The organism is Trichocoleus sp. FACHB-90, from assembly GCF_014695505.1.
In the GTDB taxonomy this organism is placed as follows: Bacteria; Cyanobacteriota; Cyanobacteriia; order Cyanobacteriales; family FACHB-T130; genus Funiculus; species Funiculus sociatus.
The window spans coordinates 57672-99855 of sequence record NZ_JACJOK010000048.1; the positions used below are offsets into that span (position 1 = coordinate 57672).

The 42184-nt window shown below is 44.8% G+C and carries 34 protein-coding genes and 2 pseudogenes; 17 read left to right on the forward strand and 19 right to left on the reverse strand.

Features of this window, described 5'->3' with window-relative positions:
* Nucleotides 1-51 precede the first annotated feature (51 nt).
* On the reverse strand, nucleotides 52-2151 hold the full coding sequence (gene dnaK / locus H6F74_RS13785) for a molecular chaperone DnaK (RefSeq protein ID WP_190441981.1): 2100 nt from the start codon (nucleotides 2149-2151) through the stop codon (nucleotides 52-54).
* Nucleotides 2152-2278: 127 nt separating this feature from the next.
* On the opposite strand from dnaK, the gene H6F74_RS13790 reads away from it, so the two are divergent.
* Nucleotides 2279-3658, forward strand: a complete 1380-nt coding sequence (locus H6F74_RS13790; protein WP_190441983.1) for a D-alanyl-lipoteichoic acid biosynthesis protein DltD — start codon at nucleotides 2279-2281, stop codon at nucleotides 3656-3658.
* A gap of 448 nt (nucleotides 3659-4106) precedes the next feature.
* On the opposite strand, the gene H6F74_RS13795 is transcribed toward H6F74_RS13790, so the two are convergent.
* On the reverse strand, nucleotides 4107-4499 hold the full coding sequence (locus H6F74_RS13795; protein ID WP_190441985.1) for a hypothetical protein: 393 nt from the start codon (nucleotides 4497-4499) through the stop codon (nucleotides 4107-4109).
* Nucleotides 4500-4671: 172 nt separating this feature from the next.
* On the opposite strand from H6F74_RS13795, the gene pds reads away from it, so the two are divergent.
* Together pds and crtB are read left to right on the forward strand one after the other, a co-directional pair.
* A complete protein-coding gene (gene pds, locus H6F74_RS13800; RefSeq protein ID WP_190441987.1) occupies nucleotides 4672-6132 on the forward strand; it encodes a 15-cis-phytoene desaturase in 1461 nt (486 codons plus the stop codon).
* A gap of 158 nt (nucleotides 6133-6290) precedes the next feature.
* A complete protein-coding gene (gene crtB / locus H6F74_RS13805) occupies nucleotides 6291-7214 on the forward strand; it encodes a 15-cis-phytoene synthase CrtB (protein ID WP_190441989.1) in 924 nt (307 codons plus the stop codon).
* A 69-nt stretch (nucleotides 7215-7283) separates the two neighbouring features.
* On the opposite strand, the gene H6F74_RS13810 is transcribed toward crtB, so the two are convergent.
* The 3 genes from H6F74_RS13810 to H6F74_RS13820 all read right to left on the reverse strand — a co-directional run bounded on the left by H6F74_RS13810 (nucleotide 7284) and on the right by H6F74_RS13820 (nucleotide 10487).
* The gene (locus H6F74_RS13810; RefSeq protein ID WP_190441991.1) at nucleotides 7284-8738 is read right to left on the reverse strand and encodes an adenylate/guanylate cyclase domain-containing protein; all 1455 of its coding nucleotides are present in this window, start codon (nucleotides 8736-8738) and stop codon (nucleotides 7284-7286) included.
* A gap of 112 nt (nucleotides 8739-8850) precedes the next feature.
* On the reverse strand, nucleotides 8851-9891 hold the full coding sequence (locus H6F74_RS13815) for a molybdopterin-dependent oxidoreductase (RefSeq protein WP_190441993.1): 1041 nt from the start codon (nucleotides 9889-9891) through the stop codon (nucleotides 8851-8853).
* Between the two features lie 17 nt (nucleotides 9892-9908).
* Complete coding sequence (locus H6F74_RS13820) at nucleotides 9909-10487, reverse strand: thioredoxin family protein (RefSeq protein WP_190441995.1); 579 nt, start codon at nucleotides 10485-10487, stop codon at nucleotides 9909-9911.
* 129 nt (nucleotides 10488-10616) lie between these two features.
* Between H6F74_RS13820 and H6F74_RS13825 the strand changes: the two genes are divergently transcribed.
* Both H6F74_RS13825 and H6F74_RS13830 read left to right on the forward strand, forming a co-directional pair.
* Entirely contained in the window at nucleotides 10617-11144 is a 528-nt protein-coding gene (locus tag H6F74_RS13825) for a hypothetical protein (RefSeq protein WP_190441997.1), read from the forward strand.
* 518 nt (nucleotides 11145-11662) lie between these two features.
* The gene (locus H6F74_RS13830) at nucleotides 11663-12403 is read left to right on the forward strand and encodes a class I SAM-dependent methyltransferase (RefSeq protein WP_190441999.1); all 741 of its coding nucleotides are present in this window, start codon (nucleotides 11663-11665) and stop codon (nucleotides 12401-12403) included.
* Between the two features lie 61 nt (nucleotides 12404-12464).
* On the opposite strand, the gene H6F74_RS13835 is transcribed toward H6F74_RS13830, so the two are convergent.
* The 6 genes from H6F74_RS13835 to H6F74_RS13860 form a co-directional block, all read right to left on the reverse strand.
* Entirely contained in the window at nucleotides 12465-13784 is a 1320-nt protein-coding gene (locus H6F74_RS13835; RefSeq protein ID WP_190442001.1) for an alkaline phosphatase PhoX, read from the reverse strand.
* A 183-nt stretch (nucleotides 13785-13967) separates the two neighbouring features.
* Complete coding sequence (locus H6F74_RS13840; RefSeq protein WP_190442003.1) at nucleotides 13968-14834, reverse strand: NAD(P)-binding domain-containing protein; 867 nt, start codon at nucleotides 14832-14834, stop codon at nucleotides 13968-13970.
* Between the two features lie 236 nt (nucleotides 14835-15070).
* Nucleotides 15071-15733, reverse strand: coding sequence for a class I SAM-dependent methyltransferase (locus H6F74_RS13845; RefSeq protein WP_190442005.1), 663 nt, complete (start codon nucleotides 15731-15733; stop codon nucleotides 15071-15073).
* Between the two features lie 98 nt (nucleotides 15734-15831).
* The gene (locus H6F74_RS13850) at nucleotides 15832-17478 is read right to left on the reverse strand and encodes a M48 family metalloprotease (protein WP_190442007.1); all 1647 of its coding nucleotides are present in this window, start codon (nucleotides 17476-17478) and stop codon (nucleotides 15832-15834) included.
* A gap of 151 nt (nucleotides 17479-17629) precedes the next feature.
* Nucleotides 17630-18670 (reverse strand): DUF1611 domain-containing protein, encoded by a 1041-nt coding sequence (locus H6F74_RS13855; protein ID WP_190442009.1) that lies wholly within the window; start codon nucleotides 18668-18670, stop codon nucleotides 17630-17632.
* A 14-nt stretch (nucleotides 18671-18684) separates the two neighbouring features.
* Nucleotides 18685-19743, reverse strand: a complete 1059-nt coding sequence (locus tag H6F74_RS13860; protein WP_190442012.1) for a dipeptide epimerase — start codon at nucleotides 19741-19743, stop codon at nucleotides 18685-18687.
* A 189-nt stretch (nucleotides 19744-19932) separates the two neighbouring features.
* Here H6F74_RS13860 and H6F74_RS13865 point away from each other — a divergent pair, with 189 nt between their 5' ends.
* Complete coding sequence (locus H6F74_RS13865; protein WP_190442014.1) at nucleotides 19933-20496, forward strand: NUDIX hydrolase; 564 nt, start codon at nucleotides 19933-19935, stop codon at nucleotides 20494-20496.
* Nucleotides 20497-20498: 2 nt separating this feature from the next.
* Here the strand turns inward: H6F74_RS13865 and H6F74_RS13870 are convergent, their stop codons facing one another.
* A complete protein-coding gene (locus H6F74_RS13870; protein WP_199301211.1) occupies nucleotides 20499-20804 on the reverse strand; it encodes a DUF6464 family protein in 306 nt (101 codons plus the stop codon).
* Nucleotides 20805-21114: 310 nt separating this feature from the next.
* On the opposite strand from H6F74_RS13870, the gene H6F74_RS13875 reads away from it, so the two are divergent.
* The 5 genes from H6F74_RS13875 (at nucleotide 21115) to H6F74_RS13895 (ending at nucleotide 24953) form a co-directional block, all read left to right on the forward strand.
* The gene (locus H6F74_RS13875; RefSeq protein WP_190442016.1) at nucleotides 21115-21804 is read left to right on the forward strand and encodes a hypothetical protein; all 690 of its coding nucleotides are present in this window, start codon (nucleotides 21115-21117) and stop codon (nucleotides 21802-21804) included.
* A gap of 103 nt (nucleotides 21805-21907) precedes the next feature.
* Nucleotides 21908-22906, forward strand: a complete 999-nt coding sequence (locus tag H6F74_RS13880) for a CHAD domain-containing protein (RefSeq protein ID WP_190442018.1) — start codon at nucleotides 21908-21910, stop codon at nucleotides 22904-22906.
* A 234-nt stretch (nucleotides 22907-23140) separates the two neighbouring features.
* On the forward strand, nucleotides 23141-23566 hold the full coding sequence (locus tag H6F74_RS13885) for a thioesterase family protein (RefSeq protein WP_190442020.1): 426 nt from the start codon (nucleotides 23141-23143) through the stop codon (nucleotides 23564-23566).
* A gap of 271 nt (nucleotides 23567-23837) precedes the next feature.
* Entirely contained in the window at nucleotides 23838-24185 is a 348-nt protein-coding gene (locus H6F74_RS13890) for a hypothetical protein (RefSeq protein ID WP_190442022.1), read from the forward strand.
* A gap of 279 nt (nucleotides 24186-24464) precedes the next feature.
* A complete protein-coding gene (locus H6F74_RS13895) occupies nucleotides 24465-24953 on the forward strand; it encodes a hypothetical protein (RefSeq protein WP_190442024.1) in 489 nt (162 codons plus the stop codon).
* A 319-nt stretch (nucleotides 24954-25272) separates the two neighbouring features.
* Here the strand turns inward: H6F74_RS13895 and uvsE are convergent.
* The 3 genes and pseudogenes from uvsE to H6F74_RS13910 all read right to left on the reverse strand — a co-directional run.
* Nucleotides 25273-26178 (reverse strand): annotated as a pseudogene (gene uvsE, locus H6F74_RS13900) (UV DNA damage repair endonuclease UvsE); the annotation flags it as partial.
* Nucleotides 26179-26315: 137 nt separating this feature from the next.
* Complete coding sequence (locus H6F74_RS13905) at nucleotides 26316-26897, reverse strand: hypothetical protein (protein WP_190442028.1); 582 nt, start codon at nucleotides 26895-26897, stop codon at nucleotides 26316-26318.
* A 73-nt stretch (nucleotides 26898-26970) separates the two neighbouring features.
* A complete protein-coding gene (locus tag H6F74_RS13910) occupies nucleotides 26971-28104 on the reverse strand; it encodes a hypothetical protein (protein ID WP_190442030.1) in 1134 nt (377 codons plus the stop codon).
* Between the two features lie 379 nt (nucleotides 28105-28483).
* Here H6F74_RS13910 and dacB point away from each other — a divergent pair, with 379 nt between their 5' ends.
* Complete coding sequence (gene dacB, locus H6F74_RS13915) at nucleotides 28484-30136, forward strand: D-alanyl-D-alanine carboxypeptidase/D-alanyl-D-alanine-endopeptidase (RefSeq protein WP_190442033.1); 1653 nt, start codon at nucleotides 28484-28486, stop codon at nucleotides 30134-30136.
* A 78-nt stretch (nucleotides 30137-30214) separates the two neighbouring features.
* Here dacB and H6F74_RS13920 read toward each other — a convergent pair whose 3' ends face one another.
* Together H6F74_RS13920 and smc are read right to left on the reverse strand one after the other, a co-directional pair.
* A complete protein-coding gene (locus H6F74_RS13920; protein WP_190422273.1) occupies nucleotides 30215-31210 on the reverse strand; it encodes a PRC-barrel domain-containing protein in 996 nt (331 codons plus the stop codon).
* 231 nt (nucleotides 31211-31441) lie between these two features.
* Nucleotides 31442-35101 (reverse strand): chromosome segregation protein SMC, encoded by a 3660-nt coding sequence (gene smc, locus H6F74_RS13925; RefSeq protein WP_190442034.1) that lies wholly within the window; start codon nucleotides 35099-35101, stop codon nucleotides 31442-31444.
* A gap of 255 nt (nucleotides 35102-35356) precedes the next feature.
* On the opposite strand from smc, the gene H6F74_RS13930 reads away from it, so the two are divergent.
* From H6F74_RS13930 to H6F74_RS31040, 5 genes and pseudogenes are all read left to right on the forward strand, one after another.
* Complete coding sequence (locus H6F74_RS13930) at nucleotides 35357-35710, forward strand: DUF433 domain-containing protein (RefSeq protein WP_190442036.1); 354 nt, start codon at nucleotides 35357-35359, stop codon at nucleotides 35708-35710.
* Complete coding sequence (locus tag H6F74_RS13935) at nucleotides 35685-36056, forward strand: DUF5615 family PIN-like protein (protein ID WP_190442038.1); 372 nt, start codon at nucleotides 35685-35687, stop codon at nucleotides 36054-36056. Before H6F74_RS13930 ends, H6F74_RS13935 begins: the two co-directional genes overlap by 26 nt.
* A 126-nt stretch (nucleotides 36057-36182) precedes the next feature.
* Nucleotides 36183-38315 (forward strand): NACHT domain-containing protein, encoded by a 2133-nt coding sequence (locus tag H6F74_RS13940; RefSeq protein ID WP_190442040.1) that lies wholly within the window; start codon nucleotides 36183-36185, stop codon nucleotides 38313-38315.
* Nucleotides 38316-38461: 146 nt separating this feature from the next.
* Nucleotides 38462-39130, forward strand: coding sequence for a restriction endonuclease subunit R (locus H6F74_RS13945; protein WP_190442042.1), 669 nt, complete (start codon nucleotides 38462-38464; stop codon nucleotides 39128-39130).
* A 101-nt stretch (nucleotides 39131-39231) separates the two neighbouring features.
* Nucleotides 39232-39414: pseudogene (locus tag H6F74_RS31040) on the forward strand (hypothetical protein); the annotation flags it as partial.
* Nucleotides 39415-39448: 34 nt separating this feature from the next.
* Here the strand turns inward: H6F74_RS31040 and H6F74_RS13955 are convergent.
* On the reverse strand, nucleotides 39449-40915 hold the full coding sequence (locus tag H6F74_RS13955; RefSeq protein ID WP_190442043.1) for an adenylate/guanylate cyclase domain-containing protein: 1467 nt from the start codon (nucleotides 40913-40915) through the stop codon (nucleotides 39449-39451).
* Between the two features lie 247 nt (nucleotides 40916-41162).
* Nucleotides 41163-41636, reverse strand: coding sequence for a hypothetical protein (locus tag H6F74_RS13960; protein WP_190442044.1), 474 nt, complete (start codon nucleotides 41634-41636; stop codon nucleotides 41163-41165).
* Between the last annotated feature and the right edge of the window lie 548 nt (nucleotides 41637-42184).

Consider the following 42184-nt stretch of genomic DNA (forward strand, 5'->3'; position numbering starts at 1 on the left):
TTTTAGATTGTAGATGGCAACCCAAAATCTAAAATCCCAAATCCCAAATCCTTAGAGCCAATCATCATCATCATCATCCCAATCATCATTAGGTTGGACTTTTCTGGAAGTAGGGCGATAGGAACTGCCGCTATCACGACTATACCGCTCTCTACCTGCACCTCCGGAATAGCGACGGTCATCATCGCGATCGCGATAGCGTATGTTGTCATCCCGATCGCGATAACGTATGTTGTCATCCCGATCGCGATCGCGCAATCCCTCACCAAACAGCGAATCACCCTCTCCAGAGAACGTGCGCCGAATCGATCCAAAAAAGTCATCCTCATCCTCAGTCGCTTCCAGCCGCACCTCTCGGTTAAGCTCATAAAGGGCATCCTGAAGATCGCCTTGCGCCCGATCTATCGCGCGATCGTCGTCACGCTTCATGCTCTCGCGCAGTTCCTGAACTAAAGATTCTATGCGCCGCCGCTGTCCGGCTGCAAACTGCATCCCATAAGTCAGCGCTACTTCCCTGAGTTGCCGTTCTGCCTTCAGAACTTCCGCTTCAGCACGGTTGCGCTTCTCCACCCGTTCCCGTCGTTGTCTGTCTTCTGCGGCATATTCTTCCGCATCCTGAATCATCCGGTTAACTTCACCCTCACTGAGAGTAGAAGCCCCTTGAATAGTAACGCTCTGTTCTCTCCCGGTAGTTCTATCTAAGGCAGTCACCTGTAGAATTCCGTTGGCATCAATATCAAAAGCCACCTGAACTTGGGGGACTCCTCGCGGAGAAGGAGGAATGCCAGTCAGCTTAAACCTTCCCAGAGATTTATTATCAGATGACATTTCTCGTTCGCCCTGGAGAACGTGAATTTCCACCACCGTTTGGTTATTTTCCGATGTCGAGAAGATATCCGAACGTCGCACGGGTATAGTCGTGTTACGCGGAATAAGTTTCTTCGTCACGCCGCCGATGGTTTCTAAACCAAGGGATAGGGGAGTTACATCTAGGAGCAGTACATCCTTAACTTCACCAGCTAGAATTCCCGCCTGAACTGCCGCACCCACCGCCACCACTTCATCCGGGTTAACGTTCTCGTTTGGTTCTCTGTCAATTAAGCTGCGTACCAGCTGTCTTACCAGGGGAATCCGGGTACTCCCTCCCACTAATACCACTTCGTCAATTCTGGATGGCGTGAGATTGGCATCAACTAAGGCGCGTTTTACAGGTGCCTTCAATCGACTCACTAAGTCTCCACACAAACCTTCAAATTGGGAGCGAGTCAGCCTAGTTTCTACGTGTAAGGGGCCTTCCTCCGTGGCGGTGATAAAGGGGAGGTTAATATCCGTGACGCCGACCCCAGAAAGCTCAATTTTCGCTTTTTCCGCAGCTTCTGTGAGGCGCTGTAGGGCTTGGCGATCGCGTCTTAAATCTATCCCTTCTGTTTCCAAAAATTGTTGTGCCAGCCAGTCCACAATTTTTCTGTCAAAATCGTTACCGCCCAGCTGAGTATCACCGCTAGTCGCCTTAACTTCAAACACTCCATCCCCTACTTCTAGAATGGAGACATCAAAGGTACCGCCGCCCAAGTCAAACACCAAAATAGTTTGACTATCTTTGCGATCTAACCCATAAGCCAAAGATGCAGCCGTTGGCTCATTCAGAATCCGCAATACATCCAGTCCGGCAATTCTCCCAGCATCTTTTGTTGCCTGTCGCTGAGAATCATTGAAATAAGCTGGAACTGTAATCACCGCCCCCGTTACTGGCTCTCCCAAGTAGCGACTCGCTTCCGCTGCCAACTTTTGCAGTACCATTGCCGCGATTTCCTCTGGGGCAAATTCCCGCTTGAGTCGAGGGCATTTTATTTTAACGTTGCCCTCCTCATCCTTGCGAATCGTGTATGGGACTTGCTTCGATGTCGGGGTGAGTTCGCTGTACTTGCGCCCGATGAAGCGCTTCACCGCATAAAATGTATTTTGCGGGTTGAGAACAGCTTGCCGTCGCGCCATTTGTCCGACGAGGCGTTCTCCTTCTTTACTGAAACCAACCACGGAGGGAGTAGTCCTCATGCCTTCTGCATTGGCAATGACAACGGGCTTGCCGCCTTCCATGACAGCTACTACTGAATTGGTTGTTCCCAGGTCAATGCCGACTACTTTACCCATGCCTAGTGTGTTCTCCTTGCCTTTCCTTTATATTTTGAGAACAAATACTTGGATTTATTCTATCTTGCTGTCAGGGATTGCACGGTATTTGGCAACGCCAGAAAGTTAGTTGACTCCATGAAACTCTATGATTTTTGCCAACTTAAGCTTTTTTTACCGCTTTGCTGCCATAATGACAGGCTGCCTGTTATTTATTGGTTGTTCTCGCACTCACCTAATCCAAGCTACCCCTTCAAATGCGGTTGTCCAGCCTTTGGCCGCCACGACAGCGGCGAACAGGAGCGATCGCTTGACGGAAGGAATAAATCAAGCTATGAGTGCTGCCCTCAAGGCTCAATCGGCTAAATCTGCCCAAGACTGGGATGAAGTTGCCGAAGGATGGTTAAGTGCGATCGCATCTTTGCAATCAATTTCACCAGATAGCCCCGAACGAGCCTACGCCCAAAAAAAAGTCACCGAGTATATGCGGTCTTTGGAGGTAGCCCAACAAAGAGCAGCGGCAACCAGCTATCAATCACAATACCCTACTTTTAATAACCAGTTGCTTGACAATCAGCTGGTACTTTATTTATCTTACGTAGCTGCTGTTGGCCCACCTGATATTTTAATTGTCGGCAGTTCCCGTTCTTTGCAGGGTGTTGACCCCAGACAAATGCAGCAAGCTTTGGCAGCTAGAGGGATTTCCGGAAAGAAAATCTTTAATTTTGGGGTAAATGGCGCAACTGCCCAAGTAATTGATTTTTTAGTGCGGCGACTCTTGACACAAGACCAGTTGCCTAAATTAATTGTGTGGGCAGATGGAGTCAGAGCCTTTAACAGTGGACGAATTGATCGAACTTATAACCTTATTTTGGCATCTCCTGGTTATCAGCGCTTAATAAGTGGCGATCGCCCCCAGAGTAGTTCTCCACTAGATGACCCAAATACCATACACGTTAAGAGTTTGAACAACTTGGTTGCAAAAAATCAAATAAACAATGTTGCTCCTAACACTGTTAGTTCTTTCAACCTTTTGCCATCCAACAGTGAAAAAATAATAGCTCAGAACAACGCAGAAGGCGTTACTACCGACTATTCCATAGCTGCTGTTGACGCTAATGGATTTCTCCCGGTAAATATCCGTTTCAATCCGGTAATTTACTATCGCCAAAAGCCGAGAGTTGCCGGACTTTACGATGCTGATTATGCCGCCTTTCAATTAGGAGGTAAGCAAGAAGTAGCTTTAAATAACTTGATGATATTCACCAAGCAGCGACGAATTCCTGTAGTTTTCGTCAGCCTACCTTTAAGTCAGGATTACTTAGACCGAACCCGCCAAAGATATGAGCAACAATTTCGGCGATATATGCAGCGACAAGCCACTGCTAAAGGATTTGTCTTTCTAGACTTATCTGGACAGTGGCGCAACCAAAATGGCTATTTTGCCGACCCCAGCCATCTAAATCGTTTTGGTGCTGCTGCTGTGGCAAATAGAATCGCCCGCGACCCCAGGATTTCTTGGCCTTGATAATAATTTTTAACGCAAAGGTAGCGCTGTCGCGCCGCTTCGCTAACGCAAAGGTAAGCGCAAAGGTTCGCAGATTAATGCTGCTTGTTTGTTACATAAAGCGATTTCTTTGGCGTTAAATTAAAGGCAACCCGAAATGAGAGATATATGGGAATTATTAATTTCTGGTAGTTTTCGATGAACCTAAGCGTCTAAAAAGTTATTTTAGTTGATAAAACAAGCAGACGAAATAACATCCGATGGGCAATTGCAACTGAGCGCATACTTAGCAAAAAGGCTCAGACAGGGAGCATCCCGTATTTGCACGCCCACAGACTGGAATCGCTAAGTATTTTTGCAAAACTGGGATGCACCCGCTCAGGCACGGGGAGATTAAACACCACGCATTCCGCAATATAAGGGAATTTGCTAGTTGTTCGCGTCTAAAGAGCAGGTTTTTTATTTAAACCTAAAACTCTTCATCCTCATCATAAGAATTAGTATTTGACCACTGTTGAAAAGTGACTTCATGCTCATAATAAGCTTGAGGATTTGGCGGATAACAAAGAGTAAATTTAGTGTGCTTAATCCTAACTGTATCCTCCAAGCGACCTTGAATCATAATCACTTTTTGTAATAGCCGCTTATAAACCACCATACTCGGACAAATTACCTCCAGTTCAGTCATCCCGTTGTCGTGACGAGTAATTCTCCACTCACAATGACTAAACAACGCTTTGAGCGAACCATTAAGCTTTAAATACAGGCGGTGTCGTTGATCCCGTACTGCCGCCAGCTCTCTAGAGAGTGCTGTATCTTGCTCAGAGAGCGGTTGAGGTGCATCGGGGTTGTCTTGACTCATCTGTTTCTAGGGACTGGAGATTCGAGAGGTGACTGGGGAGGAGGCAAAAATATCTTCCCAATTAGCAATTACTAATTAGCACTTATTTTCGGTGCCTGGGTTTTGTTACGAAATGCAAAGTATAATGAGAGCGAGAAAACACGCTTTATAACCTATAAGGGTAGACCATCAAATGCGCGTTGCGATCGCTGGGGCGGGGTTAGCAGGACTTTCCTGCGCTAAATATTTGACAGATGCTGGACACACTCCCATCGTCCTCGAACGGCAGGACGTACTGGGCGGTAAAGTTGCTGCTTGGAAAGATGCTGACGGCGACTGGTACGAAACTGGGCTGCACGTCTTTTTTGGGGCTTATCCCAATATGTTGCAGTTATTCAAGGAACTGGACATCGAAGATCGGTTGCAGTGGAAAGAACACACTATGATCTTCAACCAGCCCGAAAAACCAGGCACTTATAGTAGGTTTGATTTTCCGGATTTGCCTGCGCCCTTGAATGGGATAGTAGCGATTTTGCGGAACAACGATATGCTGACTTGGGGTGAGAAAATCCAGTTAGCTAAAGGTTTGGTTCCAGCGATGCTGCGGGGGCAAAAGTATGTTGACGAAACGGATAATTATACCTTTTCTGAATGGCTGAAGCGGCAAGGTGTAAGTGAGGAAGTACAACAGGATATCTTTATCGCTGCATCTAAATCGCTAAACTTTATCAATCCAGATGAGATTTCGGCTGTAGTTCTGCTAACTGCCCTAAGAGCCTTCCTTCAGGAAAAGAACGGCTCGAAAATGGCTTTTCTGGATGGCTCCCCGACAGAGCGGTTGTGTCAGCCGATGGTGGATTATATCACCGAGCGTGGTGGTGAAGTGCGCTTGAATGCACCAATTAAAGAATTTTTACTAAATTCAGATGGCACGGTACGAGGATTTCTGATTCGCGGGTTGAATGGTGCTGAGGATGAAATTCTCACGGCTGATATGTACGTCTCGGCGATGCCTGTAGACCCCCTGAAGGTGATGCTACCCCAGCCTTGGCAAAAGATGGAGTATTTCCAAAAGCTGGATGGTTTAGAGGGTGTCCCGGTCATTAACGTGCATCTGTGGTTTGATCGGAAGCTGACGCAAATCGACCAATTGCTGTTTTCGCGATCGCCTCTTTTGAACGTATATGCTGACATGAGCAACACTTGTCGCGGCTACGCTAACCCGGATAAATCCATGCTGGAATTAGTTCTAGCACCTGCAAAAGATTGGATTAGCAAATCCGACCAGGAAATTATCGATGCGACGATGGATGAGTTGAAAAAACTTTTCCCCGATCATTTCGGCTGCGATAACCCCACAAAATTGCTGAAATATCACGTTGTAAAAACGCCGCGCTCAGTCTACAAGGCAATTCCAGGCCGTCAACAGTATCGTCCGTCACAAAAGACACCGATTGCAAATTTCTATCTGACAGGGGATTATACAATGCAGCGTTTCCTGGCAAGTATGGAGGGTGCCGTACTTTCTGGTAAGCTGACAGCGCAGGCAATTGTAAGCGATCAGTCCTTAGTCGCCGAGCGTCAGTTGCCAAGCGTCAGCAGTCAGTCATCAGTCGTCGGTCGTCAGGGAACAGCTGTTAAGTTGCCAAGTTGAAAGTTTGGGTAGGAATTTTCCTTCTAAGAACGTTCCAACCTAACAACATTCCAACTTGACAACACAGAACCCACAACTGACAACAAAGGACAGACAACTGGCAACAAACAACGGACAATAGACAACTAACAACTGAACCACTTTTCAGCCTGCAATGAATGCTGCAACTGTCTAAACTCCCCCGCATGAGAACGCTGGCCTCAACAGAGGATGCCTACGAACTCTGCCGTCAGATTACGGCTAAGTACGCGAAAACGTTTTATCCGAGTACGCTGCTGATGTCAAAACCCAAGCGGCGAGCCATTTGGGCTATCTATGCTTGGTGTCGGCTAACGGATGAACTGGTAGACGGCTCCGAAGCCGGAATTACAACCCCTGAAACTTTGGATCGGTGGGAACAACAGCTGGAATCGGTCTTTGCTGGAGAGCCAGTAGATGACCCAGATGTGGCGTTGGTGGATGCCCTGCAACGCTTCTCAATAGATATTGAGCCGTTTCGGGATATGATCGCCGGACAACGGATGGATTTATACCGCAGTCGGTACAAGACTTTTGAGGAGCTACATCTGTACTGTTACCGGGTGGCTGGTACTGTAGGTTTGATGTCAACATCTGTGATGGGTGTCGATACCAAGCAGTACGTGACACCTTGGAATGAAGATGCTTATGTTCCCACACAGCAAGCGATCGCATTGGGAATTGCCAGCCAACTTACCAACATCCTACGAGATGTTGGGGAAGATTCCCGTCGGGGCCGGATCTACCTCCCTCTAGACGAATTAGCCCTCTTTAACTACACTGAACACGATTTAATCAATGGTGTGGTTGACGAGCGCTGGCGCGAATTGATGCGATTCCAAATTCAACGAGCGCGTAAATTTTATAGGGAGGCAGAAAAAGGCATCAGCTATCTGAGTCCGGAGGTTCGCTGGCCTGTCTGGGCAGCTTTAATGTTGTACAGCCAGATTCTTGATGTGATTGAACAAAATGATTACGACGTATTTACCAAAAGAGCCTATGTCCCTACTCCCCGAAAGTTGCTGAGTTTGCCCGTCGCTTGGTTGCGGGCGCAAGCACTGTAAGAGTTTTGAGTTTTGAATTCAAAACTCCGGAGCAATGGAAGTCTAGGGCTTTGTAAAACTCAACGTTATTTAACCATCTAGTTCGTAAATGGCTACAGGTTCTTCTTTGCCCTTGACTCTGACAAACTTATCTACTAAGCGCAGGGGAAAGGTTTTTGGATGGCGTAGGGCGGTGATGACTGGGTGCGTTACTAAAATGCTGCTGTCGTAGTTTTTGGTCAGGCTCTCTACACGAGCGGCTACGTTGACTGTATCGCCTATAACTGTAGAATCGATGCGGGAGCTAAAACCGACTGTACCCATGACTACTTCGCCCCGGTGGATGCCAATGCCGATGTCGATGGTTGGCAAACCTTGATGACTTCGCTCCTCATTAAATACTTTTAGCCGTTGCCGCATAGCTAAAGCCGCTAGGAGGGCGCTGTCGGTAGCTTCATCCTCAAATAACGCCATAATTGCGTCGCCAATATACTTGTCAATGAAGCCGCCTGTGCTGTCAATTACCTGCCCCATACAGGCGAGGTAATCGTTTAAAAAATAAAATGTTTCCAACGGTGTCATTTGTTCCGACATTGCTGTATAGCCGCGAATATCGGCAAACAGGATGGTAATAATGCGTGTTGAGGCGAAACCTACATGGATATTTTCGATGCCTTCGGGTGCAATCACCAATAGAAATTTTTCTGGCACGAAGCGATAAAACGACTCGATGGTTTTCTCAAATCTGTTGAATAAAGTCTGTAGCGAGGCTGACATTTCGTTGAAGGCGATCGCTAGTGCGCCAATTTCGTCTCGACGGTGGATTTCGGCGCGATGTTCTAAATCGCCTGCGGCAATTTTGGCAGCACTTATTTGCAGTCGCCGCACCGGGTTACTCAATTGCTTTGCCAAAAGGTATGCCCCGAAAAGCCCGAAGGAAAGTCCGAAAACCCCAACTAAAAAGGCTTTTTCCACTGCGTTCGCTACCGCTTGATTTACCTGCCGCAAAGACATCCCAATCCGCAAAGTTCCGATTTTTTGCCCTGATGAGTCGCGGATAGCTGCGGCAGTTTCAATTATTTTTTCCCCTCGACGCGCCCTTGTCTTGCTGTTGAAGCTAATATCCCGTAAAAGCAATGTTTCTATAACCAGAGTTTGATCATATACTTCCAGGGCAGATTCGGTAATTTCTACAGGTATAATATCCGGAAAAAACTGTTCTTGAAAATCGCTATGACTGGCGGCAACAATTTGATTTGATAACCGCACATCTGAGATTAAAATGTAAACAAAATCTTGGTTTCTTCTAGCAAGTGAATTCACACCCAGTCGGATCTGTCCCCAATTTTGATCCTGTAATTCGTTCGTCCAGGCATTAGATAAAGCTACCGTAAGTTGCTGAACTTCGCGCCGCTTCTGGTAGCGGTAAAGACGGCTCTCGTTCTTAGCCCACAGCCACACCATAGAGGAGACAATCGCCACAATGAGAAGTGTTGTGGCGGTCATAATTTGGGTGTGAATAGAGCGGAACGCGGGAACCTTCATAATTCCTAGTTGCTAATTGCTAATTGCTAATTGCTAATTGCTAATTGCTAATTGGGAAAAGTTTTACCTAATCCCCAGTCCCCAGTCCCCAGTCCCCAGTCCCCAGTCCCCATTATTTCCTGACTTCTAGTTCCTCAACAAAAGTAAGCCAGCGCTGATGTTGAGGTGCGCGTTCTCGATTGCCATTTGATTCTTGACAAGTGCTGCTTGTCGCCAGCGTGACCGGGCCACCCATCTTGGCAGGAATAGGGTCGAGTTTGTCGCCCCAGCGCGTGACAAGTAGAATGTCACACTCACGTATATCTTTTGCCAAGATACTAATCGGATTCTTGGCATCGCGGGAGGCTGGCGCTTTCCCCCGAAATACAACCGCAGCGACTTCTGGCAGGGTCACGCCAGCAGCCACCAGAACGTCTCGCACTCGCACACCCTGAAGTTTCACTTTGCTAATCGGCCAGCCAATTGGGTAGCCAACGGCTTCTTCAATGGTGACTTGTTCTAGTTGGTCGAGGTCGTTGGCGTTAAGTTGGCTTTTTCCTACTCGCAACTGTATTGGCTCGGTGCCAACTATCATGTTGGTGACATAAAATGCCCAAAAGCGGTCGGGATACTTTTGCTGGAGTTGCGGGTACTTAGTATAGGGGAAAACTAGGGAAAGCGGGCCACCGTCGCTGCGGGAAATCGGTTTACCATTGCTTTCTAAGGCGATGATAATTGGGTATTTAGTTAAATCTTCGCGGCTAACTGTGGCTCGGTAGGCATCAAAAGATACAAAGGTAATTTCAGTAGCGGGAGTGGTACCCAATTCCAGCAGCTTTGAGATGTCAACGCCTCGATAGTCGAGAATTTCATCAGCTTTTTTGGTGTTATGAGGCGATCGCGTCTTTATACGGGTAGTTGCTAGGGCATCTAATTGTTGCATAGATAATCTTACTTCCCTAGCGGTTTGCCCCTGAATCGTTAGTTCCCACTGTTGTTGCTGCCGATTTTTTTTATGGGCAGCAATCATCGTCGTGTTTCGCGCGATCGCTTGTTTTCGCCATTCCTCCAACTGGGCATCTGTTGGACTATCCCCACATCCCGCAAGTAAGGCAAGCAAGTAAAGGCAAACGGCAAGAGGCGCAGAGGGACAGAGGGCGAATTTTTTAGTCATCCTTCATCCCTCATCCCTCATGAAAAATAGGCTGGTGCATTTCCGGGTTTCCATTTGATGTTGCAGCCGATGCTGGGCTTCTGGACATCGGAGATTGGTTTACCTGCCAGGACTGCATCAATCGCATTTCGTAAATCTTGACCAGTTACAGGCTGATCGTTACCAGGACGGCTATCATCCAATTGACCGCGATACACTAAACTTCTGTTTCCATCGAAAAGAAAAAAGTCCGGAGTACAAGCTGCTGTGTAAGCCTTGGCAGTTTCCTGAGTCTCGTCATAGCACAAAGGAAAAGTGAATCCCAACTCTTTAGCCATTGCCTGAAGTTGGTCGGGGGCATCATCCGGGTAGTTGCTGGCATCGTTGGCACTGATTGCCACAATTCCAAGATTTTTATCTTCGTAATCCTTACCAATTTGCGCTAATTGTGCCTCTACGTGCTTGACAAATGGACAATGCTTGCAGATGAACATCACCAATAATCCTTGTTTCCCTTTCATGGTGGCGAGGGAAATTGTTTCACCAAAAACATCCGGTAGTTGGAAATCGGGGGCTAACGTGCCTAGCGGCAACATGGTTGAGGCAACTCTTGCCATTATATGCACTCCGTTTTTTAACTGCGCTCCCACCTATATTGCTCTACGGGAATGCAAATTGCTATAGCGGGTAGCGATCGCACTCGTTGTATAGTACATTTGTATCATTAAGCTAATCCGAGCCTCGACATGAGAAAAGGGCAAGCAAACCTCAAAGTAGTTCCACTCTTAAGCGGCAAATCAAAACGGCATCCCGCACAGTTGGATTCTCAGCAAAAATGCGTTTCATTGCAAACTATTACCACTACTAAAGCACTGCCACAACCGACAGCTAACTCATCGAGGTTTATTCCATCTTTGCCAGTAAAAAGCTACAAAGAACTGCTACAGCAAAGGCTGAATGACAGATTGAGAAGCTTGGAGGCACAAGCACAACGTATAAATCAACTTTCAAGTGAGTTAGATGCGGCAATCCTTGAACTCCAAGACATCTCCACTCAAATTAATGCTGAATTGAGAGCCATCAACAAGAAGGCTGAAATTTGCGAATACAAAACAAGGACTGTACCTTACATGAAACAAAAGCAAGATGGGTCATTAGTCTTAACCACACGACCAATTGATTTATACAAAGCAGAACGGGAAGCAGCTTTCGTAGCACAGAAACTACGGCGACGAACCAGAAGAAAACGCAGCGATGCTCTAGGGGAATTTTAAATAGGTTTTGTTTGGTGGGCATCCCCCACCAAACGCCATCTGAAATTAAAACCTTGTATTGAATGTTACTAAAAAGCAGACCTTATAGGGGTATTATTAAAATAATAAAAATGTCTTTTAAAAAATATTAAAGCCTAATTCTTCCTCGTCAGAAGTATTTTATCATAAATTTTAAAGTAAAGTCTAGAGGTGGGAAAAACCTTGCCAGTTTTAATAGTCTATATATCAATTCTTAATAGGGTGCGATGCATCTATTCTCTTATTATGGAGATGCAACGTATAAGCCAATTTTAAACAACACACTTGCGTATTTTCTTGCTACTTCTTCTAGTCTTTTTGACTTGATATATAGCAATCCTTGCAATAATGGTAAAATTCTCCTTCGTCTCTTTCTCTGGGTTCTCTGCGTCTCAGCGGTTCGTTTTTTTTACAAATTAAATAGGGCTGCTATAGTGAAAAGTTGTTAGTTGGTGCTACTCGTGAAGGAAACTAACTCAAAAGACACTCCCCTACACGCAATGAATCCCCTCTCGAGATTTTCTGACAGGGCGGCGGATTATGCGAAACATCGACCGAGTTATCCAACCCCTGCCATTGACGCTATTTTGGAAGGATTCGGAGAACCTTCGCAACTCGTAGCAGCAGATATTGGTGCGGGTACGGGTATATCTTCACGTCTTTTAGCTGAACGTGGGGTGCGGGTAATTGCCATCGAACCAAATGCAGCAATGAGAGAAGCTGCATCACCACATCCGTTAGTGGAGTTTCGTGAAGGAACAGCGGAAGCAACTAATTTACTCGAAGCATCAGTTGACTTGGTAACTTGTTTCCAATCTTTCCATTGGTTTAATCCAGAACCAACTTTGCAAGAGTTTCGCCGCATTCTTAAATCCAATGGTAGATTAGCTGTAGCGTGGAACAATCGAGAGTGCAACGACGAATTCACAGCAAATTACAGCTGCATAATTCAGGCTGCATCGAACAATCATCCAGCAGAAAAGCGGATGGTTTGTGCAGATCCGCTTTTCTCCAATCCCCATTTCCCTAATGTCCGCTGCCTAACTTTTGAGTATCAGCAAGAGTTAGATTTAGAGGGATTAATTGGTAGAGCGCAAAGTGTATCCTACATTCCTAAAGAAGGACAAGTACAACAACAACTCATCTCTGATTTGCAAGAACTATATGCAAGCGCTTGTAATGAGCGAGGCTTTGTTTATTTAGTCTATACCACCAATGTTTATGTTGCAGATAATCGGTAATCGGGGGTGATAATTGTAGAGACGTTATGAAAACGTCTCTACAATTATCAATTACGAATTATTATCCTCTTGCCCAAGGCCCCCAAATAGCAAAGGTAGTGCCAGGAGTTTGGATATTCACAAACATGGTCTGTCCGTCGGGTGAAAAACAGGCACCAGCGAATTCCCTATCATTGATGGCATTTCGAGCAAACTGGTAGAGTTGACCTTTTGGAGTCACTCCGACTACAAATTGCTCGTCGTCGCCATCTTCACAGAGGATCAAATCGCCAAAAGGAGCCACAACAATGTTATCAGGACTGTCTAATACACTTTCATTATTCGGTTCAACAAATAATTCGAGGATGCCGCCTTCTTGGGGAGTTTTCCCAGGAACGTAGCGCCAAACTTGACCCAATCCTTTTTCTCCACCATTTGTGCAGCAAAAGTAAAATTCACCGTTGCCGTACCAGATTCCTTCCCCGCGTGTAAATTGGGCTGCTCCCTTGCTGAAGCCTTCAAGGCGGACAGTATCCGTATCAGGATCAGGATTATCGATACGAACCCATTCAACTTCCATCGGCTTACCCACCGGGAAATTAGTTTTAGTAATTGCCTGGGGCATTCCTTTGATTTTCAAAGCTTCCAAAACACCGCCTGCCACAAGGTTGCCCGGTTGATTTGGAATAAAGCGATAGAAGAGACTATCTCCTCTATCTTCAGTTTCATAAATAATTCCAGTTTTGGGATCAACTGCAACTGCTTCGTGGTTAAAACGCCCCATTGCTCTTAGAGGCACAGGAACCACTGTTCTTTTTGCATTCGCCGGAACTTCAAAGTTATAACCGTGACGTTTCTCGACGTTGCCCGTCGTATTAACTGGATCGTTTGTAGCGGGAGTCGAGGTATTTTCTTCACAGCTAATCCACGAACCCCAAGGAGTAGGGCCACCCGCACAGTTACGGTAGGTTCCCGCTAGGGAAGCATAATGACTCTTTAATTGGCGATCCGGCCCTACGATCAGTGTTGTTGTGCCACCTTTACAGAGATTATCGTACTTGAGTCCGGCAACTTGAGTGGTGGAATTCGGACTTAATTCGTGATTGCGAACTAAGATAGTTGTGTTATTCGGGCCGGGGAACGCAGCCATGCCATCGTGACCACCCGGTACTGGGTTACGATCGTTCATCATGTCTCCGGTGCGTGAGAAGGCGCGATATTCAAATCCGCGTGGTAAATCTAACAAACCGTTAGGGTCTGGAATAAGCGGGCCATAACCTCCCCCACTCACTGGTTGACCGTTGGCTACTCTGGTATAAAGAGCTTCTAGAGGGGACATTAAAACAACACCCGCAGCACTTGTGCCTGCCAAGGTGAAGAATTGCCGCCGTGATAAAGACATGGTGTTCTCCGGATTTATGCGTAGAACAGCTTAATTGGCGTGCATCAACCTTGGGCAAAGCTTTGATTAACTTCTAGTTAATTCTTTGTTCAGGAATTATTATGGCGTGTACAGTTTATTTTTTCTAAGGGAATTATTAACACTGAGGGAGGCAGAGGATTATTCGCCTCCCTCGGCGTTTAATTATTCATTTTTTGGATTAATAGCAGAAAATAAGGCTGAATAATCGTCATCAGCCAAACCCATATTTTGTGCTATTTCTAAAATCTGGCGAATGCCTTCCAAACTGCTGACATTCAAACCCTCTGACTTAGCTTCACTAAGAAATAAGTTAGTATCTTTCAGCAGATGTTTAGTCGGAAAGTTGGGATTTTCATAGTTTCTATCTAACATCCGCTGCAACTTTTTATCAAATGTTGGTGCGTAGAGGGCGCTTTGTCGCAGAATTTGCATGAATTTCTCGACTTCGACACCTTGATTCTGAACAAATCCTAAACTTAGTGCAAAGGTACTTGTTAAAGAAGCTATCAGTTGATTAAGGGCTAATTTGACAGCAGCAGCAGCACCAATTTCGCCAATATGCAGAGGTTCTGAACCAAAGTTTTTTAGTAATGGCAACCACTTTTGAAATTGTTCGCCAGAAGCACCCACCATTACCATTAATTTACCTGTCTCGGCTTCCGGAATACTTCCCAGTACGGGTGCTTCAATATACTCGCCACCAGCAGCAACAACGTCAGATGCGATCGCTTTACTGTCGCTTGGCGAAATCGTCCCCATTTGAACGACTGTCCGACCTTTTAATTCTTGTCGGGAAGCTTCGGATAATAAAGTCTCATAAATTGCTGTAGCGTTTGTCAGCATCAAAATTACACACTCAGACTCGCGAATTGCTTCTTGCGGAGAGTCGGCAATTTTAGCACCCGCATCTCGCAAAGGTGCTAATTTCGATGGGGTGCGATTGTATGCAACCACCGAAATTTTAGCTTCTAACAGCCTTTTGACCATCGGCTGTCCCATTAACCCAGTTCCTAAAAATCCTACTTTCACAATTACCCTGACCTCTAAAAACTGGCGTTGGACTCTAAGGTTGGCAATGCCGACCCGACTAAATCTTAGGAATAAAAAAGCAACAGGGTAGGCATCATGCCTACCCTGTCAATACCACTTGTATTAAAGTATAATTTCCAAAAATTGTCAACGTTATTTTGAACAAAGTTAATATTTTTTAGGAAGCTGTTTTAGAGGTAAAACAGCTTCCTATTGATGTTAGCAAAAGTCATAAATTAGGCATTCCAAAATCGTTCTGCTGTCCAATGGCGATCGCTTGATTGGTAAACTGTAACATTGGACACTCCAGCCTGTTGCACCAACTCGTTCACCTCATCTAGAGTAAAGGCGGCGTGGAGAGAATCGCGGAATAACTTTTTCTGATGTTCGTTGTACTCTTCCCCGATACTTTGAACCAGAGAATTGATAATTTCCTCACTAGGAGGATGAATTAAGTCTCGGAGGAGAATCGCACCATTAGGCTTTAGCACTCGCTGCAATTCTTGCAAAAAAGGCAGTGGATTTGGCAAGTGATGGATAAGGCTATTGGAAATAACCATATCAAATTTACCATCTTGATATGGTAAGTGCTTGGCATCAACTAATTCTAAGCTTATTTGTTGTTGTAAGCCTGCCTTCTCTACATTCTTTCTGCCGATTTGTAGCATAGATTCTGCCATGTCAATGCCGATAATTTGCCATTGACTTCGCTGCTGTGCAATTAAAATAGGAATTCGCGCTGTACCAGTTCCAGCATCGAGAATGGTTGCAGTTGGGGAGTCTATTAACTCAATCGCACGTTGAGCAAAAGCCGCGTTTATCTGAGTGAAATCCATTGCGTCATATTCAGTTGCTTCTTCCCAACTGTCCATGACTTCGGGTTCTAATATTCTTTGCATGGCTGATTACTAATTACTAAGTAGATGGAAATCATTATTTGTAGTTACCCATCAAACCCATATCAATGTTGGGTGAGGTTTCTCAATCCAACCTACATCTAATTGCGATCGCGTTGTCGCTTGCGTTCTTTTTCCTTCTTCTTAGCCTCATCTAGGAGTTGTTTTACTTTAGCCTTAATTTCATTGTGTCGCGCTACTCCTTCATAAGCATAGCGGTTGTAACCGTTGCCTTCAATCAAACTTTCTAAATAACGAATCCGCTCATCGGTGACAGGATGAGTTGAGAGCCAAGTAAAAATTGGGCGATCGCTATCTTCCTCTTTCAGTGTTACCGTTAGATTACGCAACCCATCAGCAGCATATCCGGTAGCAGCAATCAGGCGAGTTCCGAGAATATCCGCCTGACGTTCCATGTCGCGGCTGTAGTCGGAAACGATGAGATTGGTGACAGTACCTCCCGCATAGGGAATAAATCCTGTCACGCTAGAAGTAAGATTTCCTTGCGTTACCAGTTGAAATCCATGAGATAATACAGCATGAGATAATTCATGTGCCAATAAACCAGCTAATTCTGCTTCTGAATTAGTGCGAGTAATTGCACCTGCATTTACAAAAACTTTGCCGCCTGGGAGAGCAAAAGCATTTAGTTTGTCATCTAAGACAACATGAAATTCATACTCAAAATCACTACGTCCCGCCACAGTTGCTAGTTTATTTCCTATGTCGCGAACGTATTTCAACACCTCTTCATCTTCAACCAGAGGCAACTGGCGTTTTGCCTGTTTTGTTACCGATTCACCAATAGCAGATTCGCCACGCAACATTAATACAGAAGTTTCAACAGCAGTTAAAGGCCCATATAAACTGCCAGTAACTGCATAACTTAAAGCGCCTGTGATCACATTAGCGATCGCATTCCCTCTCAACTCGGCGCGAAGATGCCTTCTGTAACGTTTCAAATTCTCATCCGCTAAAGTTGTAAATTCAGCCGCCTCCGGATGATTCGGGTTTAATAAAGCAAATTGACGCGCCGCCAGCGAAGCTTCTAACCACGCCTCTTGCTTTCTGTAAGCTTCAATTTTCGCTTTGAGTAAGGTTGGTTCGGCGGGATATAAAGTTGTTGCTTTCTCCAAAACTTGTAAAGATTCTTTTGTCTTGTTATATTCTTGCAATGCTTTGGCGTACTGCACATGACCGGGAATAAATTCCGGATACTGTTCTACCAAAAATTGCAGCGGTACGAAAATTTTACTTTCCAGCTTTTGTTGTAAACCAGCTTGCGCCTCGCGCCAGTAAACTTTACCCGCAGGGGGTAATAGTTGTGCATCGGTAATTGGCTCTTTGCGTTCAGTCTTTTGGGTCGCATTAGCAAATGGCGCTTTAACTTCCCGATACAGCTTTTCTGCTTCAGCAAATTGTCCCCCCAGATAAAGACTATCAGCTTCAATCAGTTTTTGCTGCTTGGCAATTTCTTCTGGAGTCGGTTCCGGTTCTTCCTCTGCTTTTTCCTCAGCGTCGGACTCTGGTTTGGTGTCCGGCTTTTGGGTCGCTTCCGAACCGGGTTGCGGTTCCACCTCTTCCGCAGATGGTTTAACTTCGGGGGTGGTGGTTTCTTCTGGTTTAGTTTCAGTCTTGTTGTGAACTGGAGTGACTATTACCGTGGGAGGCGATGTCGAAGCTAGCACCGTTGCGGGAGAAGATGACAACAAGACAAGAGCAAACAGGGAATTCCAGACAGGTTTCATAGTGGTGGATAGTATATCTATTTTTCTATTAGTGTATTCATATTTTGCCAAATGCTTGAAGCAATGCGCTAATCCCAACAGGTAATTTTAGAAATTGGAAGACGAAATATTTATCTCAATAATTAACCCCCTAATTGTCATCTGTCTTCGACTAATTATTCAGAACAGCATCTAACAGCAACTCGGCACCAAAACGGACTGGATCTGTGCAAGGTAAATTAGTTTCTGTCTGTATCTGCGCGATAACTTGCTGTGCAGTTGCAGTGTCCAGATGAGCAGTGTTAAGAGCGATCGCAACCACCTTCACCGCCGCAAAAGCACCACCCGCCGCCGCGACTGTCTCGTAAAGCTTTATCACCTCTGGTAACGGCGGTATCGCCACATGAGGATGATTGCGAATAGTTGCTTGTTGCGCTCGATGCACTAAAATTAACCCCGTTGGTTGCGTTCCGCGCAACAGTGGCAGCGTTGCTGTTGAACTGGGATGCAACAGGGAACCTTGTCCCTCAACAAACAAAATCTCATACTCTTGCCCAAAACGCATCACCAACTGCTCAACTGCACCAGCGGCAAAGTCCACGCGCACGGCATCTAACGGCACACCATCACCCGCTATCATTAAACCAGCTTGACCAGTAGCAAGAAACTTAGAACGTAAACCCCGCTTTGTTGCTGCTTTATTTAGTTCCAAACTGGTTGACATTTTGCCAACACTCATATCTGTGCCAACAGTGAGGACACGCTTACAAGAAAGCGATCGCGCTAAACCACTTGCTATTTTTAACTCTGTTGGCTCCTGGCGCACATCCCAAATCCACTGTTCCTCTTTCAACAAGGCTTTAAGTTCCGGTGATGCCATCGGGGTATGCAGCCCATTCACTACCGACAAACCCCCAGCCACCGCCTGTTTCACCTCTTGCCGCCATTCCTCCGGTAACGCACCCCCAGACGGCGCAATGCCAATTACAAGTACATCGGGTGCGTAGGTTAACGCCTCTGTAACTGAAGCCACAATCGGAGCATCGCACTCAATACCAGTCAATTGTCGTAAAGATTCGCCCGCACACTGGCGATCGATTACCACCACTGTTGGCGCTTCACTGTAACGTAATAGCGCCAATCCAGTTTTCCCATGAATGCCGCGAATCCCTTCATGCAGCAGAATTGCAACTCGATGTTTAGGATTTAGCATTTAATTTTTAATTTCTAATTTTTACTTATTCCCAACCCTGGCAAATCATTCGGTAACAGTCGCCCATCTTGCAAGGATGCACCTGTAAAAGGATCGTCTATTAAATTTAAGTGAGAATCTAAATCCAGATAATCAGCTAGTGGCGAAAGCTGCGCTGCTGCTGTATTAGAAATAACACTGTCAGAATAACAACCAAACATTACCTGCAACCCACAAGCTTTCGCTGTATGCACCATGCGAATCGCCTCAGTTAAACCTCCACATTTCATTAATTTGATATTAACGCCATGAACTTTATCTGCAAGTAGAGGTATATCCCTGCTGGTAAAACAACTTTCATCGACAAAAATTGGGAGAAGCGATCGCGCTTTTAGTTCCCGTAGCGGCGATTCCCCCATTACCCCTAAATTTTCTCCTCGCGGTAACGGCTGTTCCACATATTTAACGCCCAGACGCGACAGCCAAGCGCACATTGTGACAGCATCTTCCAAATTCCAACCACCGTTGGCATCCACACTCAAAATTGCCTCTGGCGCGTCTTCCCGAATTGCCATCAACATCGCCTGATCTGCTTCAATGCCCAGCGAACTACCCAATTTTACCTTTAAAACTTTTGCCCCAGTCAGTTGTCGCCAGTCGCGCGATCGCTCTACGGCTGCTGTCGGAGAATTAATCCCAATTGTGACAGAGGTCGGGACAATCCGCGAGCAATCCAAACCCCACAACCGCCACAGAGGTAATCCCAACCGCTTTCCCATCCAATCGTGCAACGCCACATCAATTGCTGCTTGCGCTGAGGAAGGAAGAAGTGCCTCTTGCAACACACTTTCAATCTGCTGTCTCTCCCAGGTATGGAATTTCTCCAAACTTGGCGCGATTTGCTGCAATTGCTCCAAAATACTCTCTGTCGTTTGCCGCTGTTCGCCGATGGAAAAGGGCGTTCCTTCCCCCCATCCCTCAATCCCATCTTCAATTACACGTACCCACACATTAGTCGTCTGCGCTGTCGTACCGCGACTGATGGTTAGAGGAAATCGCTTGTTTACTGTGAAGGTTTCAATACTAATTCGCATATTATTTGTTGTATCCTTCTTTTCTCGTCCTCTGTCAGCCAACCGAGTTGGAGAAGAGTTCCAAATTGATTGTTAACGCGATAGTACAGTAATTCAAGGGTTAGGTGGGATACATCTGTAGGGACATGGCATTGTCCCTATAACCTTGATGGTAAATTAAGGTGTATCCCGTTTTTTATTCATTCTTATATGAAACCTCTAAAAAAGTGGAAAATTCTCAACTCAAAAATGATTATAAACAACCAATGGTGTAAAATTCGGCAAGATGAAATAGAATTACCCACCGAACAAATAATAGACGACTATTTTGTAAATATTAGACCAGATATTGCTGTAATTTTACCAATAACCCCACAAAAAGAGATTGTTTTTGTGCGGCAATATCGCCATGCAGTCGAAGAAATATTATTAGAACTTCCGGCTGGGGCTTTTTCAAAATCAGAAGATAGTGTTGTTGCCGCCGCCAGAGAATTAGAAGAAGAAACAGGCTATGTGGCTGACGAAATAATTAAACTAGCGATGTTATACGATAACCCGCCCAAAGACACTAATAAAATACATTTGTTTTTAGCTGAAAATGTTCAGCAAAGAAGTAAACAAAATTTGGATATCACAGAAGACATTGAAGTTGTGTTAATTCCTATAACAGAAGTTATGGAAGTAATAACAAAAGGAGAAATTTGTGTTGCCGGAACAATCGCGGCTATTTTCTTGGGTTTAAATTATCTTTCGGGGCGTACTGTTACCGAGTAAAATTAATTATATTCCCTTGATTGATAGTGGTAACAATCTTGGCAAGGGCCGCTAGGATTAATAGCACAACGGATGTAAGGAGAGTGGGCATTAAATTGACAAGTTATATCGCCAATTAAATAGCCAACTCCTTCAATATAATGCTGATCTATAGAAGTTGACATTCTTTGCAACTCTCTAGCAGATGCCCTCCGCATAGCCGATCTCAACCGCGATCGCGTTCGTTCCTCTGCTTTACGCATCGCCCACATTGAAATCAACAGTGGCATTAACCCCATAGAAACAATAATGAGGATCGTTACCGACACGCTCCTTTACCTCTTCTTAATAATTCCCAAATTTTACCCGATTCAGATAGTCCTGCATCAGTCCTGATTTCAGGTTAGCTAATTTCCCCGAAGATAATAAAAGCTTAAACTTAAATTTAATATAGCGTTTCTCAGTTGGGTGGAATACATTGCGGTTCTAACGTTGGGGGATTTGCAATGCCATGTCCCTACAGAGGTATCGCACCCAACCCTTGAATTGCTATATATAAAAATTTATAGCCAAAACCGACCTATTCTAAGATGTAGAGTAGAAAATTACATTTGCAGTAGCCCGATTCGGAGAGTATCTGTGTTGAACCTCGACTCCTTCGTCCCTAATGAGATGACGATCGCGCCGAAACATCCTCTGGAGGCAAATATGGATCTGCCGATTCCGGATGGTAGGAGTGCATCTAAGGAGGAAATACGCTTGATTCAGCGACGCGATCGCATCCCCGGAGTCATCAAGCGGACGCTACCACTAGATGCACAAATTTATTGGGAATACTGGTGGTGCATTCCGGATCGCGTCCTCCTAGAGGAAGATTTAGAACTTTTAAGAAGCGATCGCATCCGCCAAGAAACCGTATTATCAAAACTGGTTTGGCTGTTTGGAGGTTACTGCTTTGGCGACGACAGCGAACTTCATGGCGAGAAAGATCCAGTCTATGACTGGCAGAAAGTTGTAGAATTTGCCTGCCAGCATAACTATCAATCATATGTGCTAGATATCGATTTTCTGCCCACAGCAATTAAACTGGACAACAGACACTCAGACGGGTGTGTTGCTGTTGAACCTGGTCACTGGCATATTGAATTTTTCCGGTTGCAACAAACTGAGGCTGACTTTGAGATTCAGGAACCGAAAAATCTCTGTAGCTGCCAAATCTGGACTGGCAAGCCATTCATCAAAAACCTGCAAACTGGGGAAACCCTAACCCGATACGACTTATGGATCTCTTCCCCAGGTAATATCATAAGTTCTACTTGGTTGCGTTAGAGTGAAATACCGAAATTTGAGTAGGAATGTGCTAGTGTGAACATTCAGCTTAATTTGAGCTTAAGAATTTATTAATCTTTTACACGGATGAGGCAATATTGCCATGAAAAAGAGTGCATTAGAAAAAGCCCAGAATCTAGGAGATTGGGCTTACCTAGCGATTGAAAAACATTTTCACAAAACGCTTAAACACGAAAGCGATGTCATCAAAGACAAAGACCCAGAAGCATTACACCAGATGCGCGTCGGGATGCGTCGCTTGCGTTCAGCAATAACAGGGTTTGCACCAGCACTGGATCTTCCTAAGTCAGCCCAAGAAAACAGAATTGGGAAAATAGGTCATAGTCTTGGGGAGTTGCGAGATATAGACGTACTTCAGGAAGCGCTAAAAAATCGTTATTATCCTAATTTACCCTCAAAAGAGCAAAAAACCTTAGAGGAAGCGATCGCATCTTTAAATAAACAGCGTCACCACGCCCTAGAGCAAGTACGCCAAACTTTAGATCATCAGCGTTACCAGAAACTGAAGCAGTCATTCCAAACATGGCTGAAGCATCCAAGTTATCAAGAAATTGCTCAGATGCCTTTACGTCAGGTTCTACCAGATTTACTTTTACCGGAAGTCAGTCGCTTTTTTCTCCACCCTGGTTGGTTGCTAGGGACTGATGTCAAAGCACCAGAAATTAAAATTGCCAAAGATTTAGAACCAGAAGCTGTAACGCAACTTTTAGCAGATCAAGGGGAAGTTCTCCACAGTTTGCGTAAGGAAGCAAAGCGCGTCCGCTATCAGATGGAACTATTTACAGACCTTTATGGCCCCGCTTATGCAGGTTATCTGCAAGATGTGAAATCAATTCAGGAAATTTTGGGGGAAATTCAAGACAGTGTAGTGTTAGCCGAAGTGCTGACTGATGTCTTACACTCTAAGGTCAAAAACCAGCTTCCAACTCTTGCCGAACAGCTGCATCAAACTGCTTACCAAGCTTGGCAGGAATGGCAACCGTTACAAGAGAGATATCTGAATCCTCAAACTCGGCAAGCCTTTCATCTAGCTTTGTTGCAGCGGCTTGATGAGAATGACTCCCCGGATGAAGAGGGCTAAAAAAAGGGGGATTGAGGATTGGTAATTGGGAAAAATATCTTCCCAATTACCAATTCCTAGAAAAAGAATTGTCGAATTTCCCATCGCCAAAGCAGATTGATAGGGATGGACGGCAAAATCTTATGGGTGTAACCCCAACTGAGAAACGTTATTTATACCAAAAGAAAGCATAAGAGGCGGGACGCTATCGGTTAGCCTGGAAATGGAAAAGAAATATCTTGACTAAGCGATCGCATGCAACCGTTCAAAACTCAGCTGCGGGTAAGATACCACGAGATGGACTCCCTCGGCCACGTCAACAACGCCGTTTATCAGCATTACCTAGAACAGGCGGCTGTTGAACACTCAGAACATCTTGGCTTTACCCAGCAACGCTGCGAAGAGTTGGGCGGTGTCTTCGTAATGCGGCGGATTGAGATAGAATATCTGCGCCCAGCCGTTGCAGGCGAATGGCTGGAAGTCACCACCTGGCTTTCCGAGATGCGCGGCCCGCGTGCCATTCGCCGCTATGAAATCCGCAAACAGCCAGAGGAAAAGCTATTGGTGACAGCCCAGGCGCTGTGGGTGTGGGTGGATATAACAGCGATGCGCCCAAAAGCCATTCCGCAACTGCTCTTAGATGCTTTTGGGAAATTGCCTCAACCGAATCTTACTACCTGAAAAATTAAAAAAACCTATGAGTTATTAAGTTATTAATTTAAAACTTTCCCATTCGTAATCGGGCGATAACAATCCTTAATTTTTCCCAGTGCTTGAATGTATCTTGCGGCAGAAGGGAGTGCTGTAGTTAAACCTTTAAAATCTCTCTGGTCAAGAGATTTTTCTGACGTTAAGAGATAGCCTTTGGTCAGTGTAGCGATGTCGCACCAGGCGACAAATGCGATCGCGCTTAGCGTCAGATTGTACCAAAAACGATTGGGAGGAGATTTATATGCAACGCATTTTAACAGCTTTAGGTCAAGCATTTCGCCAGAGCATTTTGGTTGTAGGTTTGATAACTTTGCTGAGTTTGTCAAATATATTCATTTTTGCTAGTCAGCCAGCTTATGCAGCATCACAGTTGACTGCACAGGAAGTTGACAGTACCTCTGGAAACAGTGCAGCAATTGAGCTTCGGGAAGAATCTTATGAAGAAGCCGCAGAGCAGGCTCGCGATCCGAAAAAGCAGGATGAAATTTACCAAGAAAGTGTCAAAGCAACCAATCAATCCAATCCTGGGTTGATTGAAGGAGCAAAAGCACTGGTTGAGAAGGTAATAGGCGACGATGACAGCAAATAAGTAGCTTTAGGATGGGTTAAGGTTACGCCTAACTCCTTTGGATGCAATACAATCTGACCTCTCCCCAACCCTCCCTTTTGCGGGAAAGGGGTTGGGGGTTAGGTCTGTATTGGACTCAACTGAGAAACACTATATTTGCGGTGCTGGCGTGGCGACAGATTTATCCCCAACTCTGTTAATCTTGCCAATCACCCACTTGGATGAGTAACTTAGGTGAAGAGAGGAAACAGAAGTCAACTGTACTGTGAATATACAACAAATATTCAGGGGATAAAACATATGAAGTTAACAACTCTCTTCACCACAGCATTATTCATTACACCTATTTTTGTAGCCCCAGTCCGCGCACAGCAACGGTTATGTATTGTGGATAACTCTAACCAAGTAGTTTGCGGACGACCAGCAACTCAGGATGAGGTTTGGCGTTCCAACACTTCCCCTCAAGGTAATTCAACAAAGAATTATTACTCGGAGATAAATAAAATTTATCGAGAAGTTCTGGGACGGGATGGTGATTTCAGAGGCATCCAAGGTCATGTAAGAGCTATACAAGATGGCGAGTCACTTGGAGATATTCGTCGCTCCATTGCTCGAACTCAAGAAGCCCGTGACAAAATTAACCAAATCTACAGGGAAGTGCTGGGACGCGATGCCGATAGCAATGGTATGCAAAGCCAATTGAGAGCCTTACAAGAAGGGCGATCGCTTAATGATATCCGTCGCACGATTGAGAGAAGTCCAGAAGCTAGAAGCAGAAGTGGTAAATAAGCTGTAACTTAGACCGAGGGGTGGGAGCATCCCATATTTGCAACTCGCCCACAGACTTCCAATCGCCTGGTATTTTTCCTGGGATGCACCATCACCTTTACTCGCCGCTTAAGTTTGTACTCAAAACTTCGCTGTTGTTTTTTGCAACCTTTTTGGCTGGTTGTTTCTTTTGCTTAGTTTTCTGGGGCTGTTCCTCCGATTGTTCAACCTTCTTAAGGGAACGTTTCTTTTGCTTAGTTTTCTGTGGAGTTTCGTCTATTGGCTTGTCCTCTGGAGGTTTGGGTGCAGGTGCAGTACCAAAGACAGGAGGCCAAATTTCGCGCAGTTTAGCGATCGCATCTTCCTTCAGCTTAGCTTCCACCTCAATCCAAGGAGCATCCCGATAGGAACTCGGCATCGCTGTAATAAAATCGCTGTGGTGCGGATCGCCAAACTCTTCCCGCCCGTTGGAAATATGCACCAGTTGCCATTCAGGTACAGGCCAAGTAGTACGCGCGGCTGCTAAAATCTCCGCAATGCTGGCATCTTCGTAAGTATCCAGCTTCTCGTGAATTACATGATGGTGTGCGTCGAAAACCATTGGTACGTCAGCTTCCCGACAAACAGCCAGAATTTCTGCTGCACTGTAAGCGTATTCATCGTTTTCTAGTGCTAATCTAGAGCGAATTTCATCAGGTAAATCGCGGATGACATTGATCAGACGTTCAGCGCGATCGCCTTTACCACCGTGTATCTCCATCATCGCCCAAGGCGATCGCGGCATCCCCAGTAAATCCATATTCCGGGCGTGCATCCGGAGAATCTTAATACTGTTCTCAATCACAGACGGCGTATCGGAACTGAGTACCACAAATTGATCTGGGTGTACTACCAATCGGATGCCAGAAAGACGAACGCGATCGCCTGTTGCTTTTATCTGTTCCTTAAACTCATCTAGTATCGCCTCCCCCTGTTCCGTATCAGCAAACGGAAACAACCCAGAGGGGATTCGATAAAGCCTAATATTATTCTCTTTACAGAAATCTATTGCCGCATTCAAGCGTTGCAAATTATCAGTATACAACTCCCGCAAAACTTGCTCTTGCTCCGCAGTCGGCAACTGCAATAGTCGCTTGCGCGTCAGGGCGCGATAACGCACTTTATCAGATGTGGTGATGCAAACTAAACCTAATTCCGGTGGTGTGCTAGTGCTTTTTTCGTAGTTGTCAGGTAGCGAATCGCTCATCTGCATGAGATCCATGATTTTTATTTTTACTTTAAAAATTTATCTAAAATGACAGACAAGATACCTGCTCCATAAGTAAGCAATTTTGTTTTAATTTTGCGAGGTGGACTTCAAAAGCCCACCCTTATTTTCGGTTTTTAGTTTGAAATCGGCACGTTTTTAAACGCCTGCGTGTTGGGAACGTAAATATCTAGCGAATTGGTTCCCTGCGGTACTTGCAGCCAAACATAAGCATCAACTGAGGCATTTTGGCCAATACTGTCCAAAGCAATAGACGGCGTGGCACGATTAGCCCAAACAGCTTTATAGCTATCGTTTGTGATGGAATTACTAGCAGTTGTCGCTGCCGGAAATAAAGCTTCTGACCCCGCCACGTCTGGAGTCACCCGTCGCAACCGAAATTGCACATTTACCACATTTCGCAATCCATTATCAGGATGTGCAATTCGCCGCACTGAAAGCAACTCTACCTGCGCTTTACCATCCAAAGCAGGCTGAACAAACTGCTTTGGTTGAATCGCAGTATTTGCTTCCGGAGTAGTTTGTGCATCAGGTGTTGCCACAGGTGTTTGATTATCAGTAGCCGTTGCATTACTTTGTAAATTATCAGCAGTATCAACGTCCTTTCTCAGTTCCAAGACTTGATAGGCACTGTAACCGCTGGTAATCAATGCCAAAATAGAAAGTACAACAGCTACGCCAGATAAAAAATTGCTCATACGCTCTTAATAGTTAGGAGTCACGAGTTATGAATTTCAAACTCACAACTCATAACTATCTCATTACGCCTATCTAATTGGAAATAGGCACATTCTTAAATGCCTGCGTCTCAGGTATGTAAATGTCAAGCGTGTTGGTTCCCTCTGGCACCCTCAGCCAAACATAAGCATCACCCGAAGCTTGTGGACGCAGTAGATACAAAGAAACGTTTCCCGTGGAACGATTAAGCAAGTCAACTGCTTCGTAGGTTTCGCTGGTGACAGGATTTCTGGCTGTTGTCCCGCCTACAGAGATAATGTCACTCCCAACTATGTTATCTGTTGCTAGACGGCGGACGCGCATCTGCACGTTCACTACGTCGCGGGTTCTCAATTCTGGATCTGCAACCCGCTTGACTGAAAGCAACTCTACTTGTGCCTTTGTACCCAAAGCAGGCTGCACAAATTGACCCGGTAGAATTCCAACGTTGCGGCTAGGCGCACTGGCTGTGCTGTAGGGGACTTGAGATTGGGGGACTGAGGAAATTGGCGCTGTGTTGATGGGTGCTGGAGGTGCGGGTGCCATTCTACTCACTCGATTAGCGCTGGCATCAGCAATTGGCACATTTCTAAATACTCCCGTGTTCTCAACAAAAACGTCAATAGTGTTAACGCCTGCTGGCACATTTAACACAACATAAGCTTCTTGTGGTTGACCTCGACTCAACTGATATAAAGAAGTCGATCCGGATGAACGATTAAGGACATCTACTGCATAGTAAGTTTCGTTTGTGATAGGATTCCGGGCGGTTGTAGACCCAGGACTAATAATGTCACTACCCCCAACATTATCTGAAAGACGATTAATTCGCATCTCGACTGTAACTTCATTGGGTGCGCCGAGAACTCTCCGGACTGCGGTTAATTCTACTTGCGCTTTGTTGCCTAAAGCAGGCTGGACAAATTGACCGGGTTGAATGCCAACACTAGGCAGGGGTGATGCGGCGGGTGGTTCAACTGTCGGACTGATAGAAGGGCTGACGGTAGTAACGGGTGCGATCGCATCTTTCGATGCCAGCCGCTGATACAGCCAGAAGCCAGCTGCAACTAAACCCAAGGTCGAGAGTACACTCGCTAAGACGACCCAAAGATATTTTCTCCCGTTGTTGTCCCGGTATCGCTCTCTTGGAATATTATTTTTGTCAACATCTCGCTCTTGTATCGCCATGATTATAATTACCTAAATCTCTTTTGTTGAAAATAAAAAATTTTGATTATTATCTTTATTATTTATATTTACAAAGGTTACTAAGCTCTATCGTTAGAAATATTTTTATAGGTATGTAGCAGTCCTAACTGATTTGTGAACGCAAGATACGCGACTTCTCTAAGAAGTCGGGTATCTGAACCACTGGCAATTCCCACTGGCAATTCATTTATGAACTCTCGGTTTTTTCTTCCTCTGTGTCCTCTGTTGCCTCTGCGGTTCGTTTAAAACCTAGAGACGTTGCATACAGCGTTCCTACAAATAAACTATTCTTGATATTGCCACCTGTCTCCAGTAAGATTTATAAGATGCCAAGCATTTTTATTCAGAAAAAATCTTAATGATAAAAATACCATCAAAAATAAGTGAGATAGCAGCCCATCGGGAAAAATTAGATTTCAAGGATACAGGTCATCCCAATTCTGGTTTTCAGCAAGGCAGGCAAGATGGCTGCGCTACACCTATTAAGAAAGGAAAAGGTTATTCAAGATTAGTTAAAATTAGTGAAATTAGTAGCCTGATACTAATACTAAACACTCCGTTGCTATCGTGGCAGCAAGCAGCGCAAGCAAATAATCAATCGTCCCATCCAGATAAGCTAAATACAGCACAAGTTTCTCAAACCCAAAAGCCTCAATCTGCTGCTTTATGTCCTTCCCAACTAACAACTGCAATTGATGCTATTACAAACCGTTCGCAGTGGAATCGCGCTCGTTGGGGGATTTTGATTGAACCGTTAACTAAAAATAGCATCTTCTACAGCCGCGAACAAGGAAGTTACTTCATACCAGCATCTAATGTAAAGGTGCTAACAACAGCTGCTGCCTTACGCAAATTGGGTTCTCAGCATCGGATTCGCACCTCTATTTATGGAACGGGTGATGGTTCTTTGCGCGTTGTAGGACGAGGAGATCCCAGTTTAACGGATACCCAATTGAGAGATTTGGCGCAACAGTTGAAGCGGCGGGGAATTACTCAGGTAAAACAGTTAATTGTAGAAGACGATTATTTTAAAGGACAGGCGGTAAATACCAGTTGGGAATGGGGAGATTTGCAGGCAAACTATGGCGCACCAGTTAATAGTTTAATTTTGAATCAAAATGCTGCGACGCTGACAATATCACCGCAAACACCAGGAAAACCATTGCAAACATCGTGGGCAGATCCTCTGGCACTAACTCAATGGCGAATTGAAAATAATTCGGTAACAACAGAAGCCAAATCACCACCCTCCATAGAACTTAATGCTGTGCTAGGGAAACCAGTGTTACAGATTAAAGGACAATTGCCTGCTGATGCTAAACCTGTGTATTTAGATTTGGCAATTATTAATCCAGCAGATTACTTTTTGCGACACTTGCGACGCGCTTTGGCAATTGAGGGAATTACTGTTGCAGAGGCAATGGTTGGATCAAACTCCCAACCTCCCACTGAGGAACTAGCCGCTGTGGAATCTCCGCCGTTGGGGACTCTGTTAGCCCAGACAAATCAGAATAGTAATAATTTATATGCGGAAGTGCTGTTGCGATCGCTTGGTGCCACAGCTACAGTCCAGAGTGATTCATCCCTACAACAGGGCTTAGCTGCCCTTAAACAGACATTAACAGAATTAGGAGTAGATCCTAGCAGCTACGTGCTAGATGATGGTTCTGGGCTGTCTCGTCATAACCTGGTGAGTCCAGCAGCACTGGTGCAAACTCTCAAAGCGATCGCAAAGACTCCAGAAGCAGCTATATATTTAGCATCATTACCTGTGGCTGGAAAAAGCGGCAATCTTCTAAATCGCTTTCAAAATACGCCAGCTCAAGGCATTGTGCAAGCGAAGACAGGAACGATGAGCGGAGTAGTTTCTTTATCGGGGTATATGAGCCACCCAGAGTATGAAACTCTCGTTTTTAGCATTATTGTGAATCAATCCGACCAATCGGCGGCGACGGTACGGCAGGCAATTGATGAAATCGTGCTGCTACTGACGCGCTTAAAAAAGTGCTGAGTTCTGAGTTAGCTTAGGTGAATTTTCCCTCATTCCTTGGCTGCGGCCTGGGAACGAGGGAATTTTGCCTTTTGCCTTTTAATAAGCGCCGTCTTCGTATTCTGGCGCTTTGGTTTTTTCAGGGATGTTTATCCGAGGTGCTTTGTAAGGTGGCTCCTCAGCATCTTCCCAAACATCTTTCTCTTCGTATTCGTCTTCTTCGTACTCGTCCTCGTATGGTTCCGGTTCTACATAGGTTCGCTCTTCTTCATAACGAACTACTCGCCGCGTCTCGGTTGTCGCTTCGCTCCAGTTATCCTCTTCTTCGTCTTCTTCGTAATAAATTGATTCCGCCCGCCGCGCCCGAATTGGCTGTGGTTCTGGTTCTTCCCAATACTCCTCGTCCTCGCTCCAGCGAGCTTCTTCAATTACAGGAGCAGAAGCGCGAATAGAGGTTGCTGGCTTTGCGTTGACGGGAATTCCAGTAGGCAGCTGATTTTCAGGACGGACTGTTGGCTGAAAGTAAGCTTCCTCTTCGTCACGTTCCCAAGGCGCTTTGCCAATGCCAAGACGCTCTAAAAGACCCACAGTTAACTGAACCAAGCGTGCTTCGGAGCCTTCAAACACAATCAGACGATTTGGGCCACTGCTGACAATTTCATCAATCGGCAGCTCATAGGTACTTACAACCTGATCGGGAATTTGCGGCAGCCCCAAAGAAGCAATAATCAGCGAGAAAACTCTGCCGTCTTCACCATCAAACTTGAAACCCCGCACTTTGCCTAAAAGTTCACCTGTTTCGGTAATTACTTCACTGTTGATCAGGCTGCTGTAGGCTTCAACGTCGATATCTTCAATAACGTCATCATTATCAACCAGGATGACATCACCCATCTGACGAACGCTGCTGAGGAGCATATACCGTGGCATCCCCGCAATCGAGAGTAGGTTGTCTCGCAAACCCAGCGCTACAACTTTCCGCTGGTCGATATCTACTAATAGCTCCTTAATAATCCCCAAGCGCTTACCAGTGTCGCGGGTAATGACTTGGGTATTTAAGATGTCAGAGCGTTGAAGGATTTGTTCAGATGTCATTGGAGGCCCAATCCCGATCTCGAATCTTATTAGTTATTTATAGTGACATACTCCTACAATAACCTGAGTAGAGGTATTGTGTCGGCTTCTCAGCGAATCCGGCTATTGCTTAGCAGGAGATTGTCAATCTCCGGGGTATTGAACTCCATTGATTGACCGCCTATCAACGAAATACCGCTATGGTGTCGGACTTTCGGCGAAGATTGCTAAATCAAATCATACAGACTCTTTTTAGGAATGCAATTTTAGCCCCAAAACTTGGGTGTAAGCTCCTCGCGCCTGAGTGACACCGATGGTGCGCTCAGATGATTCAATCATGGGGCGGCGGAGGCTGACAACAATAAACTGCGCCTGCATAGCTTGTTGTTTGATCATTTTAGCTAATCGCTCTACGTTTGCTCCATCTAAAAACATATCAACTTCATCAAAGGCGTAGAAAGGAGAGGGGCGATAGCGTTGCAGGGCGAAGATGAAACTAAGGGCGGTGAGAGATTTTTCGCCGCCAGACATGGAAGCAAGCCGCTGCACAGGTTTGCCTTTGGGATGGGCGACTAAGTTAAGTCCTCCGTTGAACGGATCTTCGGAATCATCAAGTTGTAAATAACCGTCTCCATCGGAGAGTTCGGCGAATATTGCCTGAAAGTTTTCGTTTACGGCGTCGAATGCTTCTTGGAAGGCGCGGCAGCGCAGGGTGGTAAAGTTTTCAATTCGTAATAATAATTCGGTGCGTTCGGCTTCTAATGTTGTTAATTTCTGAGTTAGTTCTTCAAGTCGAGTGGTGGTGCGGTTGTGTTCTTCCAATGCCAGCATATTTACGGGTTCCATCGCTTGCAGGCGCTTGGTAAGGTTACGCATCTCTTTCTGCATTTGTTCTAATTGATCGCTTAATTTGTCAAATGCGATCGCATTTGAGTCGCTAGATTCGGGATTTACCAGCATTGGTACTTCTGGCAGAGGATCGGGTAATTCTGCTTGTTGCGTTTCCAGTTGAATTTTCACAGCAGTAAGTTCTTCCCGCCGCGATTGTTGCGTTTCTTGGAGTTTTTGCAGTTGCCATTCCAGCTGCTGTTGAGAAAGATGACGTTCTCGCAGTTGAGTTTCGCTGGCGTCGCGTTGTATTTTTGCTTGGCCCAACCTTTCCTCTTGTTGTTTCAAGCCTATTTGAGTTTGGCTAATTTGTTCGCTGAGTGTTGACAACTGTAGAGATGCGAAATTTCGCGTTTCTACAAGTCCTGATAGCTGGGTGCGATATTCCTGCAAGCGATGGTGGGATTCTTGGCTTTTTTCTTGCAGACGCTGCTGCTGATTTTCCAAATCTTTTAATCTTTGTTCGGCGGTGCGGAGAGCTTTTTCCCGTTCAGAGAGATGTTGCTCGTCGGCTTTAATTGTTGCCTGAATTTGTTGCCATTCGCTATGGGTTTGAGATTGCTCTAATTCTGCCAAAGCTTGCCGCAATTGTTGCAATTGTGCTTCTTGTGCGGGTAATTCAGCGTCTAGAGATTGTAAGCGGGATTCGGCGGTGTGAAATTCTTGAGTATTTTTTGAAAGAAGCGATCGCGTTGTTTCAGCTTGGGCAATTAAACCCTTAATTTCCTTCTGTAACTGTTCAAAATGTAACTCTTGCTCCCGTCGCTTAGCCTTCGCCTCAGTCAATTCTAAATTCAGTTGCTTTGTCTTTGCAGAAAGGGTATAAATTACCTCGCCACAACGTTCTAAAATTCGGTCAATTTCTTGTAGGCGATTTCTCAACGCGATCGCTTCCGCAGATTCTCCCGCGTCAGCAGTACCGAAATGCAGCCCAGAACGTTGACTGCTACTACCGCCAGTCATTGCGCCGCTACTTTCCAGCAGTTCCCCTTCTAAGGTTACGATGCGGTGTTGCCCTAAGTGACGACGAGCATCATGAATATTTTCAAAGACAACGGTACTCCCAAAGACGTAAGCGAAGATATTCCGATAACGGGAATCGCATTCAATCAAATTCACCGCATAATCGACAAATCCGTTGGCATGACGCAGCGCCACCACTGGCGAAAATCGCGGTGGCTGAATTTTATTTAAGGGTAAGAATGTAATCCGCCCCGCCCGTTTTTGCTTCAGCAGTTCAATTCCCGCCGCCGCCACGCCGTCATCTTCCACCACCAGATTTCCCAGTCTCCCACCAGCAGCAATTTCCAGCGCCAAGGCGTAGCGGGGTTCGACTCGCCCCAATTGGGCAACTAAGCCGCACACGCCGGGTAATCCTGATTGCTGTATAACTTTGGTGGCGAAGGTGCCTAAACTTTCCTGTTCGGCTTGGGCTTGGGCTTCTAGTTTATCGAGTTGGCGTTGTTTATCCCGTTGTTCTTGTAAGAGGCGCTTTTGCGTGTCTTGCTGAATTTGCAGATCGCGATCGCCTGCTGCCAAACCTTGAGCTAAGGATTGTATTTCTTGGGCGTAATCAGATAATTGTATTTCAAAATCAGCTAAACGAGACTGTTTTGCGGCGATTTCTGGCTCAATTGTTTGTAAAAGTTGACTTTGCTCCTCGATTTGCCGCCCTAGATTGGTATAACGCTCTCTAAGTTGGGCTTGTTCGGTGCGCTGGGGTTCGACAGTTTGCAGTAAAGTTTCGATTTGGCGACTTAGGGCGGTTTGTTGCTGCACCCAAGCTTCGGAAGCAGATGCGATCGCTTCCGCATCTTCCCGATGCCGATATAGAGTTTGCTGCGCTTGGTTGCGTTGTTCCTCCAAAGGCGCGATTAACGTTTGTCCACGCTGCTGTTCTTCAGTCAGTTGTTGCAGAGTTTGCTGGTGTTGTTGAATTAACTGCTGCTCTTGTTCTATATTGCCGGTGGTATGATTAGCCGCCGTTTCTAACTCTTGTTGCTGGCGTTGTAAATTACGCCGTTCGGCTTCCTGATTTGCCAGAAGTGATTGCAAAGCCAGGAGTTCTTCTTCCCCCAAAGCTTTCACACGGGCGTTGAGTTGATCGAGTTCTGCGGTTGCTTGCTGAATTTGCGCTTGTAATGCTTGAAGTTGGGCGGTTAATTCAGTAGAAGTGCGATCGCCTGCTTCAATTTGTTCGCACAATTTCGATTCTTGTTGCTGAAGATTTCGCCATTTGAGAACAGCTTGCCATTGTTCTTTCTGGTGAAGTTCGGCGCGGAGTTTTTGGTATTTTTCCGCTTTGATGCGATCTTGAGATAAGCGATCGCGTTGGGCAATTAATTCTGCCTCCACAATGCGACAGCTATCTTCCCGTTCCTTAACTGAGTCTAACGTCTCCTTCGCCTGGACAATCTTCCTGTCGAACGCCGCTACACCAGCCAACTCATCAATAATTTCCCGGCGTTCTCGCGGGTTCATAGAAATAATCCCGGTGACATCGCCTTGCAACACCACGTTGTAGCCTTCGGGATAAATTCGCAGTTGATTAAGCTTTTCATGGAGTTCCGTCAGGTTGCAGGATTCGCCGTTGATGTAGTAATTCGAGGTGTAAGTTCCCTGCTGCGTGACGCGCAGCTTCCGCGTCACACTCCACTCTTTCTCCGTCATATCTAGCCCCCCCTTTTCTAGGGTGGGTTGGGGGGAATCTCCAGCCGTTGTCCGATGTCCGTTGCTATTGCCAACAACCGTACCGCTAACATCTGACAAATCAAACGTAGCTGTGACGCTGGCTTCCACAGTCCCGCGATGGGGATGGTTGTGATTCACCAAATCAGGCAAGCGTTCCGCCCGCATTCCCTTAGAACTGGCAAGTCCGAGGCAAAACAGCAGCGCATCAAGAATATTCGATTTACCCGATCCATTTGGGCCCGATACGACAGTAAACCCCGGCAGCAATGGGATTTTCGTCGTGCCGCCGAAGGATTTGAAGTTGGTGAGTTCCACGCGCTTGATATAGACCATAGGCGCTGGGCGTTGCCGGAAAGTACAGGTGTATCAGTGAAGGATTCTCAACAGGTTAGCACAGTGATAAGAATATCGAACCGCAGAGGCGCTGAGAACCCGGAGAAAGTGTAGGGGTGTTATGTCTTTGGTTATATTGCGAGAATGCTTCTGGTCAAGAACGCGAAAGCTCCTTCGTCGCACGCTCCACAACTTACTACGCGAACATTTTCCCAAAATGTAAGATTATCTCATAAACATATAATGAGGTGAGCCATGCAACTAGAAGATTATTTCGACTTTCAGCGCCCCGATGATATTCGGTTGAAAGGTACAAGAGTAGGAATTGAAACTATCCTCTATGATTTCATTCATCGGAGTCGGACTCCCGAAGAAATTGCCCAAAGTTATCCCACAATAAATTTAGAACAGGTCTATGCCACTATTCTCTATTATCTGCATAATAAAGAATCTGTCAGCGCTTACATAGCTAATTGGCTAGAACATGGTCATAAAATGCGAGAAGAACAGCAACGTAATCCTTCACCCGTTGTTGTTAAACTTATGAAACTAAAAGCTGAAAGAGAAGAAATCAAGAGAGTAAATGAGTCTGAAATATCTGCTCGATGAAAATGTTGATAAAGTCTATCAGCGTCAATTTACTCGGCAAAATCCCAGCTTAATCATGTGGGTGGTTGGCGATCCTGGCGCTCCCACGAGAGGCACGTTAGACCCAAAAATTTTGTGCTGGTGCGAGGATCATAACTTCGTATTGGTGACAAATAACCGCACATCTATGCCTATACATTTGGCTGACCATATTGCACAAGTCCGTCACATACCGGGTATTTTACTTTTGAATGATAAGCTCAGTATTAGTCAGACTATCGATGAGTTAATTCTGATTGCTGAAGGGTCTTTTGATGAAGAGTATCAAGACCAAATTATTTACTTGCCGCTGCCTGAATATGATTAATGCCTATGACGGGTTTAAGTAACGAGTCAAGAGAATGCGATCGCATCTTCTTATCCTTGATAACTTAATGCGATCGCTCCTTCGTTGCATCCTCCGCTTCGCATCCACACCTCGTTATCTCCAAATATGCCAACACTTAACCTGCTTCAGTCGCTGCTTTTGTTAATTTGTGTATTGCTTAGTACGATTGTGGCGCTTCTGCCAAGTGTATTTGACAAACAAAAATCATTACCCGGAAGGTGCTTTATTTTTGGGCTTTTGGCAGTCTGTGGACTCCTAGCTTACATCGGCACGGGGCTAATCACTACGGAACAGGCAAAGCAAAACGTCGAATGGATTCAGAAAGTTCGCTGGACTGTCGGGATTGGGTACGCCGTTGCGCTGCCAACAATGGTGTATTTGCTCGTCAATAGGCAAAGTAAAAACGGTAAAAGATCCAGCGACACGCCAGAGGTAATTTCACAGCGATGGCGGCGGGAATTGCTGGTAATTATGCTAACTGATGTAACAGTGCGGATGGAAGACTCTCTGCATGATGATGAGTTGATTCCGCTGCTGATGGAAGACCAACGGGAAGAGGTGGGACGACCTCCAGAAGTAACGGTGAATGCTAAACCGTCTCCTGCTTGGCGGGAGAAGCTACCGAAATTTATACGAGTAACCGCTGAGTCTGAACCTGGCAAGAAAATTATAGATGTCTTTGAGCGAGATGATATTGCTGGCAGATTGCTAATTTTAGGTGCGCCCGGATCTGGGAAAACTACGATGCTGCTGGAACTAGCGCAAGACTTGATTATAGCTGCCCAACAGCAGCCAGAAAAGCCAATTCCGGTAATATTTGAACTTTCTAGCTGGAAAGATGATAAGCAATCTATTGCTGACTGGTTGGTAGCTGACTTGAAGTTTCGCAATAATATCCCAGACGCAATTTCTCGTGAGTGGCTGGAAACAGATAAATTATTGCCCTTATTGGATGGTTTAGATGAATTACAAAGCCGTCAGGGAAACTGTATTGAAAGAATTAATGAATTTCTGCAAACCACTTCTCGCTTATCTCAGATTGTCATCTGCTGTCGCGAGGAAGAGTACAAAACGGGTGAGAAAATTTTGACGCTACGGGGAGCAGTTTGTCTTAAGCCACTAGAAGAAAAGCAGATTAAAAGCTATCTGCAACGGTTAAAATGCGAACACCTTTGGCATGGGATGCAGAATGCTCCAGATGGTTTGTTAGCGTTAGCAAAGATGCCGCTGTTTTTACATCTCATTCCGGTAGCTTATCCAAATGGTTTGCAAAGCAAAGCTAAACGCTTCAATTCTACCGCTGAACTCGAAGCATACCAAGAAAAATGCCGTAAAGACTTGTTTGATGCTTACATTAAAAATCGTCTGGAAATTTCTCATAACAGCCAAGGCTATGAACTAGATAAAACTAGACAGTGGCTAATTTGGCTGGCTAAAAATCTAAAGAAGCAGAAAAAAGCGGACTTTTATATTGAAAAAATACATCCTATCTTTCTAAACACAAAACAAGACAATTTACTATATGGGCTGATCCTTGGGTCAATTATTGGGCTGATTACTGGCCTAATGATTGGATTGCTTATTGGCCTAATTACTGGACTGAATACTGAGCTGATTATGGGGCTAATGATTTTTGGACTTACTATAGGGATGATTGGGGGAATAATTTCTAATCCACTAGCCTGGGCTAATAATTTTAATAAATTTAAGACAATAAATCGTAAGGATATAGTCTTCGGCTTATTCTATTGGCTGATAATTACAGTAACTTTTATGCGGCATGGAATGATTATTGGGCTAGTTATTTCATTGATTTTTGGAGTGGTTATTGGATCGAGCGTTAATTTTTTTCTGAATAAACAAATAAAAACAAGAAACAAACCTAACCAAGAAATTCTAGAGTTAGTAAAAAATACTCTAGTTGTTAGTTTGATTATCTCACCTTTTACTATGTTACTTTTTTATGCAATACCTTTAATAACTAGAGTGGAAAATGTGCAGTTTATCAATACGGTAATTCCTGGGCTTGGTTTGGCGTTATTGTTTGGTATCATCTCTGCTGGTTTACCTGTCATTCAACACTTCGCCTTGCGCCTAATCTTGTGGAAGAGTGAGGCAATTCCCTGGAACTATGCGCGTTTCCTCAGCTACGCAAATGAGCGTAGGTTGATTAAACAAGTCGGTGGGCGCTATCGCTTCATTCACGACTTGCTAAGAGAACATTTTGCCAAAATGTAACTGTATATAGGAATCCTCTTTGAGTAGTGAGCTGCCAGCAGTTCAGATACCCGACTTCATAAGAAGTCGGGTATCTAGCCTTCACCATTATTTAGAATTGCTATAAAATAGTAGTTATAAATTTATTATAAAATACCAATAAGTCAATGACTGCCAATCTAGACGCAAAAAATCTAACTTTGAGAGATGTTCAGCGTATTCTAAAATTTGAAGAGCATTTGAATGCTTCAACCACATCATTACTGACGCTGGAACCTTTAACACAATTTGAACAGCAAGAGCTGCTACAAATCCGCAATTTATTTCGCGATTACTACGCAGAGGGTAAAATTTCCGAGGGGCAAGTTAAATTCTTATTCGTCGCTCGGCTGATGTGGTTGGCTGGGTTCTATCAGCCTAGTATTAAGATAACGTTAGAAGAGGGAATTGCTGATATTTCCATCGAAGATGAAGAAACCATCATCAAAGGACGGATGGATATTTTGGCAATAAATAAAACTCAAGCAACAACAGATACACTTTTCTGGATTTTGGTGATTGAGACAAAAAATAGTAGTATTAACGCATTAGAGGGTTTACCTCAATTGCTCGCTTATGCTTATAAAAGTTTAGAGTATCAAGAATCAGTTTGGGGGTTGACAACGAATGGAATGGATTATCGTTTCGCGTATCTACAGCAAGGAATTTCCCCAACCTATCAACTATTGCCAGCACTGAACTTGATTGACTCTGAACCTTCAATCCAATTGCTACAAGTTCTGAAAGCAATCTGTAAGTTACAAAACATTGCAACGCCTGTTCAGGCAGTATCTTGAACTACGTTAACTGCCTCGCGCATCTTCCACAACTGGCTGTTATATTACATTGGGCTGCCTGGTTTTGGGGAATTTTTGGTTTATCGTTTGGGGTAGCAGCAGGTGGCGGGGAAGCTTGCATTAAACACTTTGTCTTGAGAGTTATTCTATATTGTAGTGGTTCTATTCCTTGGAATTATGCCCGTTTTCTCGACTATGCTACTGAGCGCATTTTTTTACAAAAGGTTGGCGGCGGGTATATTTTTGTTCATCGATTGTTGTTAGAGCATTTTGCTCAGAAATAATTTTCTTATTTAGTAGAATAGGGTAGTTTATATTTTAAACTTTTAATTGCTTATAGCTTGGTTCGTAAATAGCGATCGCTTCCTCTTTACCCTTCACCTTCACCGACTTATCTACCAATCGCAACGAGAAGGATTCTGGCTGGTACAAACTATTTACTACTGACTCTGTTACCAAAATCTGACAGTCATACTGCTTAGTTAAACCCTCAACGCGAGAGGCTAAATTCACCGCATCGCCAATCACTGTAGAGTCAATGCGCGAGTTAAATCCCACAGTACCCATCACCACCTCACCGCGATGGATGCCGATACCGATTGCGATCACAGGCAAACCTTTTTCCATTCGCTCCTCATTAAAAAGAGACAGTGTTCCCTGCATTAAAATTGCTGCACGCAGAGCGCAATCAGTTGCTTCATCATCAAACAATGCCATGATCGCATCGCCAATATATTTGTCAATAAAGCCGCCACTCTTCTCAATCGGCCATCCCATACATTCCAAGAAGTCATTCAAAAACGAAAACGTCTCAAATGGTGTCATTTGTTCCGCCATTGAACTGTAATTCCGGATATCGCAAAACAAAATTGTCATAGTTCGCGTCGCCGATACACCCACCTGAATATTTTCAATTCCCTCTGGTGCAATAACTGAAAGAAATTTATCCGGCACGAACCGCTCAAACGATTCCAAAGTCTTGTGCAACTTACTAAACGATGCTTGCAACGCTGCCGACATCTCGTTAAAAGACTTTGCTAAATCTCCGATTTCATCTGACAAGTTAATTTCTGCACGATGCTGTAAATCCCCAGCGGCGATTCTGGCAGCACTCACCTGCAAACGCTGCACCGGATCGCTCAACCGCTTTGCCAGAATATATGCACACACTAAACTAACGGCGAGTCCCACAACACCTACTAACACAGCCTGATTTATTGCATAGACAACAGCACGGTTAATTTGCTGTGACGACATCCCGATCCGCAACGTGCCAATTGTTTCACCCGATACCAGTTTGATGTCCGAACTTACTTCTATAAATCGTTCGCCACGCTTCGCGCGCCCACGCCCCAAGAACTTGATATCTCGCAGAAGAAATGTTTCTACAGCATGCGACTGTCGCGATTTTAGCGCCGCATTTGTCACTTCTACTGGGACAATATCTGGAATATACTGGTTTTGGAAATCGCTGGGCGACGAGGCAAGAATCTGATTTTTTTTCCGGGCATCAGAAACAAGAATGTATAAAAAATCCTGGTTTTCCCTCATCAATAAATCCAGATCCACGCGGATTTGACCCCAATTTTCTTCAGAGAGTTCGTTACCCAAAGCATAAGCTGACAACTTAACTAAAGACTTTGCTTGACTCTGCTGCTGCTGACGGTAGAGGTTACTCTCAGTATTCGCCCAAACCCAGACTATGGAGCCAACCAGTCCGACGATCAACAACGTCGTGGCGGTCATAAATTGGGTGTGGATTGAGCGAAAAGCAAAAACTTTCATCCGGCTTTATTTATAACATTCTGTTTTGGTTTAAATACGACTAGCGTCATCTAGCAATTTAAGGAAGAGTTGGGGAATCTTGGTTTAGGTAATAGGTTGCTGCCAATTATCTATAGCAGTCTTTGCAGGAGTGGGAAATCTTTTTCCGGTTGTAGATAGGCTCTTTTGTCCTACGAGTTACAACCTATTACCTATGCTTCCTAAGCTATTCTTTATAGAAGAATGGGGCTTGCTATGCTTAGGCAAGTTAACTTGTTGAATCAGTTTCTTTCTTGGGTTTATTCAACTCTCTGCATTTAGCTTCAGCCTCTTTATACGCTTCTGAATACTTTTTACTACCCATGATTAAATTTCCGTAATATTCATGTGGTAAAGCATCATAAACAGGCAGTGGCTCATCGTCTGGATAATCTTCTTTGGCTTCTTCTACTGCTGCAACAAGTTTCTTCACAGTTAAACTTTGTGCCGGGAAGTAGAAAAATTGTTCTGCATTTTTATTGAGGTGTGGCAGTGTGGGATCGATAATACAAGTCTCAAGCTCAATCCAACTATGCTCAATCGGTCTGTATGGCTTTCCATCCCCAACTAAAAATCCTTGTACATACATACATCCTTCAGTTAATAATGCCGCTTTGTAAGCATTGTCAAAGGGATTTTTTGCTTTGCTTTTAATGCGCTCGGAAAGTTCTTTTGAGAGAGTTTCATCTAATGGTTTGTTCATCGGGAATCCTTAAAAGAGATTGAAATTTTGAATTCTTTTTTGTATAGTATAGCTCAGTCTTTTATTGTTTCTATCTCGAAGAGTCCTATCAGCAAAGTAAAAGTTAAAATTATACATTGAGAAGAAAGAGTGTTACTTAGATTATATTTCAAAGCTTTTATTTGATTGATAGCATAATTTATATTCCCATGAACCTATTAGAGATGATGTATAGCAATTCAAGGGTTGGGTGCAATACATCTGTAAGGGCATGGCAATGCCATGCCCCTACCAAGGCAGCGTGAACATCAGAACCACGATATATTCCACCCAACTGAGAAACGCTGTACAAATACATCTAATGGTTGAGAAACTGTCGCAGTCCGATTTAATCCCACATTCCGCACCCACAACTGTCACATAGACAGTGGCTTTAAGTGTAGAAGTGAATCATAGTTCAAATATTGAGTATAAATACTCAGTATTTATATATTAATGAGAATCAAGCTCATAATTTGCATCCAATGGCGACTCCTTATGGCAGTTTTCCCTAAATACTGGCGACCCAA

Bases quoted from the DNA above. Each gene is read 5' to 3' on its own strand.
- pds (WP_190441987.1), top strand. From the start codon at position 4,672: ATGCGCGTTGCGATCGCTGGGGCGGGGTTAGCAGGACTTTCCTGCGCT.
- H6F74_RS13935 (WP_190442038.1), top strand. From the start codon at position 35,685: ATGAGTCTGAAATATCTGCTCGATGAAAATGTTGATAAAGTCTATCAG.
- H6F74_RS13865 (WP_190442014.1), top strand. From the start codon at position 19,933: ATGAAACCTCTAAAAAAGTGGAAAATTCTCAACTCAAAAATGATTATA.
- H6F74_RS13810 (WP_190441991.1), bottom strand. From the start codon at position 8,738: ATGAAGGTTCCCGCGTTCCGCTCTATTCACACCCAAATTATGACCGCC.
- H6F74_RS13955 (WP_190442043.1), bottom strand. From the start codon at position 40,915: ATGAAAGTTTTTGCTTTTCGCTCAATCCACACCCAATTTATGACCGCC.
- H6F74_RS13905 (WP_190442028.1), bottom strand. From the start codon at position 26,897: ATGAGCAATTTTTTATCTGGCGTAGCTGTTGTACTTTCTATTTTGGCA.
- H6F74_RS13880 (WP_190442018.1), top strand. From the start codon at position 21,908: ATGAAAAAGAGTGCATTAGAAAAAGCCCAGAATCTAGGAGATTGGGCT.
- H6F74_RS13790 (WP_190441983.1), top strand. From the start codon at position 2,279: ATGATTTTTGCCAACTTAAGCTTTTTTTACCGCTTTGCTGCCATAATG.
- dnaK (WP_190441981.1), bottom strand. From the start codon at position 2,151: ATGGGTAAAGTAGTCGGCATTGACCTGGGAACAACCAATTCAGTAGTA.
- H6F74_RS13945 (WP_190442042.1), top strand. From the start codon at position 38,462: ATGACTGCCAATCTAGACGCAAAAAATCTAACTTTGAGAGATGTTCAG.
- H6F74_RS13845 (WP_190442005.1), bottom strand. From the start codon at position 15,733: ATGCAAAGAATATTAGAACCCGAAGTCATGGACAGTTGGGAAGAAGCA.
- crtB (WP_190441989.1), top strand. From the start codon at position 6,291: ATGCTGCAACTGTCTAAACTCCCCCGCATGAGAACGCTGGCCTCAACA.
- H6F74_RS13830 (WP_190441999.1), top strand. From the start codon at position 11,663: ATGAATCCCCTCTCGAGATTTTCTGACAGGGCGGCGGATTATGCGAAA.
- H6F74_RS13890 (WP_190442022.1), top strand. From the start codon at position 23,838: ATGCAACGCATTTTAACAGCTTTAGGTCAAGCATTTCGCCAGAGCATT.
- H6F74_RS13835 (WP_190442001.1), bottom strand. From the start codon at position 13,784: ATGTCTTTATCACGGCGGCAATTCTTCACCTTGGCAGGCACAAGTGCT.
- H6F74_RS13885 (WP_190442020.1), top strand. From the start codon at position 23,141: ATGCAACCGTTCAAAACTCAGCTGCGGGTAAGATACCACGAGATGGAC.
- H6F74_RS13820 (WP_190441995.1), bottom strand. From the start codon at position 10,487: ATGGCAAGAGTTGCCTCAACCATGTTGCCGCTAGGCACGTTAGCCCCC.
- H6F74_RS13960 (WP_190442044.1), bottom strand. From the start codon at position 41,636: ATGAACAAACCATTAGATGAAACTCTCTCAAAAGAACTTTCCGAGCGC.
- H6F74_RS13910 (WP_190442030.1), bottom strand. From the start codon at position 28,104: ATGGCGATACAAGAGCGAGATGTTGACAAAAATAATATTCCAAGAGAG.
- H6F74_RS13920 (WP_190422273.1), bottom strand. From the start codon at position 31,210: ATGACATCTGAACAAATCCTTCAACGCTCTGACATCTTAAATACCCAA.
- H6F74_RS13825 (WP_190441997.1), top strand. From the start codon at position 10,617: ATGAGAAAAGGGCAAGCAAACCTCAAAGTAGTTCCACTCTTAAGCGGC.
- H6F74_RS13850 (WP_190442007.1), bottom strand. From the start codon at position 17,478: ATGAAACCTGTCTGGAATTCCCTGTTTGCTCTTGTCTTGTTGTCATCT.
- H6F74_RS13795 (WP_190441985.1), bottom strand. From the start codon at position 4,499: ATGAGTCAAGACAACCCCGATGCACCTCAACCGCTCTCTGAGCAAGAT.
- H6F74_RS13855 (WP_190442009.1), bottom strand. From the start codon at position 18,670: ATGCTAAATCCTAAACATCGAGTTGCAATTCTGCTGCATGAAGGGATT.
- smc (WP_190442034.1), bottom strand. From the start codon at position 35,101: ATGGTCTATATCAAGCGCGTGGAACTCACCAACTTCAAATCCTTCGGC.
- H6F74_RS13940 (WP_190442040.1), top strand. From the start codon at position 36,183: ATGCCAACACTTAACCTGCTTCAGTCGCTGCTTTTGTTAATTTGTGTA.
- H6F74_RS13815 (WP_190441993.1), bottom strand. From the start codon at position 9,891: ATGACTAAAAAATTCGCCCTCTGTCCCTCTGCGCCTCTTGCCGTTTGC.
- H6F74_RS13895 (WP_190442024.1), top strand. From the start codon at position 24,465: ATGAAGTTAACAACTCTCTTCACCACAGCATTATTCATTACACCTATT.
- H6F74_RS13860 (WP_190442012.1), bottom strand. From the start codon at position 19,743: ATGCGAATTAGTATTGAAACCTTCACAGTAAACAAGCGATTTCCTCTA.
- dacB (WP_190442033.1), top strand. From the start codon at position 28,484: ATGATAAAAATACCATCAAAAATAAGTGAGATAGCAGCCCATCGGGAA.
- H6F74_RS13930 (WP_190442036.1), top strand. From the start codon at position 35,357: ATGCAACTAGAAGATTATTTCGACTTTCAGCGCCCCGATGATATTCGG.